Annotated in this window: 54 protein-coding genes, 7 tRNA genes and 2 pseudogenes (2 of these 63 running past the window's edge); 32 read left to right on the forward strand and 31 right to left on the reverse strand. The window is 50.0% G+C overall.

Translation table 11 applies throughout. From position 1 onward, the window contains the following. The 5 genes from prfA to AC0L4K_RS01320 all read left to right on the forward strand — a co-directional run. Positions 1-116, forward strand: partial view of a peptide chain release factor 1 gene (prfA, locus tag AC0L4K_RS01300; RefSeq protein ID WP_417225248.1) — the end only. It extends 973 nt beyond the left edge of the window; only the last 116 of its 1,089 coding nucleotides appear in the window; its start codon lies beyond the left edge, outside the window; it ends in the stop codon at positions 114-116. A gap of 11 nt (positions 117-127) precedes the next feature. Then, positions 128-994, forward strand: a complete 867-nt coding sequence (gene prmC / locus AC0L4K_RS01305) for a peptide chain release factor N(5)-glutamine methyltransferase (RefSeq protein ID WP_473267969.1) — start codon at positions 128-130, stop codon at positions 992-994. Further along, on the forward strand, positions 984-1,739 hold the full coding sequence (locus tag AC0L4K_RS01310) for a HesA/MoeB/ThiF family protein (RefSeq protein ID WP_473267970.1): 756 nt from the start codon (positions 984-986) through the stop codon (positions 1,737-1,739). Before prmC ends, AC0L4K_RS01310 begins: the two co-directional genes overlap by 11 nt. 16 nt (positions 1,740-1,755) lie before the next feature. Beyond that, positions 1,756-2,241 carry a CoA-binding protein gene (locus AC0L4K_RS01315; protein WP_473267971.1) on the forward strand — a complete coding sequence of 162 codons (486 nt, stop codon included), beginning with the start codon at positions 1,756-1,758 and terminating at the stop codon, positions 2,239-2,241. 77 nt (positions 2,242-2,318) lie between these two features. Next, a complete protein-coding gene (locus tag AC0L4K_RS01320) occupies positions 2,319-2,672 on the forward strand; it encodes a RidA family protein (protein WP_320136034.1) in 354 nt (117 codons plus the stop codon). 14 nt (positions 2,673-2,686) lie between these two features. Here AC0L4K_RS01320 and AC0L4K_RS01325 read toward each other — a convergent pair whose 3' ends face one another. From AC0L4K_RS01325 to AC0L4K_RS01375, 11 genes and pseudogenes are all read right to left on the reverse strand, one after another. Further along, positions 2,687-3,448 (reverse strand): hypothetical protein, encoded by a 762-nt coding sequence (locus AC0L4K_RS01325; protein WP_473267972.1) that lies wholly within the window; start codon positions 3,446-3,448, stop codon positions 2,687-2,689. A 78-nt stretch (positions 3,449-3,526) separates the two neighbouring features. Further along, positions 3,527-4,483, reverse strand: coding sequence for an AEC family transporter (locus AC0L4K_RS01330; protein ID WP_417225238.1), 957 nt, complete (start codon positions 4,481-4,483; stop codon positions 3,527-3,529). A 90-nt stretch (positions 4,484-4,573) separates the two neighbouring features. Further along, positions 4,574-5,068, reverse strand: coding sequence for a SixA phosphatase family protein (locus AC0L4K_RS01335; protein WP_417225236.1), 495 nt, complete (start codon positions 5,066-5,068; stop codon positions 4,574-4,576). 72 nt (positions 5,069-5,140) lie between these two features. Beyond that, the gene (locus tag AC0L4K_RS01340) at positions 5,141-6,784 is read right to left on the reverse strand and encodes an acyl CoA:acetate/3-ketoacid CoA transferase (protein ID WP_473267973.1); all 1,644 of its coding nucleotides are present in this window, start codon (positions 6,782-6,784) and stop codon (positions 5,141-5,143) included. Between the two features lie 195 nt (positions 6,785-6,979). Next, positions 6,980-7,336, reverse strand: a complete 357-nt coding sequence (locus AC0L4K_RS01345; protein WP_473269191.1) for an AAA-type ATPase lid domain-containing protein — start codon at positions 7,334-7,336, stop codon at positions 6,980-6,982. Positions 7,337-7,438: 102 nt separating this feature from the next. Further along, positions 7,439-8,340, reverse strand: a pseudogene (locus AC0L4K_RS01350) (sigma 54-interacting transcriptional regulator); the annotation flags it as partial. Positions 8,341-8,993: 653 nt separating this feature from the next. Then, positions 8,994-9,695, reverse strand: coding sequence for an ABC transporter ATP-binding protein (locus AC0L4K_RS01355; RefSeq protein ID WP_417225230.1), 702 nt, complete (start codon positions 9,693-9,695; stop codon positions 8,994-8,996). A 1-nt stretch (position 9,696) separates the two neighbouring features. Further along, positions 9,697-10,464, reverse strand: coding sequence for a high-affinity branched-chain amino acid ABC transporter ATP-binding protein LivG (gene livG, locus AC0L4K_RS01360; protein ID WP_417225228.1), 768 nt, complete (start codon positions 10,462-10,464; stop codon positions 9,697-9,699). Next, complete coding sequence (locus tag AC0L4K_RS01365) at positions 10,461-11,723, reverse strand: high-affinity branched-chain amino acid ABC transporter permease LivM (protein WP_473267974.1); 1,263 nt, start codon at positions 11,721-11,723, stop codon at positions 10,461-10,463. The genes livG and AC0L4K_RS01365 overlap by 4 nt, the downstream gene beginning before the upstream one ends. After that, positions 11,720-12,646: a high-affinity branched-chain amino acid ABC transporter permease LivH gene (gene livH / locus AC0L4K_RS01370; RefSeq protein ID WP_417225224.1), complete on the reverse strand. Its 927-nt coding sequence runs from the start codon at positions 12,644-12,646 to the stop codon at positions 11,720-11,722. The genes AC0L4K_RS01365 and livH overlap by 4 nt, the downstream gene beginning before the upstream one ends. 116 nt (positions 12,647-12,762) lie before the next feature. Then, entirely contained in the window at positions 12,763-13,881 is a 1,119-nt protein-coding gene (locus AC0L4K_RS01375; protein WP_417225222.1) for a high-affinity branched-chain amino acid ABC transporter substrate-binding protein, read from the reverse strand. 389 nt (positions 13,882-14,270) lie between these two features. On the opposite strand from AC0L4K_RS01375, the gene AC0L4K_RS01380 reads away from it, so the two are divergent. The 9 genes and pseudogenes from AC0L4K_RS01380 (at position 14,271) to AC0L4K_RS01420 (ending at position 24,350) form a co-directional block, all read left to right on the forward strand. Continuing rightward, positions 14,271-14,564: a WD40/YVTN/BNR-like repeat-containing protein gene (locus AC0L4K_RS01380; RefSeq protein ID WP_473267975.1), complete on the forward strand. Its 294-nt coding sequence runs from the start codon at positions 14,271-14,273 to the stop codon at positions 14,562-14,564. Then, the gene (locus AC0L4K_RS01385) at positions 14,489-15,376 is read left to right on the forward strand and encodes a WD40/YVTN/BNR-like repeat-containing protein (protein ID WP_473267976.1); all 888 of its coding nucleotides are present in this window, start codon (positions 14,489-14,491) and stop codon (positions 15,374-15,376) included. The genes AC0L4K_RS01380 and AC0L4K_RS01385 overlap by 76 nt, the downstream gene beginning before the upstream one ends. Next, positions 15,369-17,762, forward strand: a complete 2,394-nt coding sequence (locus AC0L4K_RS01390; RefSeq protein ID WP_417225218.1) for an efflux RND transporter permease subunit — start codon at positions 15,369-15,371, stop codon at positions 17,760-17,762. The genes AC0L4K_RS01385 and AC0L4K_RS01390 overlap by 8 nt, the downstream gene beginning before the upstream one ends. Next, positions 17,749-18,585, forward strand: a complete 837-nt coding sequence (locus tag AC0L4K_RS01395; protein WP_473267977.1) for a universal stress protein — start codon at positions 17,749-17,751, stop codon at positions 18,583-18,585. Before AC0L4K_RS01390 ends, AC0L4K_RS01395 begins: the two co-directional genes overlap by 14 nt. Positions 18,586-18,860: 275 nt before the next feature. Next, positions 18,861-20,660 carry an acyl-CoA dehydrogenase C-terminal domain-containing protein gene (locus tag AC0L4K_RS01400; protein ID WP_417225215.1) on the forward strand — a complete coding sequence of 600 codons (1,800 nt, stop codon included), beginning with the start codon at positions 18,861-18,863 and terminating at the stop codon, positions 20,658-20,660. Between the two features lie 157 nt (positions 20,661-20,817). Then, entirely contained in the window at positions 20,818-21,135 is a 318-nt protein-coding gene (locus tag AC0L4K_RS01405; RefSeq protein ID WP_473267978.1) for an SCP2 sterol-binding domain-containing protein, read from the forward strand. A 142-nt stretch (positions 21,136-21,277) separates the two neighbouring features. Continuing rightward, positions 21,278-22,941 (forward strand): annotated as a pseudogene (locus tag AC0L4K_RS01410) (AMP-binding protein). 14 nt (positions 22,942-22,955) lie between these two features. Beyond that, entirely contained in the window at positions 22,956-23,528 is a 573-nt protein-coding gene (locus tag AC0L4K_RS01415) for a DUF2889 domain-containing protein (protein WP_473267979.1), read from the forward strand. Between the two features lie 51 nt (positions 23,529-23,579). Continuing rightward, entirely contained in the window at positions 23,580-24,350 is a 771-nt protein-coding gene (locus tag AC0L4K_RS01420; RefSeq protein ID WP_417225208.1) for an enoyl-CoA hydratase, read from the forward strand. A 35-nt stretch (positions 24,351-24,385) separates the two neighbouring features. On the opposite strand, the gene AC0L4K_RS01425 is transcribed toward AC0L4K_RS01420, so the two are convergent. Next, positions 24,386-24,976 carry a 1-acyl-sn-glycerol-3-phosphate acyltransferase gene (locus tag AC0L4K_RS01425; protein WP_417225206.1) on the reverse strand — a complete coding sequence of 197 codons (591 nt, stop codon included), beginning with the start codon at positions 24,974-24,976 and terminating at the stop codon, positions 24,386-24,388. 396 nt (positions 24,977-25,372) lie between these two features. Between AC0L4K_RS01425 and fadB the strand changes: the two genes are divergently transcribed. The 3 genes from fadB to AC0L4K_RS01440 all read left to right on the forward strand — a co-directional run bounded on the left by fadB (position 25,373) and on the right by AC0L4K_RS01440 (position 29,426). Beyond that, the gene (fadB, locus tag AC0L4K_RS01430; RefSeq protein WP_473267980.1) at positions 25,373-27,532 is read left to right on the forward strand and encodes a fatty acid oxidation complex subunit alpha FadB; all 2,160 of its coding nucleotides are present in this window, start codon (positions 25,373-25,375) and stop codon (positions 27,530-27,532) included. Positions 27,533-27,545: 13 nt separating this feature from the next. Beyond that, entirely contained in the window at positions 27,546-28,724 is a 1,179-nt protein-coding gene (fadA, locus tag AC0L4K_RS01435) for an acetyl-CoA C-acyltransferase FadA (RefSeq protein WP_417225202.1), read from the forward strand. A 108-nt stretch (positions 28,725-28,832) separates the two neighbouring features. Beyond that, on the forward strand, positions 28,833-29,426 hold the full coding sequence (locus AC0L4K_RS01440) for an acyl carrier protein phosphodiesterase (protein WP_473267981.1): 594 nt from the start codon (positions 28,833-28,835) through the stop codon (positions 29,424-29,426). 18 nt (positions 29,427-29,444) lie between these two features. On the opposite strand, the gene AC0L4K_RS01445 is transcribed toward AC0L4K_RS01440, so the two are convergent. From AC0L4K_RS01445 to msrB, 3 genes are all read right to left on the reverse strand, one after another. Beyond that, positions 29,445-30,581 carry a GIY-YIG nuclease family protein gene (locus AC0L4K_RS01445; RefSeq protein ID WP_473267982.1) on the reverse strand — a complete coding sequence of 379 codons (1,137 nt, stop codon included), beginning with the start codon at positions 30,579-30,581 and terminating at the stop codon, positions 29,445-29,447. Positions 30,582-30,765: 184 nt separating this feature from the next. Beyond that, complete coding sequence (locus AC0L4K_RS01450; protein ID WP_417225196.1) at positions 30,766-31,128, reverse strand: hypothetical protein; 363 nt, start codon at positions 31,126-31,128, stop codon at positions 30,766-30,768. Between the two features lie 92 nt (positions 31,129-31,220). Then, entirely contained in the window at positions 31,221-32,369 is a 1,149-nt protein-coding gene (gene msrB / locus AC0L4K_RS01455; RefSeq protein WP_417225194.1) for a peptide-methionine (R)-S-oxide reductase MsrB, read from the reverse strand. Between the two features lie 244 nt (positions 32,370-32,613). Between msrB and AC0L4K_RS01460 the strand changes: the two genes are divergently transcribed. Then, positions 32,614-33,306: a PilZ domain-containing protein gene (locus AC0L4K_RS01460; RefSeq protein ID WP_417225192.1), complete on the forward strand. Its 693-nt coding sequence runs from the start codon at positions 32,614-32,616 to the stop codon at positions 33,304-33,306. Between the two features lie 45 nt (positions 33,307-33,351). Here the strand turns inward: AC0L4K_RS01460 and selD are convergent, their stop codons facing one another. From selD to AC0L4K_RS01485, 5 genes are all read right to left on the reverse strand, one after another. After that, entirely contained in the window at positions 33,352-35,580 is a 2,229-nt protein-coding gene (gene selD / locus AC0L4K_RS01465; RefSeq protein WP_473267983.1) for a selenide, water dikinase SelD, read from the reverse strand. Between the two features lie 796 nt (positions 35,581-36,376). After that, positions 36,377-37,447: a hypothetical protein gene (locus AC0L4K_RS01470; RefSeq protein WP_473267984.1), complete on the reverse strand. Its 1,071-nt coding sequence runs from the start codon at positions 37,445-37,447 to the stop codon at positions 36,377-36,379. Positions 37,448-37,553: 106 nt separating this feature from the next. Next, complete coding sequence (locus tag AC0L4K_RS01475; RefSeq protein WP_473267985.1) at positions 37,554-38,390, reverse strand: CvfB family protein; 837 nt, start codon at positions 38,388-38,390, stop codon at positions 37,554-37,556. Positions 38,391-38,467: 77 nt separating this feature from the next. Further along, a complete protein-coding gene (gene luxS / locus AC0L4K_RS01480) occupies positions 38,468-38,980 on the reverse strand; it encodes an S-ribosylhomocysteine lyase (protein WP_215950375.1) in 513 nt (170 codons plus the stop codon). A 104-nt stretch (positions 38,981-39,084) separates the two neighbouring features. After that, positions 39,085-39,840 (reverse strand): spermidine synthase, encoded by a 756-nt coding sequence (locus AC0L4K_RS01485; protein WP_473267986.1) that lies wholly within the window; start codon positions 39,838-39,840, stop codon positions 39,085-39,087. Between the two features lie 185 nt (positions 39,841-40,025). Between AC0L4K_RS01485 and AC0L4K_RS01490 the strand changes: the two genes are divergently transcribed. Then, positions 40,026-40,238, forward strand: a complete 213-nt coding sequence (locus tag AC0L4K_RS01490) for a hypothetical protein (RefSeq protein WP_417225182.1) — start codon at positions 40,026-40,028, stop codon at positions 40,236-40,238. A gap of 120 nt (positions 40,239-40,358) precedes the next feature. Here the strand turns inward: AC0L4K_RS01490 and AC0L4K_RS01495 are convergent, their stop codons facing one another. Continuing rightward, positions 40,359-41,711 (reverse strand): DUF1329 domain-containing protein, encoded by a 1,353-nt coding sequence (locus AC0L4K_RS01495; RefSeq protein ID WP_417225180.1) that lies wholly within the window; start codon positions 41,709-41,711, stop codon positions 40,359-40,361. A gap of 27 nt (positions 41,712-41,738) precedes the next feature. Next, entirely contained in the window at positions 41,739-43,553 is a 1,815-nt protein-coding gene (locus AC0L4K_RS01500) for a DUF1302 domain-containing protein (protein ID WP_417225178.1), read from the reverse strand. A 287-nt stretch (positions 43,554-43,840) separates the two neighbouring features. Here AC0L4K_RS01500 and AC0L4K_RS01505 point away from each other — a divergent pair, with 287 nt between their 5' ends. The 10 genes from AC0L4K_RS01505 to greB all read left to right on the forward strand — a co-directional run bounded on the left by AC0L4K_RS01505 (position 43,841) and on the right by greB (position 46,601). Beyond that, complete coding sequence (locus AC0L4K_RS01505; RefSeq protein ID WP_417225176.1) at positions 43,841-44,908, forward strand: AraC family transcriptional regulator; 1,068 nt, start codon at positions 43,841-43,843, stop codon at positions 44,906-44,908. Between the two features lie 114 nt (positions 44,909-45,022). Continuing rightward, positions 45,023-45,113: transfer RNA gene (locus AC0L4K_RS01510), tRNA-Ser, on the forward strand. Positions 45,114-45,129: 16 nt separating this feature from the next. Then, positions 45,130-45,205 (forward strand) — tRNA-Asn (locus AC0L4K_RS01515). 4 nt (positions 45,206-45,209) lie between these two features. Further along, positions 45,210-45,285, forward strand: a tRNA-Lys gene (locus tag AC0L4K_RS01520). Positions 45,286-45,331: 46 nt separating this feature from the next. Continuing rightward, positions 45,332-45,407: transfer RNA gene (locus AC0L4K_RS01525), tRNA-Lys, on the forward strand. A 76-nt stretch (positions 45,408-45,483) separates the two neighbouring features. Next, a tRNA-Ser gene (locus AC0L4K_RS01530) sits at positions 45,484-45,574 on the forward strand. A gap of 16 nt (positions 45,575-45,590) precedes the next feature. Further along, positions 45,591-45,666, forward strand: a tRNA-Asn gene (locus tag AC0L4K_RS01535). A 4-nt stretch (positions 45,667-45,670) separates the two neighbouring features. After that, positions 45,671-45,746 (forward strand) — tRNA-Lys (locus AC0L4K_RS01540). Between the two features lie 185 nt (positions 45,747-45,931). Continuing rightward, positions 45,932-46,093 carry a hypothetical protein gene (locus AC0L4K_RS01545; protein ID WP_417225174.1) on the forward strand — a complete coding sequence of 54 codons (162 nt, stop codon included), beginning with the start codon at positions 45,932-45,934 and terminating at the stop codon, positions 46,091-46,093. Positions 46,094-46,124: 31 nt separating this feature from the next. Beyond that, positions 46,125-46,601 carry a transcription elongation factor GreB gene (gene greB, locus AC0L4K_RS01550; RefSeq protein WP_473267987.1) on the forward strand — a complete coding sequence of 159 codons (477 nt, stop codon included), beginning with the start codon at positions 46,125-46,127 and terminating at the stop codon, positions 46,599-46,601. A 58-nt stretch (positions 46,602-46,659) separates the two neighbouring features. Here greB and AC0L4K_RS01555 read toward each other — a convergent pair whose 3' ends face one another. After that, positions 46,660-47,622, reverse strand: a complete 963-nt coding sequence (locus AC0L4K_RS01555) for a YeiH family protein (RefSeq protein WP_473267988.1) — start codon at positions 47,620-47,622, stop codon at positions 46,660-46,662. Between the two features lie 99 nt (positions 47,623-47,721). Between AC0L4K_RS01555 and AC0L4K_RS01560 the strand changes: the two genes are divergently transcribed. The 3 genes from AC0L4K_RS01560 (at position 47,722) to AC0L4K_RS01570 (ending at position 49,177) form a co-directional block, all read left to right on the forward strand. Further along, positions 47,722-48,507, forward strand: a complete 786-nt coding sequence (locus AC0L4K_RS01560; RefSeq protein ID WP_473267989.1) for a LysR family transcriptional regulator — start codon at positions 47,722-47,724, stop codon at positions 48,505-48,507. Beyond that, the gene (locus AC0L4K_RS01565) at positions 48,483-48,632 is read left to right on the forward strand and encodes a hypothetical protein (RefSeq protein WP_473267990.1); all 150 of its coding nucleotides are present in this window, start codon (positions 48,483-48,485) and stop codon (positions 48,630-48,632) included. Before AC0L4K_RS01560 ends, AC0L4K_RS01565 begins: the two co-directional genes overlap by 25 nt. A gap of 62 nt (positions 48,633-48,694) precedes the next feature. Then, positions 48,695-49,177, forward strand: a complete 483-nt coding sequence (locus tag AC0L4K_RS01570; protein WP_473267991.1) for a hypothetical protein — start codon at positions 48,695-48,697, stop codon at positions 49,175-49,177. 40 nt (positions 49,178-49,217) lie between these two features. Here AC0L4K_RS01570 and AC0L4K_RS01575 read toward each other — a convergent pair whose 3' ends face one another. The 8 genes from AC0L4K_RS01575 to AC0L4K_RS01610 all read right to left on the reverse strand — a co-directional run. Continuing rightward, positions 49,218-49,604, reverse strand: a complete 387-nt coding sequence (locus AC0L4K_RS01575) for a hypothetical protein (protein ID WP_417225165.1) — start codon at positions 49,602-49,604, stop codon at positions 49,218-49,220. Beyond that, positions 49,597-49,911: a hypothetical protein gene (locus AC0L4K_RS01580; protein WP_473267992.1), complete on the reverse strand. Its 315-nt coding sequence runs from the start codon at positions 49,909-49,911 to the stop codon at positions 49,597-49,599. The genes AC0L4K_RS01575 and AC0L4K_RS01580 overlap by 8 nt, the downstream gene beginning before the upstream one ends. Positions 49,912-49,914: 3 nt before the next feature. Then, positions 49,915-50,751 carry a putative RNA methyltransferase gene (locus tag AC0L4K_RS01585; protein ID WP_473267993.1) on the reverse strand — a complete coding sequence of 279 codons (837 nt, stop codon included), beginning with the start codon at positions 50,749-50,751 and terminating at the stop codon, positions 49,915-49,917. Between the two features lie 5 nt (positions 50,752-50,756). After that, positions 50,757-51,896, reverse strand: a complete 1,140-nt coding sequence (dapE, locus tag AC0L4K_RS01590) for a succinyl-diaminopimelate desuccinylase (protein WP_473267994.1) — start codon at positions 51,894-51,896, stop codon at positions 50,757-50,759. Positions 51,897-51,975: 79 nt separating this feature from the next. Beyond that, the gene (gene dapD / locus AC0L4K_RS01595; RefSeq protein ID WP_417225157.1) at positions 51,976-53,007 is read right to left on the reverse strand and encodes a 2,3,4,5-tetrahydropyridine-2,6-dicarboxylate N-succinyltransferase; all 1,032 of its coding nucleotides are present in this window, start codon (positions 53,005-53,007) and stop codon (positions 51,976-51,978) included. A gap of 108 nt (positions 53,008-53,115) precedes the next feature. Beyond that, positions 53,116-53,460, reverse strand: coding sequence for an ArsC family reductase (locus tag AC0L4K_RS01600; RefSeq protein ID WP_473267995.1), 345 nt, complete (start codon positions 53,458-53,460; stop codon positions 53,116-53,118). A gap of 11 nt (positions 53,461-53,471) precedes the next feature. Beyond that, a complete protein-coding gene (gene dapC / locus AC0L4K_RS01605; protein WP_473267996.1) occupies positions 53,472-54,689 on the reverse strand; it encodes a succinyldiaminopimelate transaminase in 1,218 nt (405 codons plus the stop codon). A gap of 145 nt (positions 54,690-54,834) precedes the next feature. Then, positions 54,835-56,797, reverse strand: the 3' portion of a protein-coding gene (locus tag AC0L4K_RS01610; RefSeq protein ID WP_473267997.1) for an efflux RND transporter permease subunit. It continues 1,193 nt past the right edge of the window; 1,963 of the gene's 3,156 nt are visible here — the last part of the coding sequence; its start codon lies beyond the right edge, outside the window; it ends in the stop codon at positions 54,835-54,837.

A 56,797-nucleotide genomic window follows, 5' to 3' on the forward strand; every position in this document is an offset into this window, starting at 1 on the left:
ATCTGACGCTCTATAAGCTGCAAGAGGTTATGGAAGGCGCGCTGGGTGCTGTGGTTGATCCGCTAGTCAATGAATATCAGGCTGAGCTGCTCGGGGCATTGTCCGAAGAGGGCTAGTCTGACTTATTATGAATATACTTGAAGCTCAGGGCTGTGCTGCCCGGCTTTCTGCCTGTAGCGATAGCCCTGCAGCGGATGTGGAGTTATTGCTCTGTCATATCCTTGAGTGCGATCGCACCTTTCTATTTACCCGTCGTGAACATGTCTTGAGTGAGGTGCAGCAGTGGCAGTTTGAGCAGCTGTTACAGCGACGCCTAGCGGGCGAGCCTATTGCCCATTTGACCGGTGTCCGTGGGTTTTGGAGCCTAGATCTTGAGGTGAATGCGACAACGCTTATTCCCCGCCCCGATACTGAGTGTCTGGTGGAGAAAGCGTTGGAACTTATTCCGCCTTCTGCGGCCAGAGTATTAGACTTAGGCACCGGCACTGGGGCGATAGCCTTGGCATTGGCTTCTGAGTGTCCCGCATGGTCACTGTTGGCGGTTGACAGGGTGGCGGATGCGGTGGCCTTGGCTGAACGCAACCGTCAGCGTACCGGGTTGGCTAATGTTCGCGTGTTACAGGGCAGTTGGTTTGAACCGGTTGATGGGGTGTTCGACCTGATAGTGAGTAATCCTCCCTATATCGATCCACAGGACCCCCACCTCGACCAAGGTGATGTGCGTTTCGAACCACTTAGTGCTTTGGTGGCCGAAGAGCATGGTTTAGCCGATATTCGTTATATCGCCACCTATGCCCGGGCGTTTCTGGTGACGGGTGGTATATTACTGTTCGAACACGGCTATGATCAGGCTGAGGCTGTGCGGCAGTTATTGGCTGAACTACGGTATAGCGATATAGAATCGGCTCAGGATTATGGCGGCAATGACCGTATAACTTGGGCCAGTTGGCATAACCCAGTGGCAGAACAAGAGACGAAACAAAATGCTGAATGATGACCAGCTATTGCGTTACAGCCGGCAAATTATGTTACCCGAAGTGGATATTGCTGGGCAGGAGGCTTGGCTAAAGGCGTCGGTGTTGATTATTGGTGTCGGAGGTTTGGGCAGTCCGGTGGCGATGTATTTGGCTGCCGCGGGTGTTGGCCGATTGGTATTAGTGGACGATGATGATGTCGAGTTAACCAATTTGCAGCGCCAGATTGTTCACCGTACTGACACGATTGGCCAGCCTAAGGTGGTATCGGCAAAAGCGGCATTAGCCGCACTGAACCCGGATGTACAGGTTGATGCGATCAATGGCCGACTGAACGGGGCTGATCTCGAAGAGCAGGTCGCTGCGGTTGATTTAGTGGTCGATTGCAGCGATAACTTTGATACCCGCTTTGCACTGAATGATGCCTGTGTAAAACATAAAACGCCGCTAGTATCAGGGGCGGCGATACGATTAGAGGGGCAGGTGGCTGTGTTTGATCCACGCCGAGAAGATGCCCCCTGTTACCGTTGTCTCTATCGCGACGGTGATGAAGAAAGCCTAACTTGTTCTGAAAGCGGGGTGCTTGCGCCGCTGGTGGGTATTATCGGTTCAGTACAGGCGATGGAAGCTTTAAAAGTGCTAGCGGATATTGGTGAACCGCTGGTCGGAAAACTATTACTTTTAGACGGTCGCCATATGGATTGGCGAACACTGAAACTGCGACGGGACCCAGAGTGCCCTTGTTGCGGACATAACAATAATTAAAGAGGTACCGGGTTCAATGGACGCTATTCGTCAGATCTTAGAGCAAAGTAAAACCATTGCGATGGTGGGGGCTAGTCCTAAGCCGCACCGTGCGAGTAATCAGGTGATGCATTTCCTGTTAGCTAAAGGTTATAACGTGATTCCGGTTAACCCGCTCAAAGCGGGTGAAAAAATTCATGGCCGCGAGGTTGTGTCTTCCTTGGCGGATATCAAAGAGCCGATCGATATGGTGGATATCTTCCGGAATTCCGCTGAGGCTGGCGATGTGGTTGATGAAGCGATTGCGGTACATGCTAAAGCCGTGTGGATGCAGCTCGGTGTGGTGAATGAGCCGGCCGCGGAAAAGGCTGAAGCTGCTGGCTTGAAGGTCGTTATGGATCGCTGTCCGGCGATTGAAATCCCCGCCTCTGAAGAGGTCTTCGCTGCCAGCGGAGATGAATCCACTGGCAGCAGTATTATTTTCTGCAAAATCGTCGACTACCTCGCTTTCTGTTGCCGCTAAGCGCTATTTCAGGCAGATCTGTCTGGTGTCTGCAGGTCGATCGCATACAATGGCTGATTTTATTAAGGGTGAAAACTATGTCTATTGAACGTCAGGAAACGGCTCAGCGCATGAGTCGCATCGTTATTCATAACGATACTGTTTATCTTTGTGGTCAGGTGGCTAAAGATGCCAACGACGGAATTACTGAGCAGACGGCAACGATGCTGGATAAAGTCGATGCGTTGCTACAGCAAGCGGGTAGCGATCGAGAGCATATCTTGTCGGCAACCCTGTATATCCGTGATATGAAAGATTTTGCGGCGATGAATGCTGTCTGGGATAGCTGGGTACCCGAAGGTCATGCACCCGCGCGTGCCTGTGTTGAAGCGCGTATGGCGCGTCCAGAATTATTGGTAGAAATTTCGGTTGTTGCTGCGCTGAAAAAATAGCCTGTCAGGCTGTTTTAACCCAGCATCATCTGTCTAATACGCAGATCATCGGCGAGTCGTTTAGCATAGCCGATGATCTCATCCCCGCATAACCCCTCTGGTATTGTCTCTGGTAGCAGTGCTCCACTGTTAATTAACATCTGTATCAACGCTTTATGTTCCAGTTGTAACGCCAACAACAGGGCGGTATGACCCTGCGCGTTTGGTAGGTTGAGATCCGCACCATATTCATTTAAGCGACTCAGATGTAGCATGAGTTGGTTGATGGGGCAAAATTTAAAACAGGCAAACAGGGCATGTTGTGGGTCGTTGTCTGGGTACGCCAACGGAATATCCGCCTGTAGCAGCACAGTCATCAGTGCGAGGCTTTGCCGTGGTTGTTGTATGGCCTGATAGAGCAGTGGTTCTGTTCGGCTGGCGGTCATAGCGCAGCCGGTTTGTAGAAGGTGTTCTAAAGCTTTTGCTTGGCCCGCATAAATGGCAAGTTCAGGCAGATTGCAGGGTTGGTTTTGGTGACTAAAAGAGGCTTCTGTCAGCAGCGCTTGATCCAGTTTATGGAACTGTTTTTTTAGCCGGTTAAGATCCCCTTCGGTGACCGCCTGTTGTAACTTATTGAGGTTGCGTCGGGTAAAAAACTCATGGGAAACTAACACTCTTGTAGTGCCAGGCAAGCCGGCGTAATGGTTTGGTAGCAAGCAGGGGGGAATACCGTAGCGGCGATCCATGTTGTCGGCATAAAAACCTTCTGAGGATAGTCGCTTAGGCTTTAACGACATCGAAAAAAGCCGTTAGCCCGTTGTCCGAGGGCGTCTGTAATATTGCCACCCCCGTCTATCTGTTCCGGTTTATCTTAATTAGATTAAACTTAATAAGCGCAAAAGGTAGATACCACCGCTGAGGGTAAACAATGAGCCTAGCGTTGTGGTCAAAATAATATTGGCGGCAAGTTGCGCATTACCCTGCATTGCTTTCGCCATAATAAAGCTGGCGGCGGCGGTTGGGCAGCCAAATAACACAAACAGAACACCAAGCTCTTGGTTTTCAAAGCCATATAGCCATGCACCGATGGTGAGTACTAAGGGGATGATGATCAGCTTAATCAGCGTGGCCCAACTGGATTGACCCGAGGTGTCTCTTAGGCTTTTGAGGTTGAGTGAGCCACCGATCGCAAGCAATGCTAAGGGGAGTGTTAGGTTCGCAAGGTAATGGCCAATTTTATCGCCCACCTCCGGTAGCGCCCAGCCAAAATATGAAAATGGCAGTGCCAGGAGAACTGAGATGATCAGGGGGTTACGGGCAATCGCTTTGAGGGGAGCGGTGAAGCTAGGGCCATCTCGGTGTTGCATGGGAAGTGATAACACCAGAACTGACAAAACGTTATAGAGCGGAATGACGCAGGCTAGTAGTAACGATGCGAGTGCTAAGCCGTTGCTACCAAACATATTAAAGCTAATGGCCAAGCCTAGGATGCCAAAGTTGCTACGAAACGAACCTTGAATAAAGACTCCGAGGTCTTCCGGTTTCTTGATGAAAAGCTTACTGATGTGCCAGATGACCACTACGCTGATCAGTGTGGTGATGATGAAATACCCGAGCAGGCCGGGGTTGAAAACGGCCTGAAAATCCATTGTGGAGATACTCATAAAAACGAGCATCGGTAGGGTGATGTTAAACACGAGTTTAGATGAGGTATCAACAAAACCCTGATCAATAACCCCGAGCCGTATGAGCAGATAGCCCAGTGACACGATAAAAAAGATGGGCGTAACAATGTTGCTAGTAAAAATCAGTGTATCTAGATAGAGGTTCAAGGCTGTATGTCCGTTACGCTAACTGCTGATCGGTGGGCGTTAGCAGGAGTCTACCATTTTCTGGTCTTATGCTGATATTCAGTTAACGCTTTATTGATAAAGTTTTGGATAATCGAAGCGCTCAAGGGTGCCGCAGGATTCCGATAACTCTTCCCAGCGGGTAACGCTCAAGGCGATCTGCATAACGCCGCAGGTGGGTAGGTTATTGATATTTTCTTGGGTCAGGTAATAGCCTGCCAGCTCTAATGTCGGATTGTGGCCAACCACCATAATATGACGATAGTGATCGGACTGGCCCTGCAGTAGGTTGATTAGCGTCTCTACTCGCGCGTGGTAGAGTTCAGGTACTTCAATGATCTTACTGGCAGGGTAGTCCAGCGTCAGGGCTATCTGTTCAGCAGTAGTGATCGCGCGGCGGGCGCCACTGCTAAGTATCAGATCCGGTTGAATCTGTAACGCCTGTAAGCGGGTGGCCATAAGTGGAAGATCACGTTTGCCACGTTTATTGAGTGGGCGGTTAAAGTCAGACAGCTCTGGGTCTTTCCAGCTGGATTTAGCGTGTCGTACCAGTGTCAGCATTCTCATGGACTGTTCCTTAACTCTTATCTCAGCAATGTTAGTCTCAGTATTAACTAAGGCTGCCGGAAAAGCCATTGGTTAGCTGGCAATACAGTTATCGTCTGCATCCTGATCATCCTGCTTGTCGGCGATGAGTTGGCACCAGACTTTACGCATATGTCCTGCAGGATGGCTGCCAGAATGTTGTAGGTTCATCGGTCCCGGGCTAAAGAGGCGAGGGTCCATGAGTATTGGCTGGTCATTCATGATGGGCATAAAGTCCATTTGATCGAGAATATCTTTTTGCAGATCAATGCCGGGAGCTATCTCAGTGAGCTTGAGTCCTTGGGCCGTGAGCACAAACACGGCTCGTTCTGTGATAAAGGTGACGCGGTGGCCTTGCTGAATCGCATATTCACCATTGAAGGTGATTTGCTGTACTTGTTTTAGAAATTTTTTGATCGGCCCGTTGCTTATGATTTTTATCGCGCCATTATCAATGTCAATCTGTTGTGGCCCAGAGGTAAAGGTGCCTAGAAAGTAAAGATCGCGAGTGTTCTGGGTAATATTGATAAACCCGCCGGCGCCGGCCAGTTTACTGCCAAAGCGACTCACGTTGATATGTCCCTCGGGACAGGTTTCCGCCAGCCCTAAAAACGCTTGATCTAAGCCGCCGCCATCATAAAAATCAAACTGGGCTGGTTGGTCGATAATCGCCGCGGCGTTACTGACGGCGCCGAAGCTAAGGCCACTAGCGGGTTGGCCGCCAATGCCGCCGGGCTCAACTGTGAGGGTGAAATCGTTGAGTATTTTTTCTTCTGCGGCCACCGTCGACACCATCTCGGGCATGCCTATGCCGAGGTTGACCACCGCGTTAGGTTGCAGTGCCATGAGTGCTCGGCGACCAATGACTTTGCGTACCGATAGCGGTACATTCTCTTGCCCCATAACGGCAACGATATCGCCACAGTAAGCCGGATTGAACGGTTCTGCAAAGGTTTGCGGGTGATCTACCGCGTCGGCGACGACAATGTGATCAACCAGTATACCGGGGATTTTCACCCGGTCGGGTGTGAGGTGATGTTGGTGGGTGGTGCGTTCAACTTGCACTATCACTAAGCCACCACTGTTATGAGTCGCTTGGGCGATCGCCAGTGCTTCCAGTGGCAGGGCTTCTCGCTCCATGGATATATTACCGTCGGCATCAGCGGTAGTGCCACGTAGCAGTGCAATATCAATTGGAAAGGCTTTGTAGAATAGATACTCTTGACCGTTTAGATCGATCAATTCGACGAGATCGGCACGGGTACAGGTGTTTATTTTTCCGCCGTCTTGGCGCGGGTCAACAAAGGTATTTAAGCCTACTTTTGTGAGTGTGCCGGGTCGTCCGGCGGCGATATCGCGGTAAAGGTGGCAGATAACCCCTTGGGGGAGGTTATAGGCCTCGATACGGTTGTCGGTGGCGAGTTTGCCAAGCCCTGGCGCTAACCCCCAGTGACCACCGATCACTTTGCGTACCATACCCTCATGGGCAAAATGATTCAGCCCGCGGGTTTGAGCATCGCCCTGTCCGGCGGCGTAGACCAATGCCAGTTGCTGAGGGTGCTGTGAAGCGATAAAGCGTTGTTCGATGGCAATGGCTAGGCTTTCGGCGAAACCGATGCCGATAAAGCCGCCGGTGGCGATAGTGGCGTTATCCGGGATGAGCTGTGCGGCTTGTGCTGCACTAATCTGCTTGGACATATTGCTGGGCCTGTCATTATTATTGTTGTTTGAGCGGGTTGGAATAACGTAGCAAAGCTTAGGCCATTAGTTATTAGTCGTATTAAATCAATGGCTTAATACTGTCTTGTGGTGAGGTTTTGATGTATTTAAACAAGTTTTGTCTATTTTGTTAGACAGTTTGTATTGTTTTGTCTGTCTGATCTGAGCAGGTTATTACAGTTTTAGACGTTTAATGCGATTGTAGAGAGTCGCTCTGGAGATGCCCAGTAACTTTGCCGCTTTGGTTTTATTGTACTGACATTGGCGCAACGCTTGTTGTAAGGCGTTTCGCTCGGCAGCGTTTCGGCTATGAGCCAAGTCATCGACCGGCGGCCGGCTTGTTAGTATTACTTCCTCGGCGCCAAGGTCTTGGGGATAAATAGCGCCTGCTTCAGCCATGACACAGGCGCGCTCCAGTCGATTATGCAGTTCTCGGACATTACCCGGCCAGTGATATTGTTGTAGCCAAGCCATCGCCTCGGTGCTCAACTGCAGTGCGGGTAGACCTGATTCTTGAGCGATTTTTTGCATCAGATGGTGGCAGAGGTCGGGGATATCGCTATCTCTATCGCGAAGCGCCGGTAGTTGGAGTGGTAGCACATTGAGGCGGTAGTATAGGTCTTCCCGGAAAAGCCCATCATCAACCAGCTGTTTAAGGTTCTTGGAGGTTGCGGCGATAATTCTGACATCAACCTTTTCTAATCGGTTTGATCCCAGTGCTTCGACTTCCCTTTCCTGTAATACCCGTAAAAGTTTCGCCTGAATAGCGGCGGAAATATCGGCGATTTCATCGAGGAATAGGGTGCCACCCGCAGCTAGCTGAATTTTTCCTTGGCGGCCATTCTTACTGGCACCAGTAAAAGCCCCAGCCACCGCCCCAAATAGCTCTGATTCAACTAGTGATTCAGGGAGGGCTGCCATATTGATACCGACAAAAGGGCCATCGCGACGGGGGAGGCGGTATGAATTCCCTGAGCTAACAGCTCTTTTCCGGTGCCGGTTTCGCCCAGTAATAAAATGGTGGTGTCGAGCTGTGCTGCCCTGAGCGCTTGGCGCTTCACTTTAAGCAAGGGGGCTGAGTGGCCGACGAGGTCGTCCAGTTCATATTTACTGGTACGCAGCAGATTTTCACAGACGAGTTGTTTTTTTAGCCGCGCGAACTTATCGAACAGTGGCTGAAGGTTGTTTAGGTTGTCATAAAAGATAAAGCCGATAGCGCCAAAGACTGAGCCGTCAGGGTTTTTCAGCGGCAAGCGGGTCACTGCGCACCAGCGATTATTAATCTGCATGAGATCTAAAAAACTGGGCAGGCCGGTTTTGACAACCCGGGGGAGTTGGGTCGTTGGTAAGATGTTTTCGACCGGCTGACCGGTGAGCACACTGTCGTCGGCCAGCTCAAGTAATTCGCGATAAGGTTTACTTAACCAGACTATACGGCATTGTTGGTCGACAGCAATGGCTCCCTGGCAGAGGCTAGAGAGCAGGGTAAACAGGTTTTCATTGCTGTTTTTGATGAGGGTTTCAAGCTGGCTCATAGCATACCTGCACTGCTGATCGAGGCAGTACAGTGTGCCAGATTTAAACGGCTAATGGCAGAGGCATGAGCGTGTTGTGAACATCAGTGAAGCGGTGGCTCACTAGGGGGCTTTCAGGCGACCTGTTGGCCTGGCGTGTAATTGAGCAGCTGCCAACTATGGGGGACGCTGATCAGCCCAATTTGGGCCGTGCAGTCCCTGCACATATACAGGGTATTGTTATGTATATGTTTAACCTCAACCAGCCCGCTGTGTAGGCTGATGCTTTGATGTTCCAGTAGTGACTTGCACTGTGGGCATAGACATGTCATTTGTGTGACCTCAAAACTGATATTGGATAGGGAGGAGTCCTCGTACTCGCAGACATTCAAATAGCGATGGTGAAGGGCTCATTATTTTTGTGTTTGTAATAAAAAAGCGTCACTAGGTGATCTTTTTGTGTCGTATTTATGCGACTAATTTTAGCATAAAAGGACAGTTTAAGAAAATTTGCTTAAGTGTCTGTTTATAAATGAATAAATATTACTAGGTAATATTTACCGATGGCTTTTTTAATCACATTGGTTAAATTATAGACTATAAATAGAAAAACCAGCCGACTGGCTGGTTTTGTTGTCGCTGTTCAGTGACATGAGCGTTGTGTTTAGTTGGGGTTATCCCCCTAAATAAGCCTGGCGAACGGACTCATCCGTTAACAGATTGGTGCCGGTATCGGTTTTAACAATTCGCCCGTTTTCAAGCACATAACCCCGGTCGGCGATACGTAACGCTTGGTTGGCATTTTGCTCAACGAGGAAGATGGTGACGCCCTCATCCCGCAGACGTTCGATAATATCAAAAATCTGCTGGATGATAATCGGTGCTAGTCCGAGGGAGGGCTCATCTAAGAGCAACAAGCGCGGTTTACTCATGAGCGCTCGGCCAATCGCCAACATCTGTTGTTCACCGCCAGACATAGTGCCGGCCCGCTGCTTATAGCGCTCTTCTAAACGAGGAAACAGGTCGAGCACATATTTGGCTGTTTCTGCCGCCTGCTCGTTGGTGCGGAAGTAAGATCCCATAAAGAGGTTTTCTTCAACTGTCATGGCACTGAAAACCCGCCGTCCTTCAGGCACAATGGCGAGGCCTTTGCGCATGATATCCGGAGTATTGAACCCACTGAGCTCTTCACCTTCAAAGGTGATCTTGCCGGAGGATGCTTTAGGGTCGCCACAGATGGTCATCATCAGGGTTGTTTTACCCGCACCGTTGGCGCCAATCAGGGTGATGATCTCACCCTGATTAATCTGGACGCTAACATCGTGGAGCGCCTGAATCTGCCCGTAATGAGTGTTTACATTTTCGATCAGCAGCATCTTATTCCTCTCCGAGATAGGCTTTGATAACGTCGGGGTTCCCTTTGATCTGTTCGGCCGTGCCGTTAGCCAAGGGGGTGCCCTGTGCAATCACATAGATATGATCGGAGATACCCATCACCAGACTCATATCATGCTCAATCAGCAGAATGGAAATTTCATGCTCGTCACGTAGCTTGATGATCAGTTCATCCAGCTCTTTGGTCTCATTCGGGTTTAGACCCGCGGCCGGTTCATCCAGCATAAGCAGTTCCGGCTGGGTGACCATGCAGCGCGCAATTTCAAGACGACGTTGCTGGCCGTAAGACAGGTTGCCGGCCTCCCGGTTGGCAAACTCCTGCAGACCGACCTCTTCTAGCCAGTGGGCAGCATGGTTCATCGCGTCTTTTTCTAAACGACGATAGTTAGGCGTTTTTAATAGACCAGACAGAAGATTGGTATTCATATGACGGTGCTGAGCGACCAACATATTCTCAATTACGGTCATTTTCTGAAACAAGCGGACATGCTGAAAGGTACGTACCAGCCCCTTGCGGGAGATTTGATAGTCCTTCAAGCCGGCAATCTGCTTGTCTTTCAGCATGACGCTGCCTTCGGTGGGGATATAAAAACCGGATAAACAGTTAAATACCGTGGTTTTACCCGCACCATTAGGGCCGATAACAGAAACAATCTGGCGATTTTTAACCTTCAGGTTTACGCCGTTTACCGCTACCAGACCGCCGAAGCGCATAGTCAGGCCGTTTACATCTAGCAGTAACTGACTCATTGTTGTTTCAACTCCAGATGTGGACGTTTCATGGGGACCAGTCCTTCAGGACGCCAGCGCATCATCACGACCATCAATAGGCCGAAAAGTAGCATGCGGTATTCGGAGAATTCCCGCGCTAGCTCCGGCAGAATGGTCATGATGATGGCGGCAAAGATAATCCCCATCTGCGATCCCATCCCGCCGAGTACCACAATCGCCAAAATAATGGCTGATTCAATAAAGACGAAGGATTCTGGGCTGATAAAGCCCTGTCGAGCGGCAAAGAAGCAGCCGGCAAAGCCTGCGGTCGATGCACCTAAGGTAAACGCGGATAGTTTTATCGCGGTACGGTTTAAACCTAGCGAGCGACAGGCGATCTCATCTTCACGCAGAGCTTCCCATGCGCGTCCGATGGGCATCCGCATCAGCCGGTTGATCAGGTAGATTACACCAATCACCAGCAATACCGCGATCAGGTAAAGAAAGATTACTTTGTATGAGCTGGAATAATCCATATCAAAGTATTCATGGAAGGTGACCGCGCCTTCTTCTTTCGCCCGACGGTTAAACTCTAAGCCAAATAGGCCTGGTTTGGCGATGCCTGAAATACCATTCGGACCGCCGGTGAGGGAGGTCCAGTTATTCAGTAATATCCGGATAATTTCCCCGAAGCCTAGGGTCACGATGGCAAGATAATCACCGCGCAACCGCAGTACCGGGAAGCCGAGCACAAAGCCGAAAGCCGCCGCCATGGCCGCAGAAATTGGCAAGCAGGCCCAGAAGGACATGCCAAAATACTGTGACAGCAAGGCATAGGTGTAAGCGCCTACGGCATAGAAGGCAACAAAGCCGAGATCGAGCAAGCCCGCGAGGCCAACCACGATATTGAGGCCTAGCCCCAACATGATGTAGATCAGCGTCAGTGTGGCTAAATCAACCGAACCCCGAGATACCATAAATGGCCAGACCAGCATCACCACAATAATGGCGGCGATCAGCCAAGGTTTCAGCGCGGCCATTTTTTCGCCCTGGGGAAGAATGGCCTTGAAGTTAGGTTTAGGTATCACGCCAAACAGAGCGTCGACCTGAGCGCTGAATAGCTGTGATAGGAATACCACACTGATACCGCCGAAAATCCACATCCACTGCTCGGTGGTAGCACCTTTAACCGCCAGTGTAGAGCCTTCGGTATCCAGTTTTACGCCGATCATCAGGCACGCCAGTATCAGTGAGATACCTGCGGCAAATATCGCATTATAAAGTTTACTAGAGGTCATACTTTTTCTACCTCTGGTTTACCTAGAAGTCCACTTGGACGGAACAGGAGGATGGTGACCAATAACCCGAATGAGACAACATCTTTGTATTCTGATGGGAAGAACGCCGAGGTCATTGCCTCGGTAACACCGAGAATCAAACCACCGAGCATCGCGCCTGGAATCGAACCAATGCCGCCTAATACTGCAGCGGTAAAGGCCTTCAAGCCAGCGATAAAGCCGACAAAGGGGTTCACCACACCGTAATACAAGCCGAGCAATAAACCGGCAATAGCGGCCAGTGCTGCACCAACAATAAAGGTTAGAGCGATAATCTTATTGGTATCAATTCCCAGCAGGTTCGTCATGCCCAAATCTTCCGAACAAGCGCGACAGGCGCGTCCCATGCGTGAACGGGAGATAAACAGGGTTAAGAGCGTCATACTGATGAAGGTGATAGCAAAGATCAGCACCTGCATATAGGAGAGAGACACTTCAAATAGACTCGGGTCGCCAAAGTTCCAACCGCCGGTAATTTGCGGTGGTAAAGCGACATCACGTGAACCCTGAGACAGAACCACAAAGTTCTGCAGGAAAATAGACATACCGATCGCGGAGATCAGCGGAATAAGTCGGTTCGTGCCTCGTAAGGGGCGGTAAGCCACACGTTCCACCGTCCAGCCATAAGTGCTCGAGATGAAAATGGCAACGACCAAGGCAATGACAAGGAGGATAGGGAGACTTGCTATTCCCATACCCATCAAACCTGCGATAACAATAAATGTCACGTAGGAGCCGATCATATAGATCTCGCCGTGGGCAAAGTTAATCATACCTATGATGCCGTAAACCATCGTGTAGCCGATGGCTATCAGAGCATAGGTGGAACCGATGGTTAGCCCGTTAATGAGCTGTTGCAACAGATAAAGCGAAAATTCTGACATTTGCAGGGACCCAATAAAACGAATCCCCGGTGCCGGATCACGGCACCAGGGAGTCGGGATTGACGAACCTCAACGGATCATGCCGAGGCTCGTTAAACCATTGTTATTAAGACAGATTACTCAGCTGGCGTCTTAGAGCCATCCTGATGCAGACGGTAGACTAAGAAGGTAGATTCAGTCAGGTCGCCTTTCTCGTCGTATTTGACTTTACCAATAGCGGTATCGAAGTCGTGTCCACGGATGTAGTCAGACAGTACTTCAGCATCGGTTGATTTAGTCGCGGTCATCGCATCGGTCATTACTTCAACGGCAGCGTAGGCAGTGAATACGAACGGGCCTGTTGGGTCTTCACCCTTCGCTTTGATCGCCGCTACGCGGGTTTCGTTGATTGGGTTTTGATCGAAGCTTTTTGGCGCTGTAGCCAGAACACCTTCAGACGCTTTACCCGCAATTTTGGCGAGATCAGAGTTTACGACACCTTCAGGTCCCATAAACTGAGCATTAAAGCCTTTTTCAGCAGATTGACGCAGGATCAGCCCCAGTTCTGGGTGATAACCACCGTAATAAACGAAGTCAACGTTCTCTTTTTTCAGCTTGGCAATCAGTGCTGAGAAGTCTTTATCGCCAGGTGTAACACCTTCAAACATCGCTGCTTTAACGCCTTTCTCGGCGAGCAGGTCACGTACAGAAGTGGCAAGGCCTTCACCGTATTGCTGCTTATCATGGATAACGGCGATACGCTTAGGCTTGGCATTGTTGAGGATGTACTCAGCAGCCATAGAGCCTTGCAGGCTGTCTAGACCGATAGTACGGAAGATTGTTTTGTAGCCTTTCTCAGTGATCGATGGCGAGGTAGACGCCGCAGTGATCATCAGGATACCTTCTTCATCATAGATGTCGGTAGCGGGTTCAGTTGATGAAGAGCACAGGTGACCAACAACTTGAGTGATACCATCATTAACGATCTTGTTGGCAACAGCGACTGCTTGTTTAGGATCACATGCATCATCATAGATAACGCCTTCAAGCATCATACCGTTGATGCCGCCCGCTTTGTTGATATCGTCAATCGCGGCCATTACACCGATTTTTTGCATATCGCCATACTGTGCAACAGGGCCTGTAGCCGGGCCTGCAAGACCAATTTTAAGCGTTTCAGCTTGTGCTGCGGCAGTTAAGCCCATGATACAAACAGCGGTACTCAGGCCCAGTAATGTTTTGCGAAATTGATTCATCCAGCTTATCTCCATTTATTGTTCTTGCAGAGGACCCCTTATGGGCAATGTAATCGTCTGTGGCTAGCTAATCGGCCCATAAATGGGTTGAGCAACCTAGCCGTTTTTATACCAGACATATCGTCCTCTGTCGCAGTCTCTAACTCTACCTCTGCCGATCTGGTAAATGCAATCTAAGTAACGAGGTTTTATCAAGATTTTGTTACTGTTGAAGTCGTTTTTAGAGCGGTTGGCAAAAAGTGTTAATAATATTGCCAGTATTTGTTATTGAGCATCTGACCGTTTTTGTTAATGATTCCTACGCTAAGCAGAATATTTCCCCGGCGTTAGATCATGCTAACGACAGAGAAAAAGCAGGTTCCTATATAATGATAAGAATTGGGAAGAGTATGGATCCGATCAGATCACTAATTCACAGTGTGGTGCTAGCGACGTTTGTTTTTGCCGCGAGCGCCTCCGCTGAGCAGGCCGCTGACCGCCTTAAAACCCCGGCGTTGATCTCCTATCGCGCGGGGCAGGCATTGATGCTCGATATCGCCGCCGATCAGGCGTTGGTCGCAGTAGGCGATCAGGGGGTGGTGATGCGCTCCACCGATCAGGGGCAGCATTGGCAGCAGCAGCCAACACCGTTCAGCGTCATGCTTACCTCGATTTTTTCTCAGATGCACAACATGCCTGGTTAACCGGACATGATGGGCTGCTGGCTGCGAGTCGCGACGGTGGTATTAGCTGGACACCGTTATTAGATGGCAATCAAGTTAACCAACTACGCCTGCAGCGCTTGCAAGAACGGGTCGCCGAGTTGCAAAGCTTGGCGGATGCCGAGCCGGATAATGCCTTGTTAGCGGAGCAATTGGATAATGCTTTATGGTATGCCGATGATGCTGCGGTGGCGGTGGAAGAGGGGCCTAGCGTGCCCTTGTTGGATGTTTGGTTTGCCAATGAGCGTCGAGGCTTTGCGCTGGGTGGCTATGGTTTATTGTTAAAAACCGAGGATGGCGGTCAACACTGGGCGTATTGGGGAGATCGTCTCGATAATCCCGATAATTTCCACCTCAATGCGATGATGGCGGATCACCGAGGTGATCTGTATATCGCCGGAGAAGCGGGACTACTGTTTCGCTCACAGGACGGTGGCGATAGTTGGAGCCGTATTGAAACCCCTTATGATGGTTCATTTTTTAGTATCACTGAATTTAAACAGCAGCTGTTTTTGATGGGGTTACGGGGACATCTGTATCGTTCTGTCGATGGTCTGGATTGGCAGACGGTTGATACCGGCTATAACGCGACCCTGCTGAGCGCCGTTGCGGATACGCAAAAACTGGTGTTATTAGGACAGGGTGGCTTGATTCTAGAAAGTTCGGATGGTCAGCACTTCACACCCATAGACAGTGGTGGGCGGCGCTCCCTCAGTGCCGGTGTTGCGGTTGATGGCGCCTATATTCTCGTGGGTGAAGGTGGATTGCTGAGCCTGGAGGCCGCAGATGAATAAGTTATCCAAGTTATTGCTGGCGCCGATTAAAAGTTCTGAAGAGTTTGCCGAACGGTTTCTGTTTCATCGGCGTTTGCCGGTGTTATTGGTGTTTGCAGCGCTGACGCTATTTCTCGCTTGGCAGGCGGTGCAGATTCGTCCCGATGCCAGTTTTGTAAAAATGATCCCTACCTCTCACCCCTATGTGGAGAACTATCTTAAAAACCGTGATGATTTAGCTGGACTGGGCAATAGTGTCCGGGTTGCGGTGGCGGTTAATGAGGGGGATATCTTTACCGCCGAGTATCAACAGACGCTGCAAAAAATCACTGACGAACTGTTTTTTATTCCGGGCGTTGATCGCTCGGCACTGACATCCATCTGGACGCCGAACGTCCGTTGGACTGAAGTCACCGAAGAGGGCTTTGTCGGCGGACCTGTGATTCCACCGGATTATGATGGTTCTGCAGCCAGCCTTGAACAGGTGAAATTGAATATTTTGCGTTCTGGACAGGTTGGCCGACTGGTAGCGAACGATTTTCGTTCGGCGATTGTGCAGGTCCCCCTGTTTGATAAACACCCGGATACCGGCGAAAAACTCGACTATCAGGCGTTATCACAACAGTTAGAGACTCTTATTCGGGATAAATATCAGTCTGATAAAATCACCGTTCATATTACTGGTTTTGCCAAAATTGTTGGCGATCTGATCGATGGTGCCGCGCAGGTGGCGGTATTCTTTGGTATCGCGTTGCTGATTACTCTCGTGCTGCTGTATCTCTATTCCCGCAGTATTACTGGCACCTTGGTGCCGTTAGCTTGCTCGGTGATTGCGGTAATCTGGCAGCTAGGGTTGCTGAAACTATTGGGTTTTGGCCTAGATCCCTATTCCATGCTGGTGCCGTTTTTGGTGTTTGCCATCGCCGTCAGTCACGGGGTGCAAATCGTCAATACGATCGCTTTGGAAAGCGCCCGCGGGGCCGACAGTTGGCTGGCCGCCCGTCGAGCGTTTCGGGCACTGTATATTCCTGGATTAACGGCGTTGCTGTCTGATGGCATCGGTTTTGTAACGCTGATGGTAATCGATATCCGCGTGATTCAGGATTTAGCCATCGCCGCTTCACTGGGTATAGCGGTCATTATTCTGACGAACCTGTTCTTGCTGCCGGTAATCATGTCATTGCTCGGGATTGGGGAGCGGGCAACGCAACGTGCCTTGAGTGCCGAACAGAAACAGAATAGCGTCTGGGATCGTCTTACATGGTTTGCGACTCCGGTAGGTGCTTGGACTGCCGTCATTGTGGCGGCCGTGTTGCTGGTCGGCGGTCTATATCAGGGGCAAAAATTGCAAATTGGCGACTTGGATAGTGGTGCGCCGGAGTTGCGAGCCGATTCCCGTTATAACGTCGATAACCGCTTTATTACCCAACATTATTCAACCTCCAGCGATATTTTCGTGGTGATGGTGGGGACAGAAAAAGATCACTGTTCGAGCTTTAATACGCTGGCGCTGGTGGATCGCTTTCAGTACTACCTGACCAATATAGACGGGGTGCAGTCGAGTGTTTCATTGGTGGATGTATCCAAACGGGTAACGTCGGGTCTTAACGAAGGCAATCTTAAATGGCGGACCATCAGCCGTAACCAGTTGGTGATCAATGCCTCGCTGTCTTATGTGCCTGCAGGTCTGATGAATCCTTCCTGCTCGCTGCTGCCGGTTATTATCTTTCTCGATGATCACAAGGCCGAAACCTTACAAGGCCTAACCGCGCAGATTGAGCAGTTTGCTGCCCGCTATGATTCTGATCAGATACGTTTTGAAATGGCGGCAGGCAACTCCGGCTTTGAAGCGGCCACCAATGAGGTGATCGGCACCGCCCAGTATCAAATGCTGGCTTGGGTCTATGGCGTAGTGGGTTTACTCTGCTTGCTGACCTTCCGTTCATTTAAAACATTGGTGTGTATTATTGCTCCCTTAGCGCTGACTTCCTTGTTGTGTCAGGCGCTGATGGCCAGTCTCGGTATTGGCGTGAAGGTGGCAACACTGCCGGTGATTGCCTTGGGGGTGGGTATCGGAGTGGACTATGGTATCTATATCTATTCTAAACTGAACACCTACCTGGTGCAGGGCATGGCACTGCCAGAAGCGTATCTCAATACCCTTAAAACCACCGGTAAGTCGGTTGCCTTTACGGGCTTAACATTGGGTATTGGCGTGGTGCTTTGGGTCTTTTCGCCGATTAAGTTTCAGGCGGATATGGGCATTTTGCTAACCTTTATGTTCCTTTGGAATATGCTCGGCGCACTGGTATTGATTCCAGCGCTGGCTTGTTTGCTTAACTGTGGTGCCACCGGTGTCGGGGCCGCAGGCGCGACTCAACGGGAGGTAAAAGATGCTGTTAAATAAGCGATTATTACTGGTGCTTGATCAACAAAATCAAGCCTGTCTGGCGCTACAGCGTTGTCATCTCATCGCCAGTCGTCTTCATAGTCCAGTGACGATGGTCTGGTTAGGCGATGATCCGGCTAAGGCGCAACAGGCGGTAGCACAGCTTGAAGCGGATGGCATCGACGTCACACTGCATCAGTGCCCACGTAATAAACTGTTAAAGCTGCTCGCTAAGTTGTTGTCACAGCAGCCGTTTGGTCTATTAATTAAAAGTTGTGATCCGCGTCAATCGGGCTTTATGACGTCGCTGGATGGGCATATCTTGCGTGATCTTCCCTGTCCGGTGTTGTTGGTTAAAGGAGACCAGCTATGGCAGGCGGGTGTAGTGATGGCGGCGGTTGATGCTTTGACCGAAGATGCGCATCAACGGCAGCTTAATGATGATGTGTTAACTATCGCGGCGCAGATTGCCGAGGCCACTGAATCGGCGTTGACGGCAGCGGTGGCATGCCCTTCGGCGATGATGGGAGCCGATCCGGTATTGCAGTCTGAAAATCTAATTCAAAAGAAGGCTCGGCAAGCTCTCGAGGCGCAGTTAAGTCGGTTGTCTTTGACGGCTAAAGCGGTGGCGGTGGGGGAAGGTCCAGCGGAGTATTGGCTTCCGGAAGCCGCCGCGCAGCTCACGGCTCGGTTGATCGTTATTGGCACGCGAGCCCGTGGCGGCTTGAAAGGGGCGTTGATTGGTAACACGGCGGAACGGATATTATCGCGGCTCGATTGCGATATCTTAGTCTTGAGGATTGGGCTCGCGGATGAGGTGGTGCCCGTATTAAAACAATGATGTTAATGTTTTCTTAAAAGCCCGGTTTTCCGGGCTTTTTTGTTAATAAAATTTAACGGTTGATTGTTTTTTAATATCTTGATTTTTAAAGATTAATTTTCCGCTATCAAGGTCGTGATTTTTTGTGTTAGTGATAATGGAAGGTTTTGTTATTGGTAAAGGCGGACGGTTAATAGATCCTTGGTGCATACAATAAATAACCAAACTTACCTGTATCAACGATACATCTGTATCTAAGCTACAGGTAGCGTTACAGGATCTATCGAGGTGTCATCATGCCGGAATACAAAGCGCCCTTAAGAGATATTCAGTTCGTACTGGATGAAATGCTGCAAAGCGAACAACATTATCAGAGCCTGCCTGGCTGTGAAGAAGCAACCCCCGATATGGTGGCTGCTATTCTAGATGAGGGTGCTAAATTTGCAGAGCGTGTCTTAGCTCCATTGAATCAGGTGGGTGATCAAGAAGGTTGTCAGTTGAATGATGGCGTTGTGACCACGCCAACCGGCTTTAAAGAAGCTTATCAGCAGTTTGTTGAGGGCGGCTGGCCGTCACTGCCCCATGACCCTCAATGGGGTGGACAAGGGTTGCCTGAATCGATTGGTATTATCTTAAATGAGTTGGTTGGCTCGGCTAACTGGTCATGGAGTATGTATCCCGGCCTAAGTCACGGAGCAATGAATACGATTGAAGCCCATGGTACTGAAACGCAGAAACAAACCTATCTGACCAAGCTGATCAGTGGCGAATGGACCGGCACCATGTGCTTGACCGAATCCCATTGTGGCACCGATCTGGGCATGTTGCGCACCAAAGCGGAACCTCAGGCCGATGGCAGCTATAAAATTAGCGGCACTAAAATCTTTATCTCCGCTGGTGAGCACGACATGGCTGATAACATTGTCCATATCGTACTGGCGCGGCTACCGGATGCGCCACAAGGCACTAAAGGTATCTCGCTGTTTATCGTGCCTAAGTTCGTGCCTGATACCGCCGGTGCGGTGGGTGAACGTAACAGCCTCAGTTGTGGTGCGTTGGAACATAAAATGGGTATCCACGGTAACGCCACGTGCGTGATGAATTTCGATGGTGCGACCGGTTATCTGATTGGACCCGAAAATAAAGGCCTGAACTGCATGTTCACCTTTATGAACACCGCCCGTATCGGTACGGCGCTGCAGGGCTTGGCGCACACAGAGTGGGGTTATCAGAATTCACTAGCGTATGCGCGTGATCGGTTACAGATGCGAGCACTCAATGGCCCTGCGTACCCGGACAAAGCCGCCGACCCTATTATCGTACACCCTGATGTGCGGCGTATGCTGCTAACCCAAAAAGCCTTTGCTGAAGGTGGTCGGGCGCTGATTTACTACTGTGCTCAGTTGGTCGATAAAGCGCATCTTACGGCGGATAATGATGCTCGACAGGAAGCAGAAACCCAGTTGGCATTCTTGACTCCCATCGCGAAAGCATTTTTAACTGAAACCGGTTTTGAATCCGCTAACCTCGGTATGCAGATCTTTGGTGGTCATGGCTATATCAGTGAGTGGGGAATGGAACAGAACGTTCGTGATAGCCGTATTTCGATGCTGTATGAAGGTACCACCGGCATCCAGGCACTCGACCTATTGGGTCGTAAAGTGTTGATGACTCAGGGGGAATCGCTGCGATCTTTCACGAAAGTGGTGCATCGTTTCTGCGAAGCGCAGGCTGGCAACAGCGCCGTTACCGAGTTTATCAGCCCGCTGGCGCGCTTGAATCGTGAATGGGGTGATCTAACCATGCGTATTGGTATGAAAGCGATGCAAAACCGCGAAGAAGTAGGTGCTGCATCGGTCGATTACCTGATGTATTCCGGCTATGTCACCATGGCATACCTATGGGCTCGAATGGCCGTTGTAGCGCAGGAAAAACTGGATGCCGGCGTAGGTGATCAGCGTTTTTATCAGGCCAAGCTGAAAACAGCACGTTTCTATTTTGAACGTATCTTGCCGCGAACCAAAACCTTAGAAGCGACCATCGATTCCGGCGCGGACAATCTGTTGGCGATGGATATCGCTGAATTCTCTAATTGATCCCGTTGAGTCGAATCTGATGCAGCGACTTCAATCTAAAGCCATAAAAAGTAAAGCAGGCCGAGCAGTCATCTCTGGCCTGCTAACATTAAATTATCGTTTGCGACGGTTGACCAAGGGTTCCGCGCAAACGAACGAAAGTCAGGAGAGTGCAAATATGAGTGATATTCAAGGATTGTTCGAGCAGATGGTGGGACGTTTTGATAGTGCCGCTGCGGCCGGCCTAGAAGCTGTCTTTCAGTACCGCCTAGATGAGGGCGATGCACATTATGCCGCGATCTCTAACGGTGAATGCACACTTGGCGAAGGTGAACATGATGAGCCGAGCGTGATTTTATTGATGGATACAGAAACCTTTAAAGAGGTTCTGAATGGCGAGACGAACGGCATGCAGGCCTTTATGGCCGGTCGTATCCGTGCCGAAGGCGACATTATGCTGGCAACTCGACTGGAATCGTTATTTCCCGTTAGCTAATGGCATTATCAGCAGCATCAGATCATAGTTGCTGCTGATTCTATTCGACTTTTTTATCTGAGCATTTATGCTGCAGTAAACGGGTTGGACATTGAATCCTGCATAAACAAGATAAAAAAATAACAACAGACAGGATCTGAACATGGATCATAAAACACGTGGCGATTGGATTCCTGACAGTCTGAATCCACGGGGCTATCAAACACTGACCGACGTTATTGCGCGGATGGTGGGCGATTATGCCGATAAAACCGCATTTACCAGTTTTGGTTATGCGATGAGCTATGCCGAGCTGGGACGGCTATCGGATGCGTTTGCGGTATATCTGCAGCAGGAAACCGATCTACAGCCGGGAGACCGGATTGCTATCCAGTTACCGAACCTTAATCAATATCCCGTGATTATGTTTGGTGCGTTGAAGGCAGGGTTGGTGATTGTGAATACTAATCCGCTGTACACTCCCCGTGAACTGGAAAATCAGTTTAAGGATTCCGGTGCGCGAGCGCTGGTGGTCTTTAAGGGGGTGGCACATAACGTCGATAAAATTATTGCCAATACCAACCTCAAATATGTATTCACTACCCAAATTGCCGATCTGCATCCTCCGCTAAAGCGGCTGTTGATTAATTCGGTGGCGAAATACGTCAAAAAAATGGAGCCTGCGTATCATTTGCCCCAGGCGATTGAATTGCGTCAAGCGTTAGCGAAAAAGGCGGGCCAGAAACCACAGACCGTGGCTAAGCAGTGCAGTGATATTGCTGTTCTACAATATACCGGTGGCACCACAGGTATCTCGAAAGGCGCGATGCTGACTCATGCCAATCTGATCTCGAATTTCTTGCAGGGGGTCAAGTTGATCTCTGATGCGGATAAACATTGGGCCGAAACGGTGGTTTCACCATTACCGCTGTATCATATCTATGCCTTTACTCTATCGATGGCCGTGTTGGAACTGGGGGGAATAATCTACTGATTGCCAACCCCCGGGATATCAACGGGTTTGTCAAAGAGCTGCAAAAGAATACATTTTCTGCCTTTATTGGCCTGAATACCCTGTTTGTGGCGATTTGTAATCACCAAGACAGCGATAAAATTGATTTTAGTCGCTTGAAGGTGACTCTGTCCGGCGGCATGGCGCTGACGTTGTCAGCCGCCACAGCGTGGCAAAAAATGACCGGTTGTGAGGTATTAGAAGCCTATGGTCTGACGGAAACTTCACCTGCGGTAGCGATGAACCCACCGGCTAATATCCGGGTCGGTACGATAGGGCCTCCGGTGGCTGAGACCGATGTGAAAATCGTTGGGGTTGATGGTCAATCGATGGCGGTCGGTGAAGTGGGTGAACTCTGCGTGAAGGGGCCTCAGGTGATGCTGGGTTACTGGCAGAAAGAGCAGGCGACCCGTAGTTGCTTTACCGATGATGGCTATTTTATCACCGGAGATGTGGCCGTTATGGATAGCGATGGTTATTTGCGGATTGTTGATCGGGCTAAAGATATGATCAATGTCTCTGGTTTTAACGTCTATCCCAATGAGATTGAAGATATTGTTACCCTGCATCCGGGTGTGATTGAGTGTGCTGCGATCGGTATGCCCGATGAGCATAGTGGCGAAATCGTTAAGCTGTTTGTGGTGGCAAAGGATGAACTCAGTAGTGAGGATATCCGTGACTGGTGTAAAGAGCGACTGACACCTTATAAAGTTCCGAAAATCATTGAATTTACCGATGACCTGCCCAAGTCCAATGTGGGTAAAATACTGCGACGTTGTCTGCGTAAAGATAGCCCCGGTAGTAGTGCAGCCTAAAACCGGAGGTGATCATGTCTTTATCGAAGCCTGTGCGACGGGCGCTGAAGCACCGTCGTAACGTCGAATGTTATGGTTATGCTCGCGATGATGGTCTGTGGGATATCGAAGCGCGTATGACCGATATTAAAACCGACACTGTGGCGCTGCCTATCCGTGGGGATGTGGCTGCGGGTGAGCCCTTTCATGATTTGGGTTTACGAATCACCTTCGATCAACAATTTTTAATCCATGAGGTTGAGGCGTTTATTGATGCCTCACCTTTTCCGATCTGTCCTAATATTGCTGTTGCTTTTAAAAAACTGGAAGGCACGCGTATCGGGGCGGGTTGGTCGCGGCAGTGTAAAACACTATTGGGAGGGCATCGAGGCTGTACTCATCTGAATGAGTTGTTGCCGGTTGTTGCGACGACCGCGGTGCAGACCCTTTGGCCTAGCATTGATGCTGATGTTATGAAATTAGGCGCGCCGTTGATGATCAATAGTTGCCATAGTTGGGCGCAAAACAGTGAGGTGATTAAGGTATTATTGCCGGAACATTATAATGCTGTGGCCCCCGAAAGCGTTGCCCCCGATAGTGCTGATTGATAGCGCTAATTGATAGTGCCAATCAAGCCGCGAATTAACTAGGAGCTCTCTGTGAACGACATATTAAAAGTAACCCTTCAGGATCGTGTTTGTCAGGTTTTAATGAACCGCCCAGAGAAAAAAAATGCCCTGACCCTTGAGATGTATCAGGGGCTGACGGATGCGATGATCGCCGCGGATAACAATCCGGAGGTTAGGGTTATTATCCTTGGCTCGACTGGCGATAGTTTCTGTGCCGGTAATGATATCGCCGATTTTATCGCGGCGGTGAGCCGTCCGGATGCCATTAAAGTGCCGTTGTTCTTTTTGCAGACTCTCGCCGCATTGAAAACGCCGCTGATTGCCGCGGTGCCGGGAGCTGCGGTGGGTATCGGTAGCACGGTGTTATTGCATTGCGACCTGGTAGTTGCCAGTGATCAGGCGCGTTTTCAGCTGCCATTTGCTCGCTTGGGCTTGGTGCCTGAGGGAGGCTCGAGTCTGTTGATGCCTCAATTAGTCGGTCATCGCCGCGCTTTTGAGCTACTGGTGCTGGGGGATTCCTTCAGTGCGGAGACCGCTAGTGACTTGGGGTTGGTCAACTGGGTTGTGACACCGGATACGCTGCAAACACGGGCGTTGGATGAAGCGACCAAATTGGCTGCGTTGGCGCCGGAAGCGGTGCGCCAGAGTAAAGCGATGCTGCGTAGCCACACTCAATCGCAGTTGGAAGCGGTGTTGGTTGCCGAGGTTAATCAGTTTGCCGAGCGGCTTACCTCCGATGAGGCCCGCGAAGCATTGATGGCCTTTATGGAGAAGCGTGCGCCGGACTTCTCCCGCTTTTAACCGTCAGTCTCGGTTGCTCGCATGCTGTATCGTCCTTACGAATGACCCTGCTGATTGCCCTTGTGGCGCAGCAGTAAGTCACCGTAAAGGGCTTTAATTTCGGCAATATCTTTGTCCGCATCACCGCTGGTGTAATACGCCGTGTAGATACCTGCACGGCGGGTGCGCCAATCGATATAGGTCGCCATCACCGGAACCCCGGCTTGATGAGCAATATGATAAAAACCACTCTTCCATTCATCCACCTGCGAGCGGGTGCCTTCTGGAGCGATCACGAGGTAGAGCTGATCTGCCTGTTGTAGCTGAGCTGCCGCCTGAGAGACGACATTCACCGACTTTGAGCGATCGATGGGGATACCACCGAGCCACATCATAAGGTGTCGGAAGGGAAACTTGAAAATCTGTACCTTTCCCATCCAATAGATCGGTAGATCCTGACTAAACCCCAGCATCAGGGCATAGGGAAGATCCCAGTTACTGGTGTGGGGTGCCCCGATGAGAACGCATTTATCGATCCCTTCAATCGCTGAAAAATCCACCTGCCAGCCTTTCATTTTTAGAAATTGGCGCGATAACCAACGCAGTGGCGGATGAAACAGTGTGCTGTTAAAAATAGTTGAATGCATGGAATGATCAGGAACGTTAGCGACTTTATCAAGCATTGTAGTGTTATTTGGCCTAATCGGATACGAAATGCCCTTTATTGTCCGTCGTGGAACCCCTAGGCTGCATGCCAAAATCGTGTAAATAACCTGTTTATGTCTTTGTTGCTCAAAAATGTTATTTATATCTTTTTATCTAAAACACTGTTTTTTATAGGTATAAAGCTCGTATAAACGATTATGTTATTGAATAAGGCCATTTTTGTTATTGCTGGAAAATCACCTGAGACTAGTATTAATAAGCCTGAGCTGTACGCAGTGTTATCTCCCTGTTTTTTTGATGTGGCAGTCCGGCGTACGGAAGAGGAGTCAGGTTCCTTACTATGACTAACAATAATTATCCTGAGTATGGAGTGCACCATGCAATTTGAAGGAAAGGCTATTCGGGTTCAGGAGATCGACAGCGGTTTTTATGAGCTGACATTCGATCTGAACAATGAGCCAGTTAATAAGTTTAATCGACTGACCCTAGGTGAGTTGAAAGAGGCGGTGACTCAGCTCAGCGCAGTTGAAGGCATCCAAGGGGTGCTGTTCAGTAGTGCTAAAGACTGCTTCATCGTTGGCGCAGATATCACAGAATTTAGTTCGCTGTTCGATCAAGGCGAAGAGGGCTTGATTGCCGCTTTGTTGGAAACCCACGGGATTTTTAATGCGGTAGAAGATCTGCCTTGTCCGACGGTAACAGCGATCAATGGTTTAGCCCTCGGTGGTGGTTTTGAATTATGTTTGTCGACCGATTATCGAGTGATGGGCAACAAGGCGAAAGTTGGCTTGCCGGAAGTGAAATTAGGCATCAACCCAGGGTGGGGCGGTATTGTTCGTTTGCCTCGTCTGATCGGTATTGATAACGCCCATGAGTGGATCTGCACCGGCGTTGAAAAACGCGCGGCGGCGGCTCTGAAAGATGGTGCGGTGGATGCGGTTGTAGAACAAGATCAAGTGCGCGAAGCGGGTATTAACCTGTTGCGCCAGTGCGCTGCCGGTAAGTTTGATTACGCCGCGCGTCGTCAGGTTAAACAAAGTCCTGTGAAGCTCAATCAGATTGAGCAGATGATGGCGTTTGAAACCGCTAAAGGCATGATCGGTGCAAAAGCGGGCCCACATTACCCAGCACCTTTACAAGCGGTTAAAACGATCCAGAAATCCTGCGGCATGAGTCGTGATAAGGCGATTCTGGCAGAAGCCCAAGGCGTTGCTAAACTGGCCTCCGGTCCGGTTGTGAAAGCGCTGGTGGGTCTGTTTATGAAAGACCAGTATGTCAAAAAAGTTAGTCGTGGCTTTGAAGCGAAAGCAGACAAAGTTCAGCAGGCGGCGGTTTTGGGTGCCGGTATCATGGGCGGCGGCGTAGCTTATCAGTCGGCCTCTAAAGGGGTGCCGATCTTGATGAAGGATATCAATGAAGCGGCCATTCAATTGGGGCTGGATGAGGCAAATAAATTACTCGCCGGTCAGCTTAAACGGGGCCGGATTGATGCTGCGAAGATGGCTGCGACCATCAACCGTATTCGTCCGACCTTGAGCTATGGTGATTTTGCGACGGTCGATCTGGTGGTTGAAGCCGTGGTTGAGAACCAAAAAGTTAAAGCGATGGTGCTGGCAGAAACCGAGCAGCATATCGCTGAAGATGCGGTATTGGCATCTAACACCTCGACGATCTCTATTAATGCCTTGGCTAAATCACTTAAGCGGCCGGAAAATTTCTGCGGTATGCACTTCTTTAACCCGGTGCATATGATGCCGCTGGTGGAAGTCATTCGGGGTGAAAAAACCTCCGATGCGACCATCGCACGAACGGTCGCTTATGCCTCGGCGATGGGTAAAACTCCGATTGTGGTTAATGATTGTCCTGGGTTCTTGGTGAACCGAGTGCTATTCCCTTATTTCGGTGGTTTCAGTGGCTTATTGCAGGATGGTGCTGATTTCCGTCAGGTGGATAAGGTGATGGAACGTTTTGGTTGGCCAATGGGGCCTGCTTATCTATTGGATGTGGTCGGTATCGATACGGCCCATCATGCGGATCAGGTGATGGCCGCAGGGTTCCCTGAGCGTATGTCCCATGAGGGCGAATCGGTCATTGACCGGATGTTCTCACTGGAGCGTTTCGGTCAGAAGAATAACAAAGGTTTCTATCGCTACGAACTGGATCGAAAAGGCAAGCAGGCTAAGCTGCCGGATGCTGAAGTCGATTCATTAATCGAAGGTGTAGTCGGAACTGGACGCGACTTCGATGAACAAGAAATTATTGAACGGATGATGATTCCTCTGTGTATCGAGACGGTACGTTGTCTAGAAGAGGGTGTTGTTGCCTCTCCGGCAGAAGCCGATATGGCAATGATCTACGGTATTGGCTTCCCGCCATTCCGCGGCGGTGTGTTCCATTACCTTGATGAGATGGGACTTGCAGCATTCTGTGAAATGACGGCTAAGTACGCTGAGTTAGGACCCCTGTATCAGCCTACTGAGACGATGCAGAAGATGGCCGCTGCTGGCTCGACTTACTTAAATAACACAGCTCACTAAGGAGGAATCGAAGATGAGTCTGAATCCAAATGATGTAGTCATCGTCGATGCGGTACGTACCCCAATGGGTAAGTCCAAAGGCGGTTCCTTCCGGAATGTCCGGGCTGAAGCATTATCGGCCAGCGTGATGAATGGCTTGCTGACACGTAACCCGAACGTCAATCCTGCTGATATTGAGGATGTGATCTGGGGATGTGTTAACCAAACCAAAGAGCAGGGCTTTAATATTGCGCGTAATGCGTCGGTATTAGCGGGCTTACCTCATAGTGTTGCAGGGCAGACGATTAACCGTCTGTGTGGCTCCTCTATGGCGGCGCTGCATACCGCGGCCCAAGCGATCATGACCGGCAACGGCGATCAGTTTATGGTTGGTGGCGTCGAGCATATGGGACACTTAGATATTCTTCACGGGATCGATATCAACCCGCAGATGAGCACTCAGGTTGCCAAAGCGGCGATGATGATGGGTCTAACTGCTGAAATGCTGGGTAAAATGAACGGTATCAGTCGGGAACAGCAGGACGCCTTTGGTGCCCGTTCTCACCGTCTAGCTGATGAAGCTCGCCGTGAAGGCCGTTTTGATAATGAGATCGTGCCAGTTGAAGGGCATGATGAAAACGGTTTTAAATCGTTGCTGGAGCAGGATGAAGTTATCCGTCCCGAATCTACTGTGGAAACCCTAGGACAGCTAAAACCCGTGTTTGTACCGAAGGTGGGTACGGTGACTGCGGGAACTTCCTCGGCATTTTCTGATGGTGCTTCTGGGATGTTAATTATGTCGGCGGCCAAAGCGCAGGCGTTGGGACTCAAGCCACGGGCGAAGATTCGTTCAATGGCGGTCGCGGGGTGTGATCCTTCAATCATGGGTTATGGTCCGGTACCCGCAAGCCAGAAAGCTTTGAAACGAGCTGGATTGCGCATTGAAGATATCGATTATGTTGAGCTTAATGAAGCCTTTGCGGCGCAGGGTTTGGCGGTGCTGAAAAACCTCAAGCTGCTCGACCAGATGGAAGAGCGGGTCAACCTGAATGGCGGTGCGATCGCACTAGGCCACCCACTAGGCTGCTCCGGCACGCGGATATCCACCACGTTGCTGAATGTGATGGAGCAGAATGACGGTACTTTGGGTCTAGCGACCATGTGTATCGGTATGGGACAGGGTATTGCGACGGTGTTTGAACGCCTGAACTAAGCGATTGTCCTGTTTGAATGCGTAAGCGGCGCTCCCCCAGAGGCGCTTGCTGTGTGACTCAAAACCCCGGATACTGTGAATGGTTATCATTGTATCCGGGGTTTTTATTTGAATTTTTTTGCCCATCTCGTCTTAGCGGAACCCTCGGTCGAATCCCGGGTTGGCAATCTTTTGGGCGACTTTGCTCGTGGTGTCGATACTCAGGCGTTGCCAAAAGAGGTGTTTGCCGGGTTAATCAACCATCGTCGGGTAGATCAGTTTACCGATCAGCACTCCGAAGTGAGTCGGTTGAAAGGTTGTTTTAGCGCCCAGCGGCGGCGTTTTTCCGGTATTGCGCTGGATGTTTTATTTGATCACTTTCTCCTTAAACATTGGCCACATTTGAGTTCCACGCCAGTGGATCAGGTGATCGATAGCCTGTATGCGGATCTACTGGCCGGACAGTCATTGATGCCTGAGCGCATGCAGAAGGTGACACAGCGGATGGTAGCGACAGATTGGTTTCGCGCGTATCAGCAGTTAGATGGCGTTTCTTATGCCTTGGATCGGATCGCGGGCCGGATTCGATTTCGACATGATTTTGCTGGTATAGGGGAGGAGTTGGCGGTGCACTATCCTCGTCTTGAGGCAGGTTTTAACGTGTTTTGTTGTGATCTATGTGAACGCTTTCCATCACCGTTAATGGATGCTGGAAAGCGTTAGCGTCATCACCCTGTAGGGTTATTTTATATTGCGTTGCGCCAGACGTGCTTGCAGAGAGCTGATTAGTTCCTGTTGGCCGTGTACTTTATTGCTGACAGCGGGTGTAGCTGTTTTGCGGTAGCGGTCGATAGTGTGAGCGATTTTCTGTTCTTTACTCAGGCCGCTATTGTGGCTAACCCGAGCCATCGTTACTTGTTTTCCTGCCAAGGGTTGGCCTGTCGCCGCACGACTTTTCTCTTGCTGTATCACCGCCAATTCAGCTTTCTTAGCGATATCCAAGTCCAATTCGAGGCGCGTTTCTTTGAGCGCTTCAGGCGCTTTCTTCATAGACAGCGGAATACTGCTGCGCATGGCTGACTTAGGCTTGGCTTTCGGGGCGGTTTTACGCATTCCTTGAGCACGGGCATCAATACGTGCCATGACCGCAGCCATCTCTTGCGCTTCGGCTTTTTGACGTGAGATTTTAGTCGTTTCACGGGCTTCCCGTTCTTGGACTATTTTCTCTTTAATTTGCTTTTCTTGTTTGGCAGAGGAGACTTTACCGATGGCCATTTTAGGCGTACTAGAGGTGCTGCTAGGCTTGACCGTGCTGCTTTTCGATTTCGTTTTCGATGATTTACTGCGTTTGCGGAATTCCATCTCAGCAAGAACTTTGTTCATTGCCATGGTTTCCTGTCGTTCGCGGACGATTCTCGCTTCCAGCTCAGCATCCCGTTTGCGAGCCAGCAGTTTGAGATCTGCTTCGCTAGCGGGTGTGTCGCCGGCTTCACCTGTTGGTTTCGAGATCTCACTCTTGAGCAGTGCTTGTTGTTCTGCTTCTTCTAGCAGAGCTAAGGCAGCTTTACGCTCTGCAGCGCTCTGACGATGGACCTTACTCGGTTTTGGCTTGGTAATGAGCCCCTGCAGGCTTTTACCATTAAAGGTTTCCATGGCGTCGCTGGTGAGCTCGCGTGCTTCACTGAGATTATCGGCAAAGCCCCATTCAGTAATGGCGAAGCTTTGAGCTCCGGAACTACGAATATCATTATAGAGTTCGGCTTCTACGCCTGACTCAGCCGCAATCAGCAGAGTCTCCCAATGACTGTCAATATCACTTCGGGTTGAACCGACATAAACCTGTTTAGAAACTGTGTTGGTGATGGTGAAAATAATCAAGATATTACCCGGAGCCGCTGGCAAAAAGAGGGCGTATTATAGAGATCAGAAAGGCAAAGGTAAGACTTGAAATTTAGTTTTTTTTCAGACTTTAATATTAACGTCGCTATCTGTCTGATTTAATAGTTTTTTAAGTCGAAACTCCGGTAATAAGGACAACAGAGAAAAATTGAATTAAATCGTTTTAGCGGCTTAATTGGGCAATTCTTTCTGCGAGTTGCTTATATTCAGAATAGGTATCTAGGGTTGGCTTTCTCAAACCGTAGGGTACTTTCGCGAGTCCGGTTGTTGTGCCGTTCGGTAACAGCAAGTGCCAAGCGGTTTTTAGCTGCAGGTCCTGATCTAACAATTGTTGGCAAGGAGGACTATCCCATATCTGGGATAAATTGATGTGGGTGTAGGCTTGTTCTAAACAGGCGTTAATCAGCGGGCGCTGTTTGATGATATATACCGCCGCTGACCGAGGATCTGTTAGCTGAAGCGCAACGGCCTGTTGGGCCATCAATGGCAGTAGTAGGATGATCAATAAACGGTAGAAGGCGAACAAACTGTTGCTCCTGTATCGGCGGTAAGCAGCAGTCTATCCTATTTTTTACGTGGGCTCAGCTATGTTTGCTGTTGAGTCCTGTTGAGTCCTGTTTAGTTGAATAGCTCAAGTTGTGCGCTATAGCCTTGTGCGGCCATCTGCTCTACGGGAATAAAGCGTAATGCCGCCGAGTTCATGCAGTAACGAAGCCCTGTTGGCTCAGGCCCATCGCTAAAAACATGGCCTAAATGAGAGTCGGCATAGACACTGCGGACCTCTGTGCGGGTCATAAAGAATTTTGTATCGCTGTGTTCACTGACCGCCTCTGGGGAAATGGGACGGGTAAAGCTGGGCCAGCCGGTGCCGGATTTATATTTGTCCTTGGATGAGAACAGCGGCTCGCCACTGACGATATCTACATAAATCCCTTCCTGTTTATTATTCCAATATTCATTCTGAAAAGCCCGTTCGGTGCCGTCTTCTTGGGTGACCTCATATTGCACTTCGCTCAGGCGTTGGCGCAGCAGCTGCTCTGATGGCTTTTTGAAGTGGCTGTAAGCATTACTGTTGTTAGTGTTCTGAATAGCAGAGTCTTGTTGCTGGCCACGGCCAAACTGAGTGAAGTCGGGATGTAGATCTTCGCCCCAGGTTTTTTCGAGATACTGGTCGCGGCCTGAATTAAAACGGTAGTATTTGTAACGAATTGGGTTGCGCTGGTAGTAATCCTGATGATAATCCTCGGCCGGGTAAAAGTCGGTCAATTTACTCAGTTCGGTGGCCAGAGGTTTACTGTAACGGCCTGATGCGGCCAGTTCTGTCATCGACTTTTCGGCGATCAGGCGTTGCTGTTCATTGTGATAGAACACCGCTGGACGATACTGATTACCTCGGTCAACAAAGGAGCCACTGCCATCGGTGGGGTCCATCTGTCGCCAGAGTGATTGTAGCAGGCCCTGATAGGTAATGACTTGAGGGTCATAGTAAACCTGTACTGCTTCGGTATGGCCGGTAGAGCCGGAGGATACTTCTTTATAACTAGGATCAGCTTGTTCGCCGCCGGTATAGCCGGAGATAGCCTCGGTCACTCCGGGGAGTTTTTCAAAACCTGCTTCGGTACACCAGAAGCAGCCGCCGGCAAAGGTCGCGACCTTTAGCCCTTGCTGTTGCAGATCCGCACGGGCAATATTTTCCGGCGCGGCGGTGACGCTCAAGACGCTAATGCCGGTGAGGGCGGTAAGCACAATAGCTAGCTTCATTTTCATAGGTTATCTCCGGGTGAATCACTGAATATGGACATCATAGCCAGACGGTGTGAAATCAAGCTGAAAAAAGAGATGCTAGGCAGTAGCGTTGGCCGTTCAATATTCAAAAAAATGTTAATGATTAACGCTTAATATGCTGCTTTATTAGGCTAGAGTTGTATGAATGGCTCTTGTGGATAGGTCTGATGAGGGATTATAGTATTCATGTTAGTCACTCGTTGGTTTGGATTTTAGCGGTGCTTGGATGCCTTATACAAATGAAAATGTCATTCTGAATGAGTTCCCCTCACTCGAGCAAGATAGTGTGATTCAGGTGAGCGATGCCGGTGGCTGTTTTAAGTATATGTCCCGCTTCTTCGGCATCGACGGCAAAGTAATTATTACCCGTTTGCCGGCAGTTACTCAGCTAATCAAAAGCGGTATGGGCAGTGATGAACTGACCTATAGAGACTTGTTCACTAAAAAGCGCAAGTTGGTGATGCGTATCATCTCTAATGGCCGTATCTATGCGTTTGAATCCGAGGTGATCGACCTGTTTCTGCAGGGGGGCCGTTTATTGATAACCAGTTATCCGGATAATATTCAGTCGCGTTGGTTACGCAAAGAACCCCGCTATCCCTGTGCCATCACCGCTGAGCTGATACTCAAAGAGCAGACGCTAAGTGGCATCATGATTAATTTTAGTAGTGGTGGTGGGTTGCTAAAACTGACCGAAGATCAAGATTTAACCGAGTTGCAGCAGGCCAAGACTGATAAGGTGGAGTGTATTATTAAACTGCAATTGCCGTTTGATGATAAGCCATCGGAAGTGCATGCGAAGGTGATGTCGGTATCGCCGGTGGATCAGCATGCGGGAATGGCTTTTACCGCCGACCGTGAACTTATCTTACGTTATATCAACGCTCTTAAACTCGAATCGGTCGGCGATTTTTTCTAATTATGCTGGCTGTTTTAGTGTCGCCATCTATTTAAGTCGCTTCGCTTAGGCGAGTACTACTTGCATTTGCCCCTCTTGTTTTACACTGCCGATGATACAGGCTTCGCTATAACCCGCCGCTTGTAGCTGTTCGATGATGCTATCCGCCTGATCCGCTTTGACGGCCGCGAGTAACCCGCCGGCTGTTTGCGGGTCAAATAGTAGTTCGATTAGGGTATTGCTATTGAACTCATCAAGATTGGCAATTAAGTGGTCAAATTTTCTGTTTTGTGGATGTAGCGAACTCAGTAGGCCTGCGCGTAGACACGCGAGTGCCCCCTCCATCACGGGGAGATTTTCCAGCCATAGGCGCGCTCCCATATCAGACCCTTCTAACATTTCTGAGAGATGTCCGAGCAGGCCAAAACCGGTAATGTCGGTGCAGGCATGGGCACCGGCCGCCGACAGAATTTGGCTAGCCTGATAGTTTGAATGGAGCATCTGTTGGAGTGCTTGGCTGATCCAGCGTCCTTTCGCCTGGCTGCGCATATCACTGGCAAACAGGGTACCGGTACCCAACGGTTTGGTGATAATTAATCGATCGCCCGGTTGCAACCCTTGTTTAGTGAGCAGTTGCTGACGATCGGCGAGACCGTTGATGGTGAAGCCCAGTGTCAGTTCGCTGCCTTCCGAGGTGTGTCCGCCAATCAAACCGATATTGCAGTCGCTAAATACCTTACTAGCCCCGAGTAGTAGGTGGCGCAGGCGCTGTTCGACAATCTCATCGCTGGCGTGGGGAACGCTGACTATCGCTTGAGCGCTATGGGGCGTTGCTCCCATGGCGAAAATATCCCCTAGTGCATGGTTGGCGGCAATCTGACCAAATAGATAGTCATCGTTGACCAGTTGTCGGAAACTATCGACGGATTGCACCAATAGCTTTCCGACGGGGACATCAATAACAGCGGCGTCATCGGGGCGTTTAAGACCGATCTCTATTTCAGTAGGCGGCGCGGGTAGCTGCTTTAACACGCGGTTAAGAATACTGTGACCTACTTTAGCGCCGCAGCCGCCGCATCGCATATCTGGATTTTCGATCTTAAGCTGAGTGCCGGGTGTTTGATCCGGCAGTTCAGTTAAATCGCTGAAACGGCGCATAAAGGTTTGATCGATCTTGTCTTTCCACCGCCATACCCAAGCACCGGCGAGGCTGAAGGGGCCGCGTGAGGCGACTGCATAGCGATCTCCAGTGCTGATGAGACTGAGAAATTGCTTTTGTGGTTTGTAGCGAGATAATGGCTGTCCTGAGAGTGTCGCCTGAAGGTTGCGCAGTAAGGGCGCACCTTGGCGAACCGCGAAAACCCCGGCTTTCGGGCGAGGGAAATTGATCATTTCAGCGATATCACCCGTGGCAAATACCTCGGGATGGGAAACCGATTGCAGGTAGTCATTGACGCGAATACAGCCGTTCTCGGCACATTCTAGTCCTGCACGTGCGGGCCAGTCCGCTCCTCGGGCCGTGGTGGCCCAGAAAATTTCATCTAAAGCGATGCTTTCTCCGGCCGCGTTGATAACGCGCCCCTGTTTGACCTGCTCGACGCGGAAATGGGTATGCAACTCAATTTGGCGCTCTTTTAGCACCTGTAGGTAACGCCGTTGTACTCGTTTATTCAGACCCATCAGAATCTGCTCAGGGCCACAGATAATATGGAAATGTAAGTGGTTGGTGCGGCGTTGCTGTTTGCTTAGTTGCTTTTGCAACTTATATTGCATGGCTAGCAGGACTTCGACCGCGCTAGCACCACCGCCTACTGTCGCGATATGAATATCTTGGCTGTCGTCCCCTTGCATAATGCGCGCTTGAAGGTCATCCCAATATTCTAGTAGCTGTTTTACGGGTTTCACTCCAGTCGTGAACTCACTGGCACCAGGAATGGTGCTGAGGGCGGGGGTCGAGCCAGTATCGATACTCAGAAGGTCATAACTAAAGTTTGGATGGTTGAGGCATTGTACGGTGCGATTAACCGGATTAATGCCCGTTACTGAATCTTCAATGAAATCAATGCCGGCATAGCGGCAGAAGCGTCCAAGGTCTATATGCGCCTGATCAAAACTGTAATGTCCCGCTATCAACCCCGGCAGCATGCCCGAGTAGGGAGTTTGAACTAGGTTCGATATTAGGGTGATACGTACTCCCGCGGGTTTATTCATCCCCATCATTAGCAGAGCGATGGCGTGAGCATGTCCACCTCCGATAAAGATTAGGTGTTTATTAGCGGTAGGATCCAGTTGCATGGGGTACTCGGTCTCATTTGAAGGTTCGCTATATAGTAGCGAATAAATGGCCAGAGATAAGAAAAAAATACCGGGTGTGTGCACCCGGTGAAGATTAACAAGAGCCTGACAATACCTGCGGTAAATGAGTGGTGGGCGTGAAAGATAAACGGACACCGTAAAAATCATATTACCGACGCATTATCGTTGCTCGAAAGAAGGCGGGAGGGCCGGCCAAATCGGCCTTCCCACCATAGACAGATTACCGGTGAGGTGAGAGCAACCTGCCTGTCCTAACGAACGAGATTGATCTTAATGCAAATGAGAATGCTTATCAATAAGTTTTTAATCATATGACTGTTTATAAACTGATCCGTGCTTTAAAAGCTAGGTTTTATGGGCACTGAGTCGGTTTATAAGTCGCTATGCAAAGGTTTTCCCATAGGATATCCACAGAATAAGGGGATAACATGACCGTGTGGATGGTTTTAACGAATCGATGACGTTGAAGCACGGTTATCAACGTCGTTATAGGGGATTTTGATTAAAAAAACTCATTCTATTTGGTGAATGTGAGTAATATGGAGAGCTGAAAGGGCTTCAGGACGTGTTATGTCCCTATTTTGTGGATATGTTCGTTAGGTTTATACAACGGTATCAACAGGGATATAAACAGGTTTAGCTGGATATTGTTGCCAATAGCGGTTATTCACAGGTCAATAGGTTGAATTGACCCCGAATAACCATCTTAATTTGTATTCGGCCATCATCGTGGGCTGATAGTTGTGATAAATCGGTCTATTTAAGTTGTCAGCGGTTAAGCGAGCTTTTTCAACAGGGCAACACCCTGTTTATAACCCAAGCCGCCGTTGCCATGTACGGCGCCGAGTGAGTGTGTAGGGCTTGCTAGTAGTTGTTGATGCATCTCGATCAAGCTATTCAGTGCCGGGTTATTCCACGGGCCTTTGGCGAGGTTCATACCACCGGTGATGGTGATCAGGTGTTGTGCGAGAAATGCGGGTAATTGTGTTAATTGATCCACTAGGCCACTCGCGAGTAAGAAGGCCATCGGTACAACCGGATAGCAGGTATACACCTCGAGCAATGCGTGACCATCACGGAATTGCTGGGCGAAGTCGATCTGTGCCTGCTGACAAGCGGATTGATAGGCTTGCTCTAGATGCTGATAGCGAGCAATTTCGTCGATATAGGGCTGGCCATCACCGGCTACAATGCCCAGTCCAACGGCCGCAATCTCAACGGTTTCTGCTGGGGTGATATTAAGCTGCTGAGCGACTGTGGGGCTAGTTATTAGGATTCGACCGCTAAAGTCGATTAATGGGTTAGCACAATCGACACCGCGAAACAGTGGTGTAATCAGTTTATACCAGCGCTCATCCGGTAGTTGGTCAGTCGCTAGTGGCTCTGTTGTCAGACTTTGAAAACGGCGTTTATAGTTTTCAAACAGCTGCTCGGCCAGTTCTCGAAACTGCTCTGCATCACTATGGTGACGTTGAATAAACTGTTCTGCTAGTTCGTTATAGGCTTGCGTTAGGGGATAATCGTTTCCGTAGACGGCCATCAGATCGAGCCGTTCTTGGCGTTCATAGCCGCTGCGTAAGTTATCCTTGCCGGTGATGACGACGGCATCGGCGGCGCCAGTGATAATTAGCTGCCGCGCATCGGCTAGGGCTTCAATAGGACCACAGCCGCTACGGTAATGATTAGGTAATAGTTCACTGAGCCAAGGCGTACTGAGTGGATCAATCACTAGTTCTGTTAACCGGTGTCCCTGTTGTTGCAGTGCTGCTTCTTGGGCTAAACAGTGCTGTAACGAGCTGTGGTTATCGACAGTTTTAGCGGAAGCAATAATCAGGGCCTGAGTCATAGTGTTATGTCCTTGGAAAAAGGCACTAGTTTATCAGGGTTTTCCTGTATATGGTAAGGGGCCGCACTGAAAGCGCAGACCCTTATGTTATCGCGTTATGACGGGGCTATTTGGTGAGGAGGCGGATGCCGTTCTCTTCGATGGCGATTTTTCGTTCTTTATATAGACGACCGATGGACAGCTTAAAGGCTTTTTTACTGCAGCTGAACAGTCGTTTAATCTCTTCCGGTGAGGTTTTATCATTCGCTGCAATAAAGCCGTCATGGTCTTCTAGCAGGTGCAGAATACGCTTGCCGAGATCATCGGTTTTACCATAACCCAGTTGTTGTAGGCTTAGGTTGATCTTGCCATCGGGGCGAACCAGCTTGATAAAGCCTTTCATCCGCTGACCGTAGCGTACCGGTTTGAAAACATCATCATCGTATATTACACCCCAGTGCTGACCATTAATGATCGCCTTGTAGCCAATATGGGTGTGCTCTTCGATGATCAGGTCGACCTGCTGGCCTTTTTCGTAGCTATGGGGGTAGCTATCGAGGAATTTATTCAGCTTGGTTGAACCGGCGATGCGGTCGGTTTCCTGATCCAGATAGAGATAAACGATCTGTTCCTGATCTTTTTCGACTGTTTTTTTCTGCTCGCTAAACGGCACCAGTAGATCTTTGGGAAGGCCCCAATCAAAGAACGCACCGGTACGGTTGAGATCAACAACTTTAAGGCAGGCGAACTCGCCGATCTGCGCTTTAGGCGTTTCAGTGGTGGCGATCAATAGATCATCGGAGTCGCGATAGATAAAGACCTCTAACCGGTCACCTGGTTGCGTGTTTTCTGGTACATAACGCTGGGGTAGCAGAATTTCGCCAAGCTCTTCGGCATCAAGATAGACGCCGAACTTAACTTGTTTGACCACTTCCAGATTATTGAACCGGCCGATCATTGCCATGGGGGTTGTGCCTCTAGGTAAAATAAAAACGGAGCCTGATCACTCTGGCTCCGTTACTGAATCAGATATCGATTTGATTAGGAATGGGTTTCTAGGAACTCAGGGTCCAGTTTCAATTCGTCGTTGCTGTTAACGCCGACGCCACGGTGACGAATGTTATCAGCAATCGCTTTAGCTTCGTCCAGTGAGTGCATATGGTAGGTACCGCACTGGTATTCGTTCAGCTCAGGGATCTGATTTTGCTGTTCGACATGTAAGACATCGTCCATCGATTCCAACCAAGCGTTGGCGACTTTTTGCTCTTCAGGTGTGCCGATCAGGCTCATGTAGAAACCGGTGCGGCAGCCCATAGGGGAGATGTCGATAATCTCGACGCCATCGCCGTTTAGGTGGTTACGCATAAAACCAGCAAACAGGTGCTCAAGAGTGTGGATGCCTTTTTCACTGAGTATCTCTTCGTTGGGACGGCAGAAACGCAGATCAAAAACAGTGATGGTGTCGCCATGGGGGGTGGTCATATTCTTAGCAACACGAACCGCTGGCGCATTCATACGGGTGTGATCAACAGTAAAGCTATCTAGCAGAGGCATGTGTAAATCTCTCAGAAATAACAAATAGTATAGTCAAAGATTATCCCAGTATTATGCGGGGAAATTAACCCTTAGTGTCGGATTTCTTTTCAATCGCGCGGCGATCATGATTCCCGTATCCGGTTTAGTAACTTTCGTGCTGGAAAGCCGAGCCGTTTTTCCAGCTTTTTCGCGCCATTGAGCAGGGCTCTGGGGTTCGATTCCGGCTTGCCACCTTTAAAACCAAAGGCGATCAGGTTACCGCTATCGACAGTGCAGCAAAGCCAGTTATCGCCGAATAGATCGGATAGTTGCTGATTGGCGCGGGGGTGATAGCCATGGCCTTCATCCCACAGATTTAAAACTAACACTCCTTGATCACTGAGCAGACGATAGCATTGCTCAAGATATTCTTTTTGCAATTGTTGATGCTGCATACCGGTATCGCTGAACAGATCGGTGAAAATGAGATCTGACGGTGTGCTGCTTTGACAGAGGTAATCCATGGCATCACTGATGGTAATGTTTAGCCTCGGCGTCTTCGGCAACTGAAAGTGCTCAGCAGCGGTGGCCAGCACCTGGTGCCTGAGTTCGGCAACTTCGATTTGAAGATCCGCAGAGTAACTTAGCAGGGCATGTATTAGTGAGCCGCCACCTAATCCCAGCATCAGTGCCTGTTGCGGTGTGGGTTGGTAGAGCAGCCCAAGCAACATGACCTGTAAATACTGATACACCGGATATTCCGGGCGACTACGATCGATACGGCTCTGTTCACCGCCGGCGCCAAAGCTCATATAACGATAGGGGCCATCGTCATAGACATAAATAGGGCCGTATTCATCGAAATTACGGGTGATCTCTGTTCCTTGCAGGGTGCTCAAAAAACGATTCTCCAAAAAATCAGGCTTACAGCTATAGGGTTGAAGCGATAAAAGGCTTAACTCATCTCTCTCATAGCACTTGTTTTTATGCTAATTAGCCACTTAGTTGAACGGCGCGGTGGCATAAAGTGATCTATCATTAATCGCCTGTCATTAAGGATAAACCCATAACGAGGGAGACACTCATGAAGCAAAGTGAGTTAGTGCTGGCGCATTGTATCGGCTGTGGCTGTGATGATCATCATAGTTGTGACACTGAAGCTGGAAAATGCACCTGGATTATTGTTGATCGGGAGTTAAAGGTCGGAGTTTGTAGTGGTTGTGAAGAGGCGCTAGTTGCTTGGCAGCAGGGGGCAAGAACAGCTGCGGCGGTTCAGGCTCGTATTGGCCATCACTGATTGTATAAACCATCTTGACCTAGTGAGCACCGGAATTAGTTTAGTATCCGCTTGTGGTTAAAAAAATAAAGGAGCCGGTGGCTCCTTTATGGTTTGATGAACAAAAATAATTGCCGGTGCTTAACGAATACCCATACGACGGATCGCTTGTGGGGTAAAGTCACTGTGCTTAAAGCGCGCATTAAAGTCGAAACCGTCGCCCTCTTCATTGGTCAGGCTACCCACTAAATAGCGTCCAGATTGCAGGTCATACAGGGCTTCAGCGGTTAACCAAGGCACCTGTGCGTCCTGATACTGCATCTGATGAGCTTCACCTACACGCCACAGCTGGCCACGGCCATCGTAGTGATCAACAACCGCTGCTTGCCAAGTGTCTTCATCAATATAGAACACCCGTTTAGCGTAGATATGTCGAGCACCTTCTTTCAAGGTAGCTTCCACTTTCCAGACGCGGTGCAGTTCATAGCGCCCGTAATCCGGATTCATATGGCCCTTTTGCAGGATGTCCGTATATTTCAGCCCACGGTCAGCCAGTTTGTAGCTGTTGTATGGGATGTAGATCTCTTCTTTGCCGGCCAGTTTCCAGTCATATAGATCCGGTGCACCGTTGAATAGGTCGAGATTATCTGAGGTTCGTTGTCCATCGGATGCGGTACCCGGTGCATCATAGGCAATCTGTGGTGCACGACGTACCCGACGTTGACCCGCATTATAGATCCACGCTTGACGGGGCTTGGCGATCTGATTTTGCGCCTCATGTACCAGTAGCACGTTGCCGGTTAAACGGGCGGGTGCCTTAATCTGCTGTACGAAGTAAAATAGGATATTGTCATCCTGTTCAGTACGACCCTCTTTGAGGTAGTTAGGCCATGACATCTTTTCGGTGATTTTGACCGGTACGAAGTTCCCATTTTCGTGTACAGGCACCTGCACAAAGGTTCGCTCAAGTGCGCCGCCGCGGTAGCGAGACATATGGTTCCAAATTGCTTCTAAACCGTTACCCGGAATTGGGAAGGGGATACCTTCTAGGGTATTACCGCTCAAGCCGTTGCCATTGTCGGTCAGCGCTGAATTGACGGCATTTTTACGCGCATTATCATACTGAACCGCCGGCAGTGAGGCACTGCGGTGGGTCGGGTAGATGTTCATCCGGAAGGTGTCCGGATATTTGGCGAACATCGCCTGTTGGCCTGGCGTGAGGTGCTGCTGGTACTCGGCGGCATTGGCAGCGGTAATCGTCATGAGTGGTTGTTCGCCTGCATAGGGGTCTTTAAAACGTTCCCCTCCAGCCGGTAAACCACCTTTCCATGCAGGAATCGAGCCGTCGGCATTGCCGGCCATTTCAGCCCCCATTGGGGTTAATGTCGTGCCGAGTTTAGCGGCTTCAGCCTCGGAAACCGCAGCCATTGCTTGCAGACTAAAGCCTAGCCCCATTACTGAGCTAAGGATCAGTGCCGTTGATTTAAACGTCATAATAAATTCTCCTATTTTCCTTAACTCTTAGAAAGAGACCGATGCACTGAGTGAAAGAAAATCGCGATCACTAATGGCGTTGTAGTCACCGCCAAAGAAGTTGGTATAGCCCATTTGTACCCGGTATTGATTCAGATAATCAGCCGTTAGACTCAGTGTTGCTGTCTTTTCGCCTTCGCGGAAGGCTGCTCCCGGTTCTGGACCATTACCTCCAAGGCCATGTTTGAGGCTGATCTGAGGCGTTAAGTTAATACCGGCAAAGGCGTTAGGGTAATTAAGACTGGCTCGAACGACATAACCGTAGGAGTCTTGCGTGACAAAACCATCAGTTTCGCCTGCCGCATATCCAAAGGTACCGTGGCGACCATATTTGAGTGCATTAGCGCCTTCATCGAAGTCGTTAATGTGGGTCCAGCCAAGTTCGCCGATCAACGTTAAGCGGCTAGCCCCCATAGTGTTATCAAAAAACTGTAACAGGCTGGTTTGCACCTGAGTGACGTCGAACATGGTATAACCATTAACATCCCCGCCGGGTGCTGAGCCAGCAATCAGGTTGTCAGCAGCGGCATTACCACTACTCATACCTAGCCCTTCAGTTAGGATGGCAGAGACGAGTAATGGTCCATTGATCTGAACGGGGACATCGACTTTATGCGTTATTTCCCCAGACCAAGCGACTGTACCAACCGTGGTGTTAAAACTTAGACCTAACATTTGGGTATCTTCAGGATACTCAATAAAATATTCAGAGGTAAATACGCCAGGAACACCGCCTGCGGTGTATTTTACACCACTCGAAATCGGTAGTCGGCTATGATAGTTGGCAAAGTATAGGCCGAACTCAGTACTGTTGAGTTCTTCGGCGTAATACCTAAATGCTAAACCAAATTGACCACCATCATCGGCTTCACGGCGACCATCATCGTTACGGTTGATAACAAATAGACCGCCAGCGGTGCCAAAATAAGCGGAATCATCTTGTTGAGTCGGTGGTATTAAGGCGGAATTGATACGAATACCATCACAACCTTCAGCACCGAAATCATTGTTTGAGAAATAGGTACCGCAACCATCAATAGCGGTCGCTTCCCATTGCAGCTGATAGAAGGCTTCAACACTTAAATTATCGGTCAGTCCAAGAGATGCAAATGCCATATTCGTTGGCAATAGGGCTTCTTTAACCTCTACCCCTGCTCGGCGTATTGCGCTGACATCAATGGGGTTGATTGCGTTGAGCCCGCCTTGAATAAAGGTACTTTCGCCCCAGTTGATTACTTGACGTCCCAGTCTTACATCAAGCGGTTGTTCGTTTACTGAAAATGAGCCAAACACATAGGCATCAAGGATTTCAGCACCCGAGAATTTAGCATAATCATTGAAGCCATCATCGCTGAGTGAATCATTGGATGAATAACCATTGACGGTATTGCCATGTGAGCGATCGCCATCACTCAGTTCGGTGTCGAACCAGTACTTGCCACGGACAAACGCACCGATATTATCTTTGCGTAATTCTAGATCATGGACGCCTTTAAATACCGTCGAAAAAGAGTGTCCCTTATCGAAGTTGAGATTTGCGTCATCATAAGAGCCAGAACCGGCACTCGTGCCGCCGTTGGCTGTTGAGATTAAGTCGCTATCAGCATCGTTCAAGCGCCAGCTGGAGCCAATTGACAACTGAGAATCAAATCGCCCCTCAATTTCTCCAAGGTTAAATTCTACGGCTGCCGCAGGAGCCGCCAGTGTGGTTGTCAGCATTGCTAGGGTAACACTCTGTGCGAGCTTATTGCGCACAGGAGTGGTATGCCAGGGGGCTGACGTCCGTATCGATCTCTTTGCCATTCGCTTCACCTATTCGGTAACTTGTTATTTTTGTTTGTTCAGCCAAACCCGGTTGACCGGGATAATAGCCAGCCTACTGATCAGGTATATACCTGCGGCTCGCGTGATCTGAATAAGGCAGCTTAGATGATCCTTCATTAAGCCCTGCCTTCTCAATAACAATAGCTGTCATTATCACTGACAAAAAATGTCTTAGCTTTATTTTAGATTTTTTCATGATATAAGTTAAAAGAATAGCTGGTGAATTACGTAACATTAGAAAAAGTAAGCAAAAAAGAGAAATAAAGATGGAAAAAACCATCACCGTTCCAACGGGTTATGTCCGATATTTGCTCTCTCAAGTGGAGAAACAGGGCTACAACCTCGATGAATTACTCGCAGAGGTGGGCATAGATCCTACCGAAATTGAGCAAAGAACAGAGTTTTCCGCTGTCAAATTCGGTCAACTCTATCAACGCATTATGTGGACCGCACAGGATGAATCATTCGGTATGGTCTCCGGTGGGCGAGTGCCAAACGGTACGTTTCGGATGATGTGTCATGCGATTATTCATTGTTCGACCTTAGAGAAGGCGATCTATCGCAGCAGTGCTTTTTACGAGATCTGCCGGGGTACGAAAGTGAAACCACTATTAGTGCGCAAAGGGCGCTATGCCAAGCTTTCCTTTGCCCCCGTTAGCTCTGTGCCTGCGGAAGAGGTGCGTGAGATGTTGGAGAATGAACCCGCCGGTGTCGTGCGGACAGGGCTATCGATGTGGCATCACTTTATTAGCTGGTTGATCGGTTCGAGGCTGGACTTGAAAGCGGCGTATTTTACCTTCCCACGGCAGGAGGACAGTTATCATTATGAGACACTGTTTCAGTCGGAGGTTAAATTTGATCAGCACGATAATGCCATCGTGTTTCCCGCTCGTTATTTGGACTATCCCATTATTCAGAACGATGAGAGCCTAAGAGGTTTTCTGCAAACGGCACCTTATCAGCTGATTGTGATGGTGGATAACGACCAAAGCCTTCGTTCACAGGTTAAGGTGATGTTGGGGAAAGACTTTAGCCGAGAGCTGCCGGGGGCAGAGGAGGTGGCCTTTAAACTGAATATGTCCGTGTCGACCCTGCGTCGTCGGCTCGCCGAAGAGAACAGCTCTTATCAGAAAATAAAGGATGATTGCCGTAAGAAAGCGGCGATCAACTATATGGATTCACCGCAGCTATCGATCAATGATGTGGCGGCGCTAATGGGCTTTGATGAGCCTTCGGCATTTTTCCGTTCATTTAAAAAGTGGACCGGCATGACACCGGGCGAGTACCGCCGCAGTGAAACCTATGGCGAAAAGTACCGTCTGGGGATGAATTAAGGGTCGAGAATCTGAGTTGTGAAAGGGATATGACTATTTTTAGCCAAATATTAACTTTTTCACTTCCAAAGTGTTGACACAAACGCGGAATCCTTTAATATACGGCACCTCGCTGGAGGGGTGGCTGAGTGGTCGAAAGCACTGGTCTTGAAAACCAGCGAGGGTTAATAGCCCTCCCAGGGTTCGAATCCCTGCCCCTCCGCCATAGCGAGAAACGTTGTTCCTCGATAGCTCAGTTGGTAGAGCAGTAGACTGTTAATCTATTGGTCGCTGGTTCGAGTCCAGCTCGAGGAGCCACAAAGGGTCGTTAGCTCAGTTGGTAGAGCAGTTGGCTTTTAACCAATTGGTCATAGGTTCGAATCCTATACGACCCACCACTTCTCTTAACGGAGTTGTGGTATGGGGTAAAAAGAAGTTCGGTGTGGGTCGTTAGCTCAGTTGGTAGAGCAGTTGGCTTTTAACCAATTGGTCATAGGTTCGAATCCTATACGACCCACCACTTCTTCATAAATAGCCACCGCTGGGTGGTTTTTTTATGTTTGAGATTTAGGCGCTTTATTGTAGAGCGTATCGCTGGAGGGGTGGCTGAGTGGTCGAAAGCACTGGTCTTGAAAACCAGCGAGGGTTAATAGCCCTCCCAGGGTTCGAATCCCTGCCCCTCCGCCATAGCGATGAATGTTGTTCCTCGATAGCTCAGTTGGTAGAGCAGTAGACTGTTAATCTATTGGTCGCTGGTTCGAGTCCAGCTCGAGGAGCCATAGTGGGTCGTTAGCTCAGTTGGTAGAGCAGTTGGCTTTTAACCAATTGGTCATAGGTTCGAATCCTATACGACCCACCACTTTTTATAAATGGCCACCGTTGGGTGGTTTTTTTATGCGCGAAATTTACCCTACGCACAGAATAAGCCCCGCTAGGCTCTGGCCGAGTGTAGCGAAACAACGCTAGCGCCTGTGACGGCGGTCTACCAAGCTAAGTCCTCCGTTAGACCTGCTTATGATAAATGACCACCGTTGGGTGGTTTTTATGTCTAATCTTTGTACTACCTCCAGAGTCATCACCGGTTGTTTGTCTGCCAATAAAGCGCATGATGAGTCGCAGGGTTGTTTTTCTGTGTTCCTAACCGGCTTCTGTGGTAAAAAAGTGGTCTATTCCGGTCTGTTAATATCGAGTGGTATGTCTCGTTAGCAGACCTTTATGTTGAAGGTATGGTTGGCTGATGAAAGCACGATTAATCACACAGGAAGGCTACGATAAGCTTAAAGCGGAACTTGATTACCTCTGGCGTACAGAGCGGCCAGAAGTTACCCAGAAGGTCACTTGGGCGGCGAGTCTGGGGGATCGTAGTGAGAATGCCGATTATCAGTACAATAAAAAGCGGTTACGGGAGATCGATCGTCGGGTGCGTTATTTACGCAAATGTATTGATGAATTGGGTATTGTCCATTATGCGCCGGAACAAGAGGGTAAGGTGTTTTTTGGTGCCTGGGTTGAGATTGAGAACGACGACGGCGAGGTAAAGCGTTTTCGCATCGTCGGTTATGATGAGATATTTGAGCGTAAGGATTACATCTCCATCGACTCACCGATGGCCAGAGGCCTGTTGAAAAAAGAGGTTGGCGATGAGGTCGCCATCAGGACTCCGGCCGGTGAGGCCTATTGGTACATTAATCAGATTGAGTATGTGCAAACCTGATTTTTAGTGGTTGCTGTTAGGGTTGCGAACACGGATTACAGGCTAATCAGCAACCGATTTAATCCATACCCCCCACGATCAACAGCACAAACAGAATCGATGCTAGCAACATAGGTTTAGGCCCCGCCTGCTTGATCGTCACCCAGCGGGTTTGTAGACCGAGTGCGGCCATTGCCAGTGCTAGGCTGAACTGGCTGGCGGTTTTTAATAGGCCCTGTAGTTGCTCGGGGAGCACGACGAAGCTGTTAACGCCGGTGGCGGCGATAAAGCCAAATACAAACCATGGAATGATCACCTTGCCTTTACCCGCTTGGCCGCTGCTGGCGTTGCTCAGGAATGAGCTGAGTAGCAGGATGAACGGGGCTAACATCATCACTCGAATCAGCTTAACGACGACCGCTGTTTGTAGGGTCTCAGGACTGATCGATTCACCGGCCGCCACGGCCTGTGCGACTTCATGCACGGTGCTGCCGATATAGATGCCAAACGATTGCTCGGTCATGCCCGCAAACTGATAGATCAGTGGATAACTAAACATCGCCAAGGTGCCAAACAGCACCACCGTGGCCACGGCGATGGTGACATGTTGCTGTTTGGGTTTTAGTACGGATTCGGTGGCGAGTACTGCGGCGGCGCCACAGATAGCGCTACCGACAGAGGTTAGGATCGCAACATCTCGGTGAAGTTTGAAAAACTTTATACCGATCCAGGTACCAAGGCTGAAAATAGTGCAGATCATCAGCGCATCTAATAACAGCGCTTGCCAGCCGACGGCAAAGATCTGCTCTAGACTCAGGCTGAAGCCAAACAGCACAATGCCTGCGCGTAGTAAGCGTTGCTGGCAGAACTGGCTGACCCGTTGATCATTTTTGCTTTGTGGGTGGTGATCAAAGTGTCCCCAGATCATGCCGATTAAAATCGCCAGCGGTAGAGCGCTTAGACCCAGTTGTGCGATGGGGCCTAGACTGGCAAGTCCGAGTGCTAATGCGGCAATAAGGGGTAGCAGAATAATTCGTGGCATCGTTTTGCTCATCTTTGTGAGTGACGCAGCCATCTTCTAATGTTATGAATGTTTAGTAAAATGGATGTTTCTAACATTAGATATAAGAAAAACCGAACAATGGCGATTTCGTTAAGGCAATTAAAAATATTTGAGGCCACTGCTCGGCTAGGGCGACTCACGGCGGCGGCTGATGAGCAGGCGTTGAGTCAGTCGGCGGCCAGCCAGGCGTTAAAAGAGTTAGAGTCGATGTTGGCTTATCGATTGTTTAATCGTACCGGCCGTGAATTGGAGATCACCGATGTCGGTCAGGAGGTTTTACCTCGGGTGCGGGATATTTTGGCCAATATCGAAAGCCTTAAAACGCCTTATGGTCAGGGGGTTAGTGGGCCATTTAGAGTGGCGGCCAGTGTTACGATTGCCAGTTATCTTTTTCCCCAGATCATGTCAGATTTTCTCACCCTTCACCCCGATGTAGAACCTGATTTACAGATTGCTAATACCCAGCGGGTACTGGAACGGCTAGAAAAAGGTCAGGCGCATATTGGTTTGATTGAGGGGCCGGCTTCCCATCATCAGCTGCAGACGGTGGCTTGGCGAAAAGATCATCTGCAGGTGTTTTGTAGTCGGACACACCCGTTGGCTCAGGAGGGGGTGTTAACGGTGGCGCAAATGGGACAGCAGCGCTGGATCCTACGGGAGCAAGGGTCGGGGACGCGGGCAGTATTCGAGCGTGCATTGCAGCAGGTGGGTGGTCGGTTAGGTCCGGTGATGACACTAAACCGTCAGGAAGCGATTAAGCGTTCAGTTAAGGCTGGGCTCGGTATCGGTTGCCTCTCGCAGCTTGCGGTTGCTGATGAGCTTCTCAGGGGGAGCTGGTGGTGTTACAGACGCCGTTGGTGTTGACCCGACAGATGTCGCTGGTGGTGCCGCCTGAATCCCATATTAATCCATTGGTGAGGGCGTTTATTGAATTTTTGGCTGTGCCGGTGATGCCGCTCTCTGAGGGCGATTCATCTGATCGAGGCTAATTGACTGCTGAGCGTTAATGACGTGGATTAAGTCTACGATAATATTAAAGATTTTCCCGTTTATGCCGATCTATAACGGACTCTATTTTAATCCTGATATGTGGTTGTTGATGCAGATCGAACGGCTTGAACAGTTAGAACAGCGGATCGAGACTTACACCTCGTCGTTGACCCAAGCGGTCAATGAGGGACGGGGTGCGCAATTCTCTATGCTGTTGAGTCTGATCAATGCCACCGAATATCAGGCACAAAAAACAAAAACGTCTTCCAGTGAATTTAGTTTACCGGCGGCGCAGCCTACGGAATATCCTGATCCGGATTCACTTTATACCGATGAGGTGGTGAGTCGTTTGAATAGTGCCGTCAGTGAAAATCATTCGGGGGATCTTGCTTATCTGCTGAGTCACTTGTCGGTTCAGACGACTACCCCTTATAGCACTGCAGCGGCGGGTGATGATTTTGCCCGCATGGGCTTGGCATCGGCGGGGCGTTTGATGATTGATCAGATTGATCGTTCGGGGCAGCAGTTTAGCGCTCAGGCTTAATTAGACAGAGCACTCGCTTAAACGGTTATCAGTGCGTTAATCAGCTCTGCCAGTTAATTTTTTCGACGGTGCCGTTGTCGACTTTCCACCATTCATCCGGATCATCTCCCGACGTCCAGCCGCTGGCGATACAACGGATTTGTGTGTCTAGCTCGCGGGCCGCTTGTTCGGCGCAATCGAGATCTTTTATCCACGGGGTTTTATCTGAATTGAACCAGACACTGGTCCAGGCTTTGCCGGATACTTTTTCGTGAATCATGATCGGCATCTCATGGCCATCAATAACGCCGATGAAATGGTGTACCTGACCCTGCTCAAAGTCTCGCTTTAAGGGGCTGCAGATGTTCTCCAGCCATTGGCTGATCCGATCCAATGAGCGGTCTTTAATATAGATCTCAATATCGGGGTGGCGTTGGGTATCAGTCATGGTGAGAGTCTGTGTTCTTGTTGGGTTGAATGTCGGTTAACAGAAAGCGAAAAATTCTCAGGATGCTCAGGCTAATATAGCCGAAGGCGGCGATGATTGCGCCGCCAATTAAAAAAATCAGGCCGATTAGGGCAATAATATCTCGCTGCAGGCTGTCTGCTAAGAGAAATTGAGCCAGCACTAAGGCGATAAAACCGAGCATAAAGAGGCCGAGGCCGACCATCAGAATCGCCAAATTTTGCTTGATATTATCGGCACGGCGTATCAGGCGTAAACGTAGGCGCTGTGTTAGGCTGCGATGGCGCATGCTTTAGATCCGTCGGAAGCTTGCCAGACGAACATCCAAGGTGAGTTCTAGTTGTTGTAACTCGGCTAGACGCTCCCGCGCGGCTTGGGTAATGCGCCAACCATGGGGTGTCATCGCTAACAGTTGATCGATTTGGGCCGGGGTCGGTAGTGTGAATTGATAGCTAATCGTTTCGGTTGCCAGATGCTCAAAGGTGTCAGCTAATACCGATTCGGGGGTAAAGCCAGAGTGACGTACCTCATCGTAGATCTGAGTTCGCAATTCGATCAGATGGTCATCACCAGGATAGGCGATTAATAGCTCTGCCCCGGGTTTTAGCGTGCGGCTGAACTCCTCTGGCATCAAGCGGCTGAACAGCACGGTCATCAAGTCTAGAGAGGCATCCGCCACCGGCATCCGTGCCCCGGAAGCCACCATCCAAGTAACGGCTTTGCTCTGGCGGCAGGCTGCTTTTATCGCGTGTTTCGAGATGTCCAGCCCCGCTAACTGATAGCCACTGGCGTGCAGTTCAAGTTGTTGTTCCATCCGTTGGGTGTAATAGCCCTCACCGCAGCCCATATCGAGGATACGGGGGGTGACTAAATCTGCGGCACGTTCGGCGAGCCGGGTGGCGATGGTATCCGCCAGCTGTTGATAATAGCCTAACGCCAGAAACTGACGTCTGGCTAGCACCATCGCGGCATTATCGCCGGGATCTTTCGAGCGCTTCTGATTGGCGAGCAGGAGGTTCCAGTAGCCCTGCTTGGCCGCATCATAGCTATGCCGTTCGGGGCATTCCAGATGCTTCAGGTCACCCTGTAAGGGTTGCAGGCAGACGGGGCAGTTTAGATCAAAACTCATCAGGATTACCGTGCCAACAACTTAGCGAGAATGTTTTCATACAGCGAAGACAGGGTGTCGAGATCGGTTGCTTTGACCCGTTCATTCACTTTATGAATAGTGGCGTTAATCGGGCCGAGCTCAACCACTTGTGCGCCGGTGGGAGCGATAAAACGCCCGTCGGAGGTGCCGCCCGAGGTGGATAGCTCGGTATCTAAACCGGTAATGGACTGGATTGCATCAACGCAGGCATCCACGAGATCGCCCCGGTCGGTGATAAACGGATGGCCACTGAGGGTCCAGTTAACATCAAAATTCAGGCCATAGCGATTCAGAATAGCGTAGGTTCGCTCTTTTATCTGTTCGGCGGTAATTTCGGTGGAAAAACGTAGATTAAATTGTACGTTAATCTCGCCGGGGACAACGTTGGTCGCGCCTGTGCCGGCATGAATATTGGAAATCTGGAAACTCGTGGGCGGGAAAAAGTCATTGCCTTCATCCCATACTTCACAGGCCAGATCATTCAGAGCCGGAGCCGCCAGATGGATCGGGTTTTCCACCAGATGAGGGTAGGCGACATGGCCCTGTACGCCTCGGATTGTTAGGTCGCCACTAATGGAACCCCGTCGGCCATTTTTGATGACATCACCGACTTTCTCGGTACTGGAGGGTTCGCCAACAATACACCAGGTGATTTTCTCGTTGCGCGCTTCTAGGTGATCGATCACCCGAGTGGTGCCATTAACAAAAGGGCCTTCCTCATCGCTGGTAATCAGTAGGGCGATCGAGCCGTCATGATCCGGGTGGTGCTCTATAAAGCGTTCTAGTGCAGTGATAAAGGCTGCCAGACTGCCTTTCATATCGGCAGCCCCTCGGCCACAGAGAAAACCATCTTCAATAATGGGGTCGAAAGGTGGGTGGCTCCAATTGATTTCAGGCCCGGTCGGCACGACATCGGTATGGCCAGCAAAACAGAACAGCGGCCCCTGTGTGCCCCGACGGGCCCAGAAATTGGTTACTTCTTCAAATTGCAGGCGTTCGATATGAAAACCCATTGCTTCGAGACGTTCTATCATCAGTTCCTGACAACCGTCATCTTCCGGTGTGACGGAGCGACGTGAAATCAGTTGTTTGGCTAATTCGATAGTGGGGGTTAGTTGGGGCATAGGGCTACCTTAACGTCGGGCAATGGGTGAGGAGAATAGATCGGGTGCCGCCTATGGCAACACCCGGGAGACGATACACTTAGTTGTGAGCGTGCAGTTCTTCGTTCAGCTCGATAGCCGATTTATTGGTCTTAACTTCGATGCGACCATTCTGTGAGTTCCGACGGAACAGTAAGTCTGGCTTACCAGCCAGTTCAGCCGCCTTAACGGTAGCCACTTCGTTATTTTGATCGTCTAACAGGGTCACTTTAGAGCTAGAGGTTACATACAGACCCGCTTCAATGGTACAGCGATCACCCAGTGGTAAACCTAAGCCTGCGTTGGCACCCAATAGGCAGTTTTCGCCAACGGAGATGACCACATTGTTACCGCCGGACAGGGTGCCCATAGTCGAACAGCCACCGCCTAGGTCAGAACCGTTACCGACCACAACCCCAGCGGAGATACGGCCTTCAACCATGCTAACGCCCAGTGTACCGGCATTAAAATTGATAAAGCCTTCATGCATAACTGTGGTGCCTTCACCGACGTGTGCGCCAAGGCGAATACGTGAAGTGGCTGCCAAACGAGTACCGGCTGGGACAACATAGTTCGCCATTTTAGGGAACTTATCCACAGAGTGAACATCGATAATACGGCCCTGAGCGCGTGCCGCCAGTTGGCGTTTTGGTAGATCATTCAGCGCGATGGCGCCTTCGTTTGTCCAAGCCACGTTTGGCAGTTTGCCAAACATACCGTTGAGGTTGAGTCCGTGAGGCTTAACCAGACGGTGTGACAGTAGTGTCAGTTTGAGGTAAACCTCAGCGGTAGACTCAGGGTCGGCATCGGTGGCTAGCACGGTTAGAATCATTGGCTGATGAGTGCCTTTGCAGATTTCAATGATCTCGGCTTGGTCTTCAGCATCGATGGCTAAGAAGGCCGATTCCAGTGCACTTAGCTGCTCTGCAGATAGCTCAATCGCTTGGTTGCCGCCGGCATAGCCCGCCGCATCGGTTGCCGCTTGGATCAGCGCGTCGGATGGGTTTAACAACGGGCCGTTATAATAAACTTCCAGCAACTCACCGTCAGAGGATTTAGTGCCAATACCTAGGCCAAATGCAAATGTACTCATGTGTGTAACTCCATAGAACTTGTCGTAAGACCTTAGCGTAAGATCATTAAAATAGTGGTTGTTAGCCGATCTGTTATGTCAGGTCGGTCAGGCAAAAGGTTAATTTGTTTAGGGTAAGAGCGTGTTGTAATCGCTCTCTTTAAAGCCGACCAATAGGCCGCCAGCGTGGCTCAGCACCGGGCGTTTAATCAACGTCGGCGTGGCGAGCATCTCGCGTATGGCGGAGGCCTCATCGATGTTGCTTTTGACCTCATCACTGAGAGCGCGCCAACTGGTGCTACGTTTGTTGAGCAAGGTCTCCCAGCCCAATGCGGCAACCCACTCACGTAGCTGGGCTTCGGTGAGGCCATCTTTGCGAAAATCGTGAAAGCTAAAGTCGACATGGTTAGTGGTTAACCAGCGCTGGGCTTTTTTCACGGTGTCGCAGTTGGAAATACCATATAGAGTGGTCATTATCGGCCTCTTTAGTCTTGTAGTGATTCAACGTAACGGCGGATTCGCCAAGCCGCTTCGACACACTCTTCCAAGGTTGCAACCAATGCCATTCGTACCCGGCCTGCACCCGGTAGGTTGCCCTGCAGGTCGGCTCTGGAAACATAGCTGCCGGGCAGTACAGTGACGTTCTGTTGTGCAAATAGCCCTTGGGTGAACAGGTCATCGGCAATCGGCGTGGCGGCCCATAGGTAGAACCCGGCATCTGGAAAGTCGACATCCATGACTGGCTTTAGAATCTCAACCACCGCAGTAAATTTTTCCCGGTACTTATCACGGTTTTCTAACACATGCGCCTCATCATTCCAGGCAGCAATGCTGGCGAGCTGAGTTGGAATCGACATGGCGCAGCCGTGATAGGTGCGGTAGCTGGTGAAGGGTTTAATCAGGCTAGCATCGCCGGCCACAAACCCTGAACGCAGTCCTGGTAAGTTGGAGCGTTTAGAGAGGCTATGAAAGACCATGCAGTTTTTATAGTCATCCCGGCCCAATTGCGCGCAGACTTCCAACAAACCAACTGGTGGTTGAGCTTCATCGAAGTAGATTTCGGAATAACATTCATCGGAGGCGATCACGAAATCATACTGATCTGATAGGGCAATCAGCTTAGTCAGTGTGGCTGCATCGGTGACCGCGCCGGTAGGGTTGCTCGGCGAACAGAGGAACAGCAGCTGGCAACGCTGCCAGACAGTGTCTGGCACGGCATCAAAATCGGGCACGAAATTATTCTCAGCAACGCAACTGAGGTAGTAAGGTTCAGCACCGGATAGGTAGGCTGCGCCTTCATAGATCTGATAAAACGGGTTCGGCGAGACTAACAGCGGCGTAGCTTGGCTGGCCGGTGCTCGATCGATGGCGCACTGGGTGAAGGCGAAAATCGCTTCACGGGTGCCCAGCACGGGCAGCACATTTTGTTCGCCGGTTAGGCTGCCGGATTTGAGTGAAAAACGACGTGTCGCCCAGTCGGCGATGGTTTGACGTAACTCAATGGTACCGGCCGTGGTGGGATAGTTCGCCAGTTTGTCCAGATTGCGGCTCAGTTCATCGATCACAAATGCGGGTGATGGATGCTTGGGTTCACCGATAGAAAGGGCGATATGGTCTAGCTCGGTTGGTGGGTTTACCCCGGCTTTCAGCTTAGCCAATTTTTCAAATGGATATGGCTGAAGCTTCTGCAGATCTGGATTCATTGAAATGCCTTGTAATTAGCCGTTGTCAAAAGATCGCAAATTATACCGGATGGAAGTCGACAGGCCAATGAAACCCGGTCGCAATTCACGTTTATCTGCGCTCACCGCTGACGAGGCTAAGGGTTAAGGTATTCAGCGGCTTGGCTTATGGTTTTAACGTTGCCGGTGGGCGAGCGGTAAAACGCTTGAAAGCGGCCTTGCCGTTTTCGAGGCTGACTAACAGGGCTGGCACAACGAGTAGGATCAGTACGGTACCGAAGGCCAAGCCGAATACCAGTGAGGTCGCCATCGGAATTAAGAACTGCGCCTGTAGCGAGGTTTCAAAGAGAATCGGCGTGAGGCCGGCAATGGTGGTCAATGAGGTGAGCAATACTGCCCGTAGACGCTGGCAAGCGGCTTCAACAATCGCTTTATGCACCTCCATGCCGCCGTTGCGCAGCTTTTGGTAGAAGGTAATCAGTACGATTGAGTCGTTAATCACGATACCGGATAAGCCAAAACAGCCAAACAACGAGAGAATCGTGAGGCTTTGGCCGGTTAGCAGGTGTCCGGCGATGGCGCCGGTCAGACCCAAAGGTATCGCCAACATCACCGCGAATGGCCAGCTATAGGATGAAAATACCCAACTGAGAATAATAAAGATCAGCAGTAAGGCAATTAATAGCCCCATCTGCATATCGGCTAGGGTTTCCCGCTGGTTTTTATTACGCCCCTCGAAACTGGCTTCGACCCCAAAAGCGGAGGTGATCTGCTGCAGTTTACCCGCTTGCAGGTCGGCGATAATCTCATTGGCATTGGCGACCGCTTCATCAAGGTCGGTGGTGATCTTAATCGCCAGTTGGCCATCGATTCGTTGCAATCGGTCGAGGCCCTGTTTATCGGTAAATGACACCACATTGGCCAGCGGGGCACTGCCGCCATTGGGGAGAATAATAGGCAGGTTTTCGAGGGCGCTGAAGCGATCCCGTTCGTTATCGGGCAGCACCACGCGGACCTCTATTTCATCTTCCCCTCGATTAAATATCTGCACTAACTGACCATCAAAGGATGACCTGAGCTGACGGCCGACGGAGCTGAGGGTCAGACCGGCGGTTTTGCCCTGGGGGGTGAGTTCATAGATTAACTGAGATTTACCAAACGGCAGATCATCATCGACATTGCTGACCCCGTTATATTGTCTCAGGCTATCCTGCACCGCTAACGAGGCGGCTTTAAGTTGTTCAACATCGGCCCCCACCAATTTCACTTCGAGTGATTTTCCTGGCGGACCGGAGCGGTTTAGGTCAATGGTGAACTTTTCAATCCCGGCGGGCAATGTGATCTTGCTACGCCACTTTTTAATGATCTGGCCATTGGATATCTCTCGGCTATCGACCGGAGTGAACTGCACATATAGCGCGCCAAATTCATCGCCCTGATTGGCGCCCTCGCTGGTGCGGCTGCTATTCGTTTTACGGTGGATCTGCAATGCCATTTTGACCAGATCGCCGCCGAGTTCCTGTTCGGTCTGGCGTAAGGTTTTATCCAGATGTTGAAGGAATTTGTCGACCTGTTCGGGGCTGCTGCCCGAGGTGAACTGAATATTGGCATTCAGGGTTTCCATCTCAACGGCGGGGAAGAAGTTGAATTTAATCCGCCCGCTACTGACAAGCCCAATGGCAATAATAAAAGCGGCAAAGGCGATGGTGATGGTCACCCAGCGAAATTCGATGGCATTTTCAACCCAGCCACGAAAGCGGCCATTCTTGAAATGATTGAATGCGGCATCAAGTTTGATACGGGTGGCCGAGGGGTGTAGGTCGGCGGCTCGATGAAGGCTGTGATGCAGATGGCCCGGCAAAATGAGGAAACATTCCACCACCGAGGCGAGAATAACGCAGATAACCACGGTGGGAATATCGATCAGAATATTGCCGATCGTTCCACCAATTAACAGCAGCGGCAGAAACGCGGCAATGGTGGTCAACGAGGAGGCCATGACCGGGGCTAACATCCGGTGCGCGCCACCGATAGCCGCTTGTAGTCCGGGTTCGCCCATCTGTAAGTGGGTCAGGGTATCTTCCCCGACGACGATCGCATCATCGACAATAATCCCTAGCGCCATGATC

The sequence above is a fragment of the Amphritea sp. GJ51-11 genome (assembly GCF_055808735.1).

Bases quoted from the DNA above. Each gene is read 5' to 3' on its own strand.
- prmC (WP_473267969.1), top strand. From the start codon at position 128: ATGAATATACTTGAAGCTCAGGGCTGTGCTGCCCGGCTTTCTGCCTGT.
- AC0L4K_RS01310 (WP_473267970.1), top strand. From the start codon at position 984: ATGCTGAATGATGACCAGCTATTGCGTTACAGCCGGCAAATTATGTTA.
- AC0L4K_RS01315 (WP_473267971.1), top strand. From the start codon at position 1,756: ATGGACGCTATTCGTCAGATCTTAGAGCAAAGTAAAACCATTGCGATG.
- AC0L4K_RS01320 (WP_320136034.1), top strand. From the start codon at position 2,319: ATGTCTATTGAACGTCAGGAAACGGCTCAGCGCATGAGTCGCATCGTT.
- AC0L4K_RS01325 (WP_473267972.1), bottom strand. From the start codon at position 3,448: ATGTCGTTAAAGCCTAAGCGACTATCCTCAGAAGGTTTTTATGCCGAC.
- AC0L4K_RS01335 (WP_417225236.1), bottom strand. From the start codon at position 5,068: ATGAGAATGCTGACACTGGTACGACACGCTAAATCCAGCTGGAAAGAC.
- AC0L4K_RS01340 (WP_473267973.1), bottom strand. From the start codon at position 6,784: ATGTCCAAGCAGATTAGTGCAGCACAAGCCGCACAGCTCATCCCGGAT.
- AC0L4K_RS01345 (WP_473269191.1), bottom strand. From the start codon at position 7,336: ATGCAAAAAATCGCTCAAGAATCAGGTCTACCCGCACTGCAGTTGAGC.
- AC0L4K_RS01355 (WP_417225230.1), bottom strand. From the start codon at position 9,695: ATGCTGCTGATCGAAAATGTAAACACTCATTACGGGCAGATTCAGGCG.
- livG (WP_417225228.1), bottom strand. From the start codon at position 10,464: ATGAGTCAGTTACTGCTAGATGTAAACGGCCTGACTATGCGCTTCGGC.
- AC0L4K_RS01365 (WP_473267974.1), bottom strand. From the start codon at position 11,723: ATGACCTCTAGTAAACTTTATAATGCGATATTTGCCGCAGGTATCTCA.
- livH (WP_417225224.1), bottom strand. From the start codon at position 12,646: ATGTCAGAATTTTCGCTTTATCTGTTGCAACAGCTCATTAACGGGCTA.
- AC0L4K_RS01375 (WP_417225222.1), bottom strand. From the start codon at position 13,881: ATGAATCAATTTCGCAAAACATTACTGGGCCTGAGTACCGCTGTTTGT.
- AC0L4K_RS01380 (WP_473267975.1), top strand. From the start codon at position 14,271: ATGGATCCGATCAGATCACTAATTCACAGTGTGGTGCTAGCGACGTTT.
- AC0L4K_RS01390 (WP_417225218.1), top strand. From the start codon at position 15,369: ATGAATAAGTTATCCAAGTTATTGCTGGCGCCGATTAAAAGTTCTGAA.
- AC0L4K_RS01395 (WP_473267977.1), top strand. From the start codon at position 17,749: ATGCTGTTAAATAAGCGATTATTACTGGTGCTTGATCAACAAAATCAA.
- AC0L4K_RS01400 (WP_417225215.1), top strand. From the start codon at position 18,861: ATGCCGGAATACAAAGCGCCCTTAAGAGATATTCAGTTCGTACTGGAT.
- AC0L4K_RS01405 (WP_473267978.1), top strand. From the start codon at position 20,818: ATGAGTGATATTCAAGGATTGTTCGAGCAGATGGTGGGACGTTTTGAT.
- AC0L4K_RS01415 (WP_473267979.1), top strand. From the start codon at position 22,956: ATGTCTTTATCGAAGCCTGTGCGACGGGCGCTGAAGCACCGTCGTAAC.
- AC0L4K_RS01425 (WP_417225206.1), bottom strand. From the start codon at position 24,976: ATGCATTCAACTATTTTTAACAGCACACTGTTTCATCCGCCACTGCGT.
- fadB (WP_473267980.1), top strand. From the start codon at position 25,373: ATGCAATTTGAAGGAAAGGCTATTCGGGTTCAGGAGATCGACAGCGGT.
- fadA (WP_417225202.1), top strand. From the start codon at position 27,546: ATGAGTCTGAATCCAAATGATGTAGTCATCGTCGATGCGGTACGTACC.
- msrB (WP_417225194.1), bottom strand. From the start codon at position 32,369: ATGAAAATGAAGCTAGCTATTGTGCTTACCGCCCTCACCGGCATTAGC.
- AC0L4K_RS01460 (WP_417225192.1), top strand. From the start codon at position 32,614: ATGCCTTATACAAATGAAAATGTCATTCTGAATGAGTTCCCCTCACTC.
- selD (WP_473267983.1), bottom strand. From the start codon at position 35,580: ATGCAACTGGATCCTACCGCTAATAAACACCTAATCTTTATCGGAGGT.
- AC0L4K_RS01470 (WP_473267984.1), bottom strand. From the start codon at position 37,447: ATGACTCAGGCCCTGATTATTGCTTCCGCTAAAACTGTCGATAACCAC.
- AC0L4K_RS01475 (WP_473267985.1), bottom strand. From the start codon at position 38,390: ATGGCAATGATCGGCCGGTTCAATAATCTGGAAGTGGTCAAACAAGTT.
- luxS (WP_215950375.1), bottom strand. From the start codon at position 38,980: ATGCCTCTGCTAGATAGCTTTACTGTTGATCACACCCGTATGAATGCG.
- AC0L4K_RS01490 (WP_417225182.1), top strand. From the start codon at position 40,026: ATGAAGCAAAGTGAGTTAGTGCTGGCGCATTGTATCGGCTGTGGCTGT.
- AC0L4K_RS01495 (WP_417225180.1), bottom strand. From the start codon at position 41,711: ATGACGTTTAAATCAACGGCACTGATCCTTAGCTCAGTAATGGGGCTA.
- AC0L4K_RS01500 (WP_417225178.1), bottom strand. From the start codon at position 43,553: ATGGCAAAGAGATCGATACGGACGTCAGCCCCCTGGCATACCACTCCT.
- AC0L4K_RS01505 (WP_417225176.1), top strand. From the start codon at position 43,841: ATGGAAAAAACCATCACCGTTCCAACGGGTTATGTCCGATATTTGCTC.
- AC0L4K_RS01545 (WP_417225174.1), top strand. From the start codon at position 45,932: ATGTCTAATCTTTGTACTACCTCCAGAGTCATCACCGGTTGTTTGTCT.
- greB (WP_473267987.1), top strand. From the start codon at position 46,125: ATGAAAGCACGATTAATCACACAGGAAGGCTACGATAAGCTTAAAGCG.
- AC0L4K_RS01555 (WP_473267988.1), bottom strand. From the start codon at position 47,622: ATGCCACGAATTATTCTGCTACCCCTTATTGCCGCATTAGCACTCGGA.
- AC0L4K_RS01560 (WP_473267989.1), top strand. From the start codon at position 47,722: ATGGCGATTTCGTTAAGGCAATTAAAAATATTTGAGGCCACTGCTCGG.
- AC0L4K_RS01570 (WP_473267991.1), top strand. From the start codon at position 48,695: ATGCCGATCTATAACGGACTCTATTTTAATCCTGATATGTGGTTGTTG.
- AC0L4K_RS01575 (WP_417225165.1), bottom strand. From the start codon at position 49,604: ATGACTGATACCCAACGCCACCCCGATATTGAGATCTATATTAAAGAC.
- AC0L4K_RS01580 (WP_473267992.1), bottom strand. From the start codon at position 49,911: ATGCGCCATCGCAGCCTAACACAGCGCCTACGTTTACGCCTGATACGC.
- AC0L4K_RS01585 (WP_473267993.1), bottom strand. From the start codon at position 50,751: ATGAGTTTTGATCTAAACTGCCCCGTCTGCCTGCAACCCTTACAGGGT.
- dapE (WP_473267994.1), bottom strand. From the start codon at position 51,896: ATGCCCCAACTAACCCCCACTATCGAATTAGCCAAACAACTGATTTCA.
- dapD (WP_417225157.1), bottom strand. From the start codon at position 53,007: ATGAGTACATTTGCATTTGGCCTAGGTATTGGCACTAAATCCTCTGAC.
- AC0L4K_RS01600 (WP_473267995.1), bottom strand. From the start codon at position 53,460: ATGACCACTCTATATGGTATTTCCAACTGCGACACCGTGAAAAAAGCC.
- dapC (WP_473267996.1), bottom strand. From the start codon at position 54,689: ATGAATCCAGATCTGCAGAAGCTTCAGCCATATCCATTTGAAAAATTG.